At 61.6% G+C, this 56,466-nt stretch carries 55 protein-coding genes (2 of these 55 running past the window's edge); 38 read left to right on the top strand and 17 right to left on the bottom strand.

Annotated elements, in window-relative coordinates; all coding sequences use genetic code 11:
* The 5 genes from nrdE to ACLQ8T_RS09050 all read left to right on the top strand — a co-directional run.
* Positions 1-15, top strand: the 3' portion of a protein-coding gene (gene nrdE / locus ACLQ8T_RS09070; RefSeq protein ID WP_204722252.1) for a class 1b ribonucleoside-diphosphate reductase subunit alpha. The gene continues 2,124 nt to the left of window position 1, outside the view; only the last 15 of its 2,139 coding nucleotides appear in the window; the start codon falls outside the window, past its left edge; its stop codon occupies positions 13-15.
* A gap of 214 nt (positions 16-229) precedes the next feature.
* On the top strand, positions 230-1,204 hold the full coding sequence (gene nrdF, locus ACLQ8T_RS09065) for a class 1b ribonucleoside-diphosphate reductase subunit beta (RefSeq protein ID WP_413454461.1): 975 nt from the start codon (positions 230-232) through the stop codon (positions 1,202-1,204).
* A gap of 132 nt (positions 1,205-1,336) precedes the next feature.
* Entirely contained in the window at positions 1,337-2,437 is a 1,101-nt protein-coding gene (locus ACLQ8T_RS09060; RefSeq protein ID WP_413454460.1) for an MFS transporter, read from the top strand.
* A gap of 18 nt (positions 2,438-2,455) precedes the next feature.
* Positions 2,456-2,608, top strand: coding sequence for a hypothetical protein (locus ACLQ8T_RS09055; protein ID WP_413454459.1), 153 nt, complete (start codon positions 2,456-2,458; stop codon positions 2,606-2,608).
* Between the two features lie 52 nt (positions 2,609-2,660).
* A complete protein-coding gene (locus ACLQ8T_RS09050) occupies positions 2,661-3,875 on the top strand; it encodes an FAD-dependent oxidoreductase (protein WP_413454458.1) in 1,215 nt (404 codons plus the stop codon).
* A gap of 68 nt (positions 3,876-3,943) precedes the next feature.
* On the opposite strand, the gene ACLQ8T_RS09045 is transcribed toward ACLQ8T_RS09050, so the two are convergent.
* Positions 3,944-4,147, bottom strand: coding sequence for a cold-shock protein (locus ACLQ8T_RS09045; protein ID WP_013349123.1), 204 nt, complete (start codon positions 4,145-4,147; stop codon positions 3,944-3,946).
* A 675-nt stretch (positions 4,148-4,822) separates the two neighbouring features.
* Entirely contained in the window at positions 4,823-5,758 is a 936-nt protein-coding gene (locus tag ACLQ8T_RS09040) for an NAD(P)/FAD-dependent oxidoreductase (protein ID WP_413454457.1), read from the bottom strand.
* Between ACLQ8T_RS09040 and ACLQ8T_RS09035 the strand changes: the two genes are divergently transcribed.
* Together ACLQ8T_RS09035 and ACLQ8T_RS09030 are read left to right on the top strand one after the other, a co-directional pair.
* A complete protein-coding gene (locus tag ACLQ8T_RS09035; RefSeq protein WP_338085777.1) occupies positions 5,750-6,409 on the top strand; it encodes a helix-turn-helix domain-containing protein in 660 nt (219 codons plus the stop codon). The two genes, ACLQ8T_RS09040 and ACLQ8T_RS09035, sit on opposite strands and share 9 nt — an antisense overlap.
* A gap of 72 nt (positions 6,410-6,481) precedes the next feature.
* A complete protein-coding gene (locus ACLQ8T_RS09030) occupies positions 6,482-7,300 on the top strand; it encodes a thioesterase family protein (RefSeq protein WP_204722247.1) in 819 nt (272 codons plus the stop codon).
* Here ACLQ8T_RS09030 and ACLQ8T_RS09025 read toward each other — a convergent pair.
* Positions 7,297-7,911, bottom strand: a complete 615-nt coding sequence (locus ACLQ8T_RS09025; protein WP_413454456.1) for a uridine kinase — start codon at positions 7,909-7,911, stop codon at positions 7,297-7,299. The two genes, ACLQ8T_RS09030 and ACLQ8T_RS09025, sit on opposite strands and share 4 nt — an antisense overlap.
* Positions 7,912-8,006: 95 nt before the next feature.
* On the opposite strand from ACLQ8T_RS09025, the gene ACLQ8T_RS09020 reads away from it, so the two are divergent.
* On the top strand, positions 8,007-8,744 hold the full coding sequence (locus ACLQ8T_RS09020) for a biotin/lipoate A/B protein ligase family protein (protein ID WP_204722245.1): 738 nt from the start codon (positions 8,007-8,009) through the stop codon (positions 8,742-8,744).
* Between the two features lie 60 nt (positions 8,745-8,804).
* Here the strand turns inward: ACLQ8T_RS09020 and ACLQ8T_RS09015 are convergent, their stop codons facing one another.
* Positions 8,805-9,083, bottom strand: coding sequence for a glutaredoxin domain-containing protein (locus tag ACLQ8T_RS09015; RefSeq protein ID WP_413454455.1), 279 nt, complete (start codon positions 9,081-9,083; stop codon positions 8,805-8,807).
* A 126-nt stretch (positions 9,084-9,209) separates the two neighbouring features.
* Between ACLQ8T_RS09015 and ACLQ8T_RS09010 the strand changes: the two genes are divergently transcribed.
* Entirely contained in the window at positions 9,210-9,938 is a 729-nt protein-coding gene (locus ACLQ8T_RS09010; protein ID WP_413454454.1) for an SOS response-associated peptidase, read from the top strand.
* Here ACLQ8T_RS09010 and ACLQ8T_RS09005 read toward each other — a convergent pair.
* The 3 genes from ACLQ8T_RS09005 to ACLQ8T_RS08995 all read right to left on the bottom strand — a co-directional run bounded on the left by ACLQ8T_RS09005 (position 9,935) and on the right by ACLQ8T_RS08995 (position 12,274).
* Positions 9,935-10,459 carry a hypothetical protein gene (locus tag ACLQ8T_RS09005; protein ID WP_413454453.1) on the bottom strand — a complete coding sequence of 175 codons (525 nt, stop codon included), beginning with the start codon at positions 10,457-10,459 and terminating at the stop codon, positions 9,935-9,937. The two genes, ACLQ8T_RS09010 and ACLQ8T_RS09005, sit on opposite strands and share 4 nt — an antisense overlap.
* Positions 10,460-10,559: 100 nt before the next feature.
* Positions 10,560-11,189 (bottom strand): MBL fold metallo-hydrolase, encoded by a 630-nt coding sequence (locus ACLQ8T_RS09000; RefSeq protein WP_204722241.1) that lies wholly within the window; start codon positions 11,187-11,189, stop codon positions 10,560-10,562.
* Entirely contained in the window at positions 11,189-12,274 is a 1,086-nt protein-coding gene (locus ACLQ8T_RS08995) for an S-(hydroxymethyl)mycothiol dehydrogenase (protein ID WP_413454452.1), read from the bottom strand. Before ACLQ8T_RS08995 ends, ACLQ8T_RS09000 begins: the two co-directional genes overlap by 1 nt.
* A gap of 479 nt (positions 12,275-12,753) precedes the next feature.
* Between ACLQ8T_RS08995 and ACLQ8T_RS08990 the strand changes: the two genes are divergently transcribed.
* From ACLQ8T_RS08990 to ACLQ8T_RS08980, 3 genes are all read left to right on the top strand, one after another.
* A complete protein-coding gene (locus ACLQ8T_RS08990; RefSeq protein WP_239543741.1) occupies positions 12,754-13,062 on the top strand; it encodes a DUF6504 family protein in 309 nt (102 codons plus the stop codon).
* Positions 13,063-13,098: 36 nt separating this feature from the next.
* Complete coding sequence (locus tag ACLQ8T_RS08985) at positions 13,099-16,554, top strand: DNA polymerase III subunit alpha (protein WP_413454451.1); 3,456 nt, start codon at positions 13,099-13,101, stop codon at positions 16,552-16,554.
* An 83-nt stretch (positions 16,555-16,637) separates the two neighbouring features.
* Positions 16,638-17,246 (top strand): nucleotidyltransferase family protein, encoded by a 609-nt coding sequence (locus ACLQ8T_RS08980; protein ID WP_204722237.1) that lies wholly within the window; start codon positions 16,638-16,640, stop codon positions 17,244-17,246.
* A gap of 6 nt (positions 17,247-17,252) precedes the next feature.
* Here ACLQ8T_RS08980 and ACLQ8T_RS08975 read toward each other — a convergent pair whose 3' ends face one another.
* Both ACLQ8T_RS08975 and ACLQ8T_RS08970 read right to left on the bottom strand, forming a co-directional pair.
* Positions 17,253-17,693, bottom strand: a complete 441-nt coding sequence (locus ACLQ8T_RS08975; RefSeq protein ID WP_121866873.1) for a VOC family protein — start codon at positions 17,691-17,693, stop codon at positions 17,253-17,255.
* Positions 17,694-17,932: 239 nt separating this feature from the next.
* Complete coding sequence (locus tag ACLQ8T_RS08970) at positions 17,933-19,510, bottom strand: MFS transporter (protein ID WP_413454450.1); 1,578 nt, start codon at positions 19,508-19,510, stop codon at positions 17,933-17,935.
* A gap of 79 nt (positions 19,511-19,589) precedes the next feature.
* Between ACLQ8T_RS08970 and ACLQ8T_RS08965 the strand changes: the two genes are divergently transcribed.
* From ACLQ8T_RS08965 to pdxS, 4 genes are all read left to right on the top strand, one after another.
* Positions 19,590-20,225 carry a winged helix-turn-helix domain-containing protein gene (locus ACLQ8T_RS08965; RefSeq protein ID WP_204722234.1) on the top strand — a complete coding sequence of 212 codons (636 nt, stop codon included), beginning with the start codon at positions 19,590-19,592 and terminating at the stop codon, positions 20,223-20,225.
* 120 nt (positions 20,226-20,345) lie between these two features.
* Complete coding sequence (thrS, locus tag ACLQ8T_RS08960; protein WP_073706183.1) at positions 20,346-22,361, top strand: threonine--tRNA ligase; 2,016 nt, start codon at positions 20,346-20,348, stop codon at positions 22,359-22,361.
* Positions 22,362-22,384: 23 nt separating this feature from the next.
* Complete coding sequence (locus ACLQ8T_RS08955) at positions 22,385-22,951, top strand: HIT family protein (protein ID WP_413454449.1); 567 nt, start codon at positions 22,385-22,387, stop codon at positions 22,949-22,951.
* Between the two features lie 731 nt (positions 22,952-23,682).
* A complete protein-coding gene (pdxS, locus tag ACLQ8T_RS08950; RefSeq protein WP_073706185.1) occupies positions 23,683-24,585 on the top strand; it encodes a pyridoxal 5'-phosphate synthase lyase subunit PdxS in 903 nt (300 codons plus the stop codon).
* A gap of 548 nt (positions 24,586-25,133) precedes the next feature.
* Here the strand turns inward: pdxS and ACLQ8T_RS08945 are convergent.
* Positions 25,134-25,343, bottom strand: a complete 210-nt coding sequence (locus ACLQ8T_RS08945; RefSeq protein ID WP_338085776.1) for a hypothetical protein — start codon at positions 25,341-25,343, stop codon at positions 25,134-25,136.
* Between the two features lie 694 nt (positions 25,344-26,037).
* On the opposite strand from ACLQ8T_RS08945, the gene ACLQ8T_RS08940 reads away from it, so the two are divergent.
* Positions 26,038-26,598, top strand: a complete 561-nt coding sequence (locus ACLQ8T_RS08940) for a dihydrofolate reductase family protein (protein ID WP_204722231.1) — start codon at positions 26,038-26,040, stop codon at positions 26,596-26,598.
* A 74-nt stretch (positions 26,599-26,672) separates the two neighbouring features.
* Here the strand turns inward: ACLQ8T_RS08940 and ACLQ8T_RS08935 are convergent, their stop codons facing one another.
* Both ACLQ8T_RS08935 and ACLQ8T_RS08930 read right to left on the bottom strand, forming a co-directional pair.
* Entirely contained in the window at positions 26,673-27,440 is a 768-nt protein-coding gene (locus ACLQ8T_RS08935; protein WP_073706187.1) for a GNAT family N-acetyltransferase, read from the bottom strand.
* Positions 27,440-29,452 (bottom strand): M3 family metallopeptidase, encoded by a 2,013-nt coding sequence (locus ACLQ8T_RS08930; protein WP_204722230.1) that lies wholly within the window; start codon positions 29,450-29,452, stop codon positions 27,440-27,442. The genes ACLQ8T_RS08935 and ACLQ8T_RS08930 overlap by 1 nt, the downstream gene beginning before the upstream one ends.
* Before the next feature lie 76 nt (positions 29,453-29,528).
* Between ACLQ8T_RS08930 and ACLQ8T_RS08925 the strand changes: the two genes are divergently transcribed.
* On the top strand, positions 29,529-30,734 hold the full coding sequence (locus ACLQ8T_RS08925) for a CapA family protein (protein WP_413454448.1): 1,206 nt from the start codon (positions 29,529-29,531) through the stop codon (positions 30,732-30,734).
* A 5-nt stretch (positions 30,735-30,739) separates the two neighbouring features.
* On the opposite strand, the gene ACLQ8T_RS08920 is transcribed toward ACLQ8T_RS08925, so the two are convergent.
* Positions 30,740-31,375 (bottom strand): DUF6226 family protein, encoded by a 636-nt coding sequence (locus ACLQ8T_RS08920; protein WP_204722228.1) that lies wholly within the window; start codon positions 31,373-31,375, stop codon positions 30,740-30,742.
* 41 nt (positions 31,376-31,416) lie between these two features.
* Entirely contained in the window at positions 31,417-32,250 is an 834-nt protein-coding gene (locus ACLQ8T_RS08915; RefSeq protein ID WP_413454447.1) for an aldo/keto reductase, read from the bottom strand.
* A 158-nt stretch (positions 32,251-32,408) separates the two neighbouring features.
* On the opposite strand from ACLQ8T_RS08915, the gene pdxT reads away from it, so the two are divergent.
* The 9 genes from pdxT to ACLQ8T_RS08870 all read left to right on the top strand — a co-directional run bounded on the left by pdxT (position 32,409) and on the right by ACLQ8T_RS08870 (position 42,053).
* On the top strand, positions 32,409-33,020 hold the full coding sequence (pdxT, locus tag ACLQ8T_RS08910; RefSeq protein ID WP_204723273.1) for a pyridoxal 5'-phosphate synthase glutaminase subunit PdxT: 612 nt from the start codon (positions 32,409-32,411) through the stop codon (positions 33,018-33,020).
* 3 nt (positions 33,021-33,023) lie between these two features.
* Positions 33,024-33,782 (top strand): YebC/PmpR family DNA-binding transcriptional regulator, encoded by a 759-nt coding sequence (locus tag ACLQ8T_RS08905; RefSeq protein WP_204722226.1) that lies wholly within the window; start codon positions 33,024-33,026, stop codon positions 33,780-33,782.
* A gap of 3 nt (positions 33,783-33,785) precedes the next feature.
* Positions 33,786-34,385, top strand: a complete 600-nt coding sequence (gene ruvC / locus ACLQ8T_RS08900; RefSeq protein WP_149596944.1) for a crossover junction endodeoxyribonuclease RuvC — start codon at positions 33,786-33,788, stop codon at positions 34,383-34,385.
* Positions 34,386-34,492: 107 nt separating this feature from the next.
* Positions 34,493-35,110, top strand: a complete 618-nt coding sequence (gene ruvA / locus ACLQ8T_RS08895; RefSeq protein WP_204722225.1) for a Holliday junction branch migration protein RuvA — start codon at positions 34,493-34,495, stop codon at positions 35,108-35,110.
* Positions 35,111-35,136: 26 nt separating this feature from the next.
* Positions 35,137-36,186: a Holliday junction branch migration DNA helicase RuvB gene (ruvB, locus tag ACLQ8T_RS08890; RefSeq protein WP_128470234.1), complete on the top strand. Its 1,050-nt coding sequence runs from the start codon at positions 35,137-35,139 to the stop codon at positions 36,184-36,186.
* Between the two features lie 187 nt (positions 36,187-36,373).
* Complete coding sequence (gene yajC, locus ACLQ8T_RS08885; protein ID WP_223308723.1) at positions 36,374-36,784, top strand: preprotein translocase subunit YajC; 411 nt, start codon at positions 36,374-36,376, stop codon at positions 36,782-36,784.
* 60 nt (positions 36,785-36,844) lie between these two features.
* Entirely contained in the window at positions 36,845-38,587 is a 1,743-nt protein-coding gene (gene secD / locus ACLQ8T_RS08880) for a protein translocase subunit SecD (RefSeq protein ID WP_413454446.1), read from the top strand.
* Positions 38,580-39,548, top strand: coding sequence for a protein translocase subunit SecF (secF, locus tag ACLQ8T_RS08875; RefSeq protein WP_038991171.1), 969 nt, complete (start codon positions 38,580-38,582; stop codon positions 39,546-39,548). The genes secD and secF overlap by 8 nt, the downstream gene beginning before the upstream one ends.
* A gap of 237 nt (positions 39,549-39,785) precedes the next feature.
* A complete protein-coding gene (locus tag ACLQ8T_RS08870) occupies positions 39,786-42,053 on the top strand; it encodes a RelA/SpoT family protein (RefSeq protein WP_413454445.1) in 2,268 nt (755 codons plus the stop codon).
* A 22-nt stretch (positions 42,054-42,075) separates the two neighbouring features.
* Here ACLQ8T_RS08870 and ACLQ8T_RS08865 read toward each other — a convergent pair whose 3' ends face one another.
* Both ACLQ8T_RS08865 and ACLQ8T_RS08860 read right to left on the bottom strand, forming a co-directional pair.
* Complete coding sequence (locus tag ACLQ8T_RS08865) at positions 42,076-42,699, bottom strand: hypothetical protein (protein ID WP_413454444.1); 624 nt, start codon at positions 42,697-42,699, stop codon at positions 42,076-42,078.
* A gap of 60 nt (positions 42,700-42,759) precedes the next feature.
* The gene (locus tag ACLQ8T_RS08860) at positions 42,760-44,118 is read right to left on the bottom strand and encodes a DUF349 domain-containing protein (protein WP_413454443.1); all 1,359 of its coding nucleotides are present in this window, start codon (positions 44,116-44,118) and stop codon (positions 42,760-42,762) included.
* 143 nt (positions 44,119-44,261) lie between these two features.
* Between ACLQ8T_RS08860 and hisS the strand changes: the two genes are divergently transcribed.
* From hisS to ACLQ8T_RS08840, 4 genes are all read left to right on the top strand, one after another.
* Positions 44,262-45,584, top strand: a complete 1,323-nt coding sequence (gene hisS, locus ACLQ8T_RS08855) for a histidine--tRNA ligase (RefSeq protein WP_413454442.1) — start codon at positions 44,262-44,264, stop codon at positions 45,582-45,584.
* 89 nt (positions 45,585-45,673) lie between these two features.
* Entirely contained in the window at positions 45,674-47,473 is a 1,800-nt protein-coding gene (gene aspS, locus ACLQ8T_RS08850) for an aspartate--tRNA ligase (protein WP_413454441.1), read from the top strand.
* Positions 47,474-47,754: 281 nt separating this feature from the next.
* Positions 47,755-48,738: a hypothetical protein gene (locus tag ACLQ8T_RS08845; protein WP_413454440.1), complete on the top strand. Its 984-nt coding sequence runs from the start codon at positions 47,755-47,757 to the stop codon at positions 48,736-48,738.
* The gene (locus ACLQ8T_RS08840; protein ID WP_413454439.1) at positions 48,731-49,060 is read left to right on the top strand and encodes a PadR family transcriptional regulator; all 330 of its coding nucleotides are present in this window, start codon (positions 48,731-48,733) and stop codon (positions 49,058-49,060) included. The genes ACLQ8T_RS08845 and ACLQ8T_RS08840 overlap by 8 nt, the downstream gene beginning before the upstream one ends.
* Here the strand turns inward: ACLQ8T_RS08840 and dtd are convergent.
* Complete coding sequence (gene dtd, locus ACLQ8T_RS08835) at positions 49,057-49,494, bottom strand: D-aminoacyl-tRNA deacylase (RefSeq protein WP_204722216.1); 438 nt, start codon at positions 49,492-49,494, stop codon at positions 49,057-49,059. The two genes, ACLQ8T_RS08840 and dtd, sit on opposite strands and share 4 nt — an antisense overlap.
* An 89-nt stretch (positions 49,495-49,583) precedes the next feature.
* Here dtd and ACLQ8T_RS08830 point away from each other — a divergent pair, with 89 nt between their 5' ends.
* The 7 genes from ACLQ8T_RS08830 to mltG all read left to right on the top strand — a co-directional run.
* Positions 49,584-50,990, top strand: a complete 1,407-nt coding sequence (locus ACLQ8T_RS08830; protein ID WP_022875202.1) for a replication-associated recombination protein A — start codon at positions 49,584-49,586, stop codon at positions 50,988-50,990.
* Positions 50,991-51,177: 187 nt separating this feature from the next.
* Entirely contained in the window at positions 51,178-51,801 is a 624-nt protein-coding gene (gene rpsD / locus ACLQ8T_RS08825) for a 30S ribosomal protein S4 (protein WP_204722214.1), read from the top strand.
* Between the two features lie 125 nt (positions 51,802-51,926).
* A complete protein-coding gene (locus ACLQ8T_RS08820) occupies positions 51,927-52,298 on the top strand; it encodes a DUF948 domain-containing protein (RefSeq protein ID WP_038991152.1) in 372 nt (123 codons plus the stop codon).
* Positions 52,299-52,378: 80 nt separating this feature from the next.
* Positions 52,379-52,588: a hypothetical protein gene (locus ACLQ8T_RS08815; RefSeq protein ID WP_038991150.1), complete on the top strand. Its 210-nt coding sequence runs from the start codon at positions 52,379-52,381 to the stop codon at positions 52,586-52,588.
* 19 nt (positions 52,589-52,607) lie between these two features.
* A complete protein-coding gene (alaS, locus tag ACLQ8T_RS08810; RefSeq protein WP_413454438.1) occupies positions 52,608-55,298 on the top strand; it encodes an alanine--tRNA ligase in 2,691 nt (896 codons plus the stop codon).
* Positions 55,291-55,764, top strand: a complete 474-nt coding sequence (gene ruvX, locus ACLQ8T_RS08805; protein WP_204722212.1) for a Holliday junction resolvase RuvX — start codon at positions 55,291-55,293, stop codon at positions 55,762-55,764. The genes alaS and ruvX overlap by 8 nt, the downstream gene beginning before the upstream one ends.
* Before the next feature lie 45 nt (positions 55,765-55,809).
* Positions 55,810-56,466, top strand: the start of a protein-coding gene (gene mltG, locus ACLQ8T_RS08800) for an endolytic transglycosylase MltG (protein WP_413454437.1). Its footprint extends 765 nt past the window's final position; only the first 657 of its 1,422 coding nucleotides appear in the window; the start codon lies at positions 55,810-55,812; its stop codon lies beyond the right edge, outside the window.

The following is a 56,466-nucleotide window of genomic DNA, read 5'->3' as shown; positions in this document are numbered from 1 at the left end:
TCCTGCGCACTGTAAGACCTTGAGCCATTGACCGGTTGGCCGGTCCATGGCATCACGCAACAGCTGCCGCAGGGCTCCGTCCAGCGGCAGCTGTTGCACATCAAAACCACTTCAGATCGTGTCAACGATCCGACATGAACTCTGGACCTTGCTGCACCGGCACCGTTCGAAAGAACTGTAGAGTTGTACGCGAAGTTCTTAACACGATTTAGCTTTTCGATGAGGGGCAATGACCGAGAAGATTCAGCTCACCAACAAGGTTGAAGCAATCAACTGGAACCGTATCCAGGACGATAAGGACGTGGAGGTCTGGAACCGACTCGTCAATAACTTCTGGCTTCCGGAGAAGGTGCCGCTGTCCAACGACATCCAGTCGTGGGCCACCCTGACCGAAGACGAAAAGCTGCTGACCATGCGTGTCTTCACCGGCCTGACCCTGCTGGACACCTTGCAGGGTACCGTAGGCGCCGTCTCGCTGATCCCGGATGCACTGACCCCGCACGAAGAAGCAGTGTACACCAACATTGCCTTCATGGAATCGGTGCACGCCAAGAGCTACTCCTCGATTTTCTCGACCCTGGCCTCCACCAAGGAAATCGATGAAGCCTTCCGCTGGTCCACCGAGAACGTGAACCTGCAGAAGAAGGCCCGGATCATCGAGAGCTACTACCACGGCGAAGACCCGCTCAAGCGCAAGATCGCTTCGACCCTGCTCGAATCGTTCCTGTTCTACTCGGGCTTCTACCTGCCAATGCACTGGTCCTCGCACGCTAAGCTGACCAACACTGCTGACTTGATCCGCCTGATCATCCGTGACGAAGCAGTCCACGGCTACTACATCGGCTACAAGTTCCAGAAGGGTCTGGAAGGTGCCAGCGAAGAACGCAAGCAGGAGCTGAAGGACTACACCTTCGAGCTGATGTACGAACTGTACGAAAATGAAGTCCAGTACACCCATGACCTCTACGATCCGGTAGGCCTGTCCGAGGACGTCAAGAAGTTCTTGCACTACAACGCCAACAAGGCTCTGATGAACCTGGGCTACGAGGCCATGTTCCCATCCACCGTGACCGACGTATCCCCAGCTATCTTGGCTGCGTTGAGCCCGAACGCTGATGAGAACCATGACTTCTTCTCCGGTTCCGGTTCCTCCTATGTCATCGGCAAGGCAGTAAATACCGAAGACGAGGACTGGGACTTCTAGTACCTAGCTTTTCCGACACTGGCCCCACCAATTTGGTGGGGCCTTTGTCATGAGCGGCGCTATACGCAACGCACAGCGGCAATTGGTAGATACTTGGAAAGTACGAGTTGCTATCAATGCGCGGGAGTCAATGTGCAGATCGAATCCACTTCGGATGAACAAAGTTCATTGGACGACCAGCAAATCCAGCGGATTCGACGCAAATCCATTTCTGTCCTCGCCGCAGGACAGATTCTTGGTGGCTTGGGCAGTGGCGCAACCCTGACCTTGGGGTCGCTGCTGATTGTGAATGTTTCCGGGCTCGATGAACTGGCCGGCATGGCAGCAACCATGAATACACTGGGTGCCGCCGTCATGGCACTGCCGCTGGCGATGCTCGCTCAGAAATTCGGCCGGCGTGTTTCGCTATCAACAGGTGCCTTGCTGGCGGCCAGCGGCGTCACCATCATCATTGCCTCAGCATTCCTGAAATATTGGCCGCTGCTGCTGCTCGGCATGCTGGTTCTAGGAACCGGCTCGGCAATGAATCTCCAATCCCGATTCGCTGCCACGGATTTGTCCAGCAAATCCACTCGCGGCCGTGATCTCTCCATCGTCGTATGGTCGACAACCATCGGCGCAGTCATTGGTCCCAACTTGTTCGAGCCTGGCGAAGAACTCGCTCGGTTCATAAGTCTCCCATCGTTTACCGGAGGCTTTCTCATCGCCATGTGCGCGCAACTGATCGGCGTGCTGGTTTACTGGGTTGGCTTGCGTCCCGACCCTTTGCAGATTGCACAGCAACGAGCAGCTGCCCACGCGCAAAAAGCCCAGCTTCGCCGCCGAGGCTGGAGCATCCTGAAAAACACTCCGGCAGCTCGACGTGCGGTGCTCACCGTGGCTTTGACCCACCTCTACATGGTGTCCATGATGTCAATGACTCCAATCCACATGCAGCATCAAGGGGCAAGCCTCACGCTCATCGGCATCACGATTTCAATTCATGTTGCCGGGATGTACGCATTGTCGCCGGTATTCGGCTGGCTCACGGACAAGGCAGGAGCGCGGACGATCATCTTTGCTGGGCAAGTATTGCTGATCACGGCAAGCATACTCGTGTGGATCGATTCAGAGAGCCACACCGTGACAACCTTTGCTTTGCTGAGCTTGGGACTCGGCTGGTCTGCGGCCACAGTTGCCGGGGCAACAATGATTTCCGGGGCGGTTGGTATTTCGGAACGTCCGCAATTGTAGGGCACCTCGGATCTCTGCATGAATCTTGCCGGTGTGCTTGGAGGGCTTAGCGCTGGCCCGGTTCTGGGAGCCGTCGGGTTCCAAGGGCTGGCCGTGGTGCTGTTGATCTTCGCGATGCTCATGATTGCTGTGAATTTGAAGCCAAACAGCTCGGATGCTGTCTACGATTAGCGGATAGTGCCAAGCTGGAAGCTGGTTACTTCATGCGGAAGGTTACGGGCTCATGGCAGAAGATACACGGTGCATTATCGTTGGGGGAGGACCCTCCGGAATGGTGGCCGGTTTGCTGCTTGCCCGCAGCGGTGTGCCAGTAACGGTTCTTGAGAAGCATGCCGATTTCCTCAGGGATTTTCGTGGTGACACCATCCACCCCTCAACGCTGCAGTTGCTTGATGAAATCGGGCTGATGAGCGAGTTCGAAAAGATCGATTTCAGCAAGGTTGCTCAGGCAAGCATACCCGCCAGGGACGGTTCGCCAGCTACAGTTCTCGACCTGTCGCGGTTGGAGCATCCATTTCCGTTCATCGCCATGGCGCCGCAGTGGGATTTCCTCAACTTGTTGGCTCGTGCAGGTGCAGCGGAACCGAATTTCGAGCTGAGGATGTGTACTTCGGTAACTGACGTTGTCACCGAAGGAGGCCGCATAGTTGGCGTCAAATATGAAGACTCGGCCGGCGGCGGTGAAATGCGTGCTTTGCTCACTATTGCGGCAGACGGCAGGTGGTCCCGTGTCCGAGAAGCAGCCGCACTGCCGATGAGGGAATTCTCCGTACCGATTGATGTGTGGTGGTTCAAGATTCCAAGCAACGTGGATCGAAAGAACGAACTGACTCCAGCGTTCGCCAAGGATCGATCTTTTGTCCTGATTCCGCGCGAGGGATACGTGCAGGCAGCCATGCTTTTGCCGAAGGGGCACGATGCCCGGCTACGCGCAGAAGGCGTCCAGTCATGGAGGAAGTCAATCATCCAGGCCGCCCCCGAGCTGGCAGATGGCGTACGGAGTTTGGCCCTTGATGATGCGAAGCTTCTGGACGTCAAGCTAAATCTTGCGAAACAGTGGTGGCGGAGAGGCCTGCTGTGCATTGGGGATTCTGCCCATGCCATGAGTCCAGTTGGGGGAATCGGCATCAACTTGGCTGTGCAGGATGCTGTAGCAGCGGCACGGATCTTGGCGCGGCCTCTTCGGGAGGGGACGATTTCTGATCATGATGTGGCAGCAGTACAACGCCGCCGAACCGTCCCGACAGTTGCTACACAGATGGTTCAACGAGTTATGCATCGCGGGCTAACCCGCGTCATGCAGGCCAGCGGCGAATTCCGGGTGCCGATGCCGGTAGCTTCCGCTTTTCGCTTGTTCCCGAAGCTCACGACATTGCCGGCTCGTCTGCTTGGTGTAGGGGTTCTTCGGGAACGACCTCCGGTCGAAGCCTGCCGGTAGAAAACGGTTAAAAGCAGCAAAGGTGCAGTTCCATCCTTGCGGGGAACTGCACCTTTGAAGAAAGTCTCTTAGCGAGCCTGGATGTTGGTTGCCTGTGGGCCCTTTGGACCAGCTTCCAGGGTGTACTCAACGGTCTGGCCCTCTTCGAGGCTACGGAAACCGAAGCTCTGGATTGCGCTGTAGTGTGCGAAGACGTCAGCCGATCCATCCGAAGGAGCGATGAAGCCGAAGCCCTTTTCAGCGTTGAACCATTTTACGGTGCCAGTGGCCATAGTGTTATTTCCTTATTTATTGATGGCCACGATGTGGCCTGGTTGCCGATCCGAAGTTTCGAATCGGAAAATTTAGGGGTTACCTCGCGCAGAGCTGCCGAGAACGATTCGCCTGCCGTCGATACGGAGCATCGAATACTGATTTTGCCGGTATCGGCCAAAACGGGGGTCGCTGCACGTGCTTAGACATCATCGGTTTCCAGGCTGCTAGCGGGTAATGACCCCACGCTAACGGAGTAGAACAAGGAAGCCACAGAAAAGTGACGCACGGAAACGTCGAGATGTTTTATCTGCAGTGAAGAAGAGAAGATGAAGAATTCGTTTCGATAGGAGTTCATTCAATCTGAAGATCGATGAACCGATTTGCAAAGCACAGACGATTTGTTGGCTGTGCTACAAATCCTACTGCTAACAATTGCTGGCGGGGACTCACACCTGCAACCGTTGAGGTAACGAATAAAGCCTACCATTGATCGCCGTCCGGTGGGGCGTGACGTGTGATACGTGGGCAACCTGCCGAGGTGAATCGCGCCAACGGAGTTCACGACTTGTCGATTGACTAGTGCGTCAGCAGAAAGTAATTCTCTGTAAAATTGATGAGCATTATTCGCGTGCCCCTGGGCGGCCGCAGCTCGGCCCCCTGGAAAACAGTGCGCCAGGGGACAGAGCCGGCAACTACGGCTTCGCTGGCGCTGAGGCCTCAGCCAACCGACTGCCCAGCAGATCAGCATTGATGGCAGCTCCTGCGACCGTTCCAGATGCTGCCGCGGCCATGACCATCGCGCCCAGGTTACTTGCGTTTCCGGCGGCGTATACTCCGGGCAGAGCGGTAGCGCCCATTTCATTGACTTGGATGAAGGTGCCAAGCGGATTTTCGGCAAGCTGCCCGCCGAGCGACAGGTAAAGCGAGGCTTGCGCGTTCATCTGGCTTGCCACTACCAGTGCCTGCGCGTTGACCTTTCGGCCGTCTGCAAGGGTCACTGAATCCAGATTTCCCTGAGCATCGAAATCGATCGCTTGCACTGCTTGCTCGATGACCGGTATTTCCAAGGCGGCAAGTGTTGCGCGATTCTCGTCGTTCAATGCGGCCGGGGTGTGGTTGATGAAGGTGATGCTAGGGCTTAGCTGGCTGAACATCATCGCTTGATGGGTGCTCATGGGCCCGATACCGAGAACCAGGATTTCTTGGTCGCGGACTTCCCAGCCATGGCAGTAAGCGCAGTGGACCGCGGTATCGCCCCATGCGCGGGCCAGGCCTGGAATCGGAGGCAAGTCATCAACCAGACCCGTCGCCAGCACGATGCGGTCTGCGCTGAATGCTTGGCCGGACATCGTGACGCTGAAACCGGTCTCCATCGAACCGCCGAGCTGGTCGACTGTGCCTTCGATAATTTGCACTCCATAGTTCATGGCCTCCCGCCGTCCGCGGGACAAGAAGTCAAGGGGATTGATGCCTTCGTTTCCCAGGATGTTATGCGCATGCTGCGCTGCAGCGTTTCGCGGCTTTCCTTCATCGATAACCAGCACAGTGCGCCGCGAACGGCCTAGCGCGATGGCGGCCGCGAGTCCCGCGCTGCCGCCGCCGATGACGATTGCTTCGTAATGTTCCATGTCCCTCTCCTTGCTGCGTTCGGTGTACTGTCCACGGTATCGACGACTTGCGCCAAAGGGTGTATCGTTTTGCGCATGACGCAAGAAATCGATGTGGATCAGATTATCCGGCAACGCATCAGGACGCTTCGGCAGAATCTTGGATGGTCATTGGAATCATTGGCGAGCAAGGCATCCCTCAGCGTTTCCACGCTCAGCAGGATCGAAACAGGAAGCCGTCGTATTGCCCTTGACCAGCTGATACCCATAGCCAAGGCGTTGAACACCAGTTTGGACGAGCTAGCGTCAACCTCTGAGGCCGAGATCATTATCCGCCCGGAGCCGATTTCGATGCCGGGGGTCACCATGTGGAAGCTGTCCACCGATGACGCGGTGAACGGTGTCAATGTTTCGAAAATGCGCTTCGATCCTTCGCAGGCGCCCGCTCCCACCGAGCTGCGCATCCATCCGGGCAAGGAATGGTTCACAGTGCTCCTCGGCGAGATCCAGCTGAAGCTGGGGGATCGAACCTACCATGTGAAGGCGGGTCAATCCGCCCAGTTCGACACCATGACTCCTCATGCGATGTGGGCGGTCAATGGTGTTGCCGAGGTGCTCGGAATCATGGATCATGCCGGCCAGCGAGCCCATGAGCACGACACAGCCGGCTAGTTTAGTGAATTCAATTACTCTTGGATAGCCTGAGGGCAGAGTATTGAAGACCGCGATGCCAGGAGGGCAACGATGACGCACCAGCTCAACGAAGAGCTAGAACAGACCCTAGCTGATGGCGATTTCTATTTTGAAGCTCTTGGCGATGGGCGCTATCGCTCGTCGTGGCATTCCCAGGGTGCGTGGAACCCGCATGAGCAGCATATGGCTCCCGCCTCGGGAATCTTGGCTTATGCCTTGGAAAATTTCCAGCCACGCGCAGACATGCGCATCGCACGGATCAGCTACGAAATCCACGGTCTGATCCACGCCGGGGAATTCGAGATCTCAACGCGAATGGTCCGTCCCGGCCGGACGATCGAATTGATTGAGGCCGAGATGACTGCCAAGGGCCGCACCAGCATCGTTGCGCGCGCGTGGCGAGTCATCCAGAGCGACACCAGTGCTGTAGCAGGGATCGAAGACAAGGAAATCCCGGGTCCAGATGCCTGCTCGGTCCGGGACATCAGCGGGAAATGGCCTGGTGGCTACATCAAATCCATCGAGTTGCGTGCCAATGATGAACTGCGCCCAGGTCGGGGCTTCGCATGGCTGCGTACTCCTTATGCGCTGGTCGACACGGGAGACGCTACTGCGTTATCCAGCCTGGTGGGAATGATCGACACGGCAAACGGCGTGGTGCCACGTGTGGATCCGGGTGAAGAGACCTGGATCTACCCGAACGTGGATCTCCAGATCCACATGTACCGCATGCCGGTAGGCAAGTGGCTGGGGCTGGATGTCCAGCAGAGCTTCGGCACCGACGGCATCGGACTGACCTCAACGGTTTTGCACGATGAAACTGGCCCTTTCGGCCGGGCCGAGCAGATCCTGACGGTCCGTTCGCGCTAGTTCGATGCGCCGGCTGAAAGCTTGGCCAGCAGCTTCTTGAGCTCTGGCTTGGACATCAGCGTGAACTGCCGCTGGCGGTACTTTTCCCGGTCTGCGCTGTGGGCCTGGAAAAGTGCATAGCCGCGCTTGACCAGGAATAAGATTGGCTTCCGGCGCTGTGCTACGTCGCGAACGAATCTCCGAAGAGCGGTGACCAAGGCCGGTTCGTCGACATAGTACGCCTGGACATTGATGCCCTTGGCACACAGCGGCTCAAGGATTTCGTAGAGGAAGATGCCTTCGGCGACGATCGGTCCTCCGGCGCACGTGATTTCGCGATGCCCGTTGTAGCTCGAGGTTGCGATTGAGTAGTTGGGGACCATGGTGGTACCGCGCTGGAGCAAATCATCGATTGCCTGCAGCGCGGCTTCCTGATTCCAGGTAGCCGAATCGTCCCAGTCGATTTCGCCGTAGCCGGTGCGAGGGAACTCAACAGGATTCCCGTCTTCACTGATCTGGCGGTAGAACTCGTCCAGCGGCAGATGAGGCTGGCCGAATTTCGACGCGAGATAGGACTTGCCGGATCCGGACGGCCCGGCAATCAGGATGACAGGGGTTGAAGAATTTGGCACGCCTTTTATTATGGCCCAGAAATGCCGGCTTTCGGCAACCAGCTGCTGTGACATCTACTCCACCTGAAGTGATTTGCTGAATTAGACTCAGTTCCATGAGTTTGTGGAATGCCCAGTCAGATGCGCCGTTATCCGTGGAAATCGAAGTTCCAAGCGGAGACCCGGCAGCTGACCTAGAACGCGGAGTGCAGTTGCTGCGCGATGTCCAGTCGGGCGAGAGGGGTTCTTTGCTACGGCTCTATCGTCCGGACCCGACTCTGGCCTTTGGCCAGCGTGATGTGCGTCTGGACGGCTATGAGGAGGCGCGGGAGGTGGCGCAGCAGCTAGGCTTTGCGCCATTGGTGCGCAAAGCCGGTGGCCGAGCCGCGGCATATCACCGGGGCACATTAATCGTTGACCACATTGAGCCCGAAGCTGAGGCAGTGATGCGCCAGCAAAGCCGCTTCGAGGTATTTGCCCGCGTCTATGCCAACGCCTTCCAGCGCCTTGGCGTGAATGCGCAGGTCGGGCCAATCCCGGGGGAGTACTGCCCCGGCGATCATTCGGTACATGGCCTCCCTGATGGGAACTCGCCGCGCAACTATCCAGTGAAGCTGGTAGGCACGGCTCAGCGTGTGGTTTCCGGCGCGTGGCTGTTCTCTTCAGTCTTTGTTGTCGAAGATTCTTCGTCCTTGCGCCAGGTCCTTGATGGGGTCTACCAGGCAATGGGTGTTCCCATGGATCCGACAACGGTAGGCGCAGCGAACGATTTGCTCGCCGGTGTCACCACTGAAGCATTTATTTCCGCGTTGCTCGGGGAATACCGCGAGCACGCAACGCTGCACGGTGCATAGCGCAGCTAAAAAGGTATCGGCACCTGCTGGGGGTGCCGATGCGTGGTTTTGCGACTGGAACTATGCGCCGACGCGCTCAACAACCTCGTCGATGCGCGGGTTGGTGGCTGCGGTACCGTCCGGGAAAATCAGAGTTGGAACGGTCTGGTTGCCGTTGTTGAACGACTCGACGATCTCCGCGGTGCCTTCAACTTCTTCGATATTCACCTCGGTGTAGGTGACACCCTTCTGGTCCATCAGGCGCTTGAGGTTGCGGCAGTAGCCGCACCAGCTGGTGGTGAACATGGTGACTCCGCCGGCAGCGGGAACGTACTGGTCAAGGTTCAATTCATTGCTCATAGTTGGTGTAACGGCACGCATGTTGACTTTGTTCCCGGCTGGCCGGAAAAAGTTCGCTGAATTCTCGGACGCTGCTCGCTAGACTGGGGAGCAGATTTTCCTTGAGGCCGGACTAGGGGGCAAGCGATGTGCGGACGATATGTGATGGCCAAAGCTATCGGCGATCTGGTGGCGGAGGCCGAGGCCGAAGCTGACGACAACCTGCAATTGCGCCAGTCATGGAACGTTGCGCCAACCACCGATGTGCCGATTGTGCTCGAGCGGCTGATCGGCGATGAGCTGCACCGCCAGATCCATGTCGCCCGGTGGGGGCTGGTGCCAGGCTGGGCGAAGGAGCTTTCGGTCGGGGTGCGTGCCTTCAACGCGCGCAGCGAGACGGCCAGCACCAAGCCGACCTTCCGCTCAGCAGTGAAGAAGCGCCGAGCCGTCGTCCCGGTGGAAGGCTACTACGAGTGGAAGAAGGAGGGCAGCAAGAAACGCCCCTTCTACGTGCACCGCGAGGATGGAAAGCTGATCTTCTTCGCTGGCCTCTATGAATGGTGGAAGGACGAGGACGGATCCTGGATTCTTTCCACCTCGATCATGACCATGGATTCGCCTTCGGCTGAAGAACCAGGGGTGCTCGGCGAACTTGCCGGCCTGCACGACCGCTTGCCCATTCCGCTGGGCAAGGAGATGATGGGCCGTTGGATGAACCCTGCCGAGGAAGATGGCGAAGGGCTGATCGAGCAGATTCGTGCAGAAGCGTTCGATGTGGCCTCAGAATGGACCATGCATGAGGTCGACACCGCTGTCGGCAATGTGCGCAATAACTCTCCGGAGCTGATCGAGGCGCACAGCAACTCGCTGTTCTAGCGCTGGTGCCGGGCGGCGTGCTGCACCATCCAGGCGCCGTTGGCCATGGCGAATACTGCCAGCCCCAGTCCCATCAGCCGCCGCGCGGCAACGCCCGCCGGGGACGTGGCCAGCGAGGACAGCTGTGCGTGCGTCAGCGGCTCGTAGGCGAACCAGCCCAAAGGCACCGGTTGCAGCGTATCCCAGATCTTCAACCCGGCCCCTGCCAGGAACAAGGCCAAGGCGAGCGCGGCCAGGATCCAGGGCACGACTCTGAGAGGGCGCACCGCCAGGATGCGGCGCATCAGGAAGATCCCTGCTGCCAGGCAGAGGGTGACGACGCCGAAGAACAGCAGCGCGCCTCCGGCAAGAAGCACAGGGCTCGGCGACTGCGAGATCGCTCCTGCGGCTGAGTAGAAGCTATCTGCGGCAGCGGCCACCGGTTGGCGGCCGTCGTGCCAGATCAAGACGAGGCCGCAGAGCAGGGCGGCAAGGCCGCCATAGCCTGCCGTTCTCTGGATCCGCAAATGCGTTTCAGGCATGGATTCATTATTCCATCGATGGTGTGGGAAACAAGGATGGCGGCAGCAGCCGGCCCGCAGGCCGGCTGCTGCCGCCATTTGGTGGAATCGCTGTCGCGGGTCAGTGCCCGCGCTTGATCCATTCATCCAGGTTCGGCGCTTCGGCGCCGATGGAAGTGGCATCGCCGTGACCGGTATTGACCACCGTTTCGGCTGGTAGCACCAGCAGCTTGGTGCGGATCGATTCAATGATCGTCTCGAAGCTGGAGTAGCTGCGCCCGGTAGCACCCGGTCCGCCGTTGAACAGGGTGTCGCCGCTGAACAGCACGCCGAGGTCTTCCGCATAGAAGCAGGTTGAACCTGGCGAGTGCCCCGGGGTGTGCAGCGCGGTCAGCGAGGTGCCGGCGATGGTGAATGAATCGCCTTCGCTGATTTCCGCGTCCACGTCGCGCTCCGGGTAGACAGCTTCCCAGAGCATGCGGTCTTCTGGGTTCAAGAACAACGGTGCATCTACGGCGTCGGCGAATTCGCCGGCGGCGCGGATGTGGTCATCGTGCCCGTGGGTCAGCAGGACGGCCATGACTTCGCGATCGCCCACGGCTTCCCGGATCTTGGCAACATCGTGTGCCGGGTCGATCACCATGACCTCGGAATCATCGCCGATGATCCAGACGTTGTTATCGACATCCCAGGTGCCGCCATCCAGCGAGAAAGTGCCGGAGGTGACGACGTTCTCGATGCGGGCAGCCATTAGAGCTCCACCACCGAACGCAGCACGGTGCCTTCATGCATCTTCTTGAACGCCTCTTCGATTTCATCGATCTTGATGCGTTCGGTGACGAAGGAGTCCAGATCCAGGCGGCCGAGCTTGTACTGCTCGACAAGCATCGGGAAGTCGTGGCTTGGCAGGCAGTCGCCGTACCACGAGCTCTTCAGCGAGCCGCCTCGGCCGAAGACGTCCAGCAGCGGCAGCTCGAGCTTCATCTCCGGGGTCGGGACGCCCACCAGCACCACGCGGCCTGCAAGATCGCGGGCGTAGAAGGCCTGCTTGTAGGTTTCCGGACGGCCTACAGCATCGATCACCACATCGGCGCCGAAGCCGCCGGTCAGTTCCTGGATGGCTTCCACTGCGTCGACCTTGGAGGAATCCACGGTGTGGGTGGCGCCGAAGGTCCTCGCGGTTTCCAGCTTGTCAGCGTTGACGTCCACCGCGATGATGGTGGTCGCGCCAGCCAGCTGCGCGCCGGCGATGGCGGCGGCGCCGACGCCGCCGCAACCGATCACGGCAATCGACTCGCCGCGCTTGATTTCGCCGGTGTTGATCGCCGCGCCGATGCCGGCCATGATGCCGCAGCCGAGCAGGCCGATGGCTGCCGGATCGGCTTCCTCATCCACGATGGTGCACTGGCCGGAGTGGACCAGGGTCTTCTCGGCGAAGGAGCCGATGCCTAGGGCGGCCGACAGTTCGGTGCCGTCCTCGAGGGTCATCTTCTGGGTGGCATTGAAGGTGTTGAAGCAGTACTTCGGCTCGCCCTTGGCGCAAGCGCGGCACTGGCCGCAGACTGCACGCCAGTTCAGGATCACGCGGTCGCCGACCTTCACATTGGTGACGTTCTCGCCGATCTGGCTGACGACTGCGGTGGACTCGTGGCCCAGCAGGTAGGGGTACTCGTCGCCGATGCCGCCGAGCTTGTAGTGCAAGTCGGTGTGGCAGACACCGGTGGTGAGCACGTCGACGACTACTTCTCCGGGGCCCGGGTCCGGAACGATGATGTCGACGACCTCTACCGGCGCATCCTTGGCGCGGGAAACAACGGCTTTGACCTTATGAGGCATGGGATTTAGCTCCTGGAACGATTGACTGTTGTTGTCTCGATGTTATCGGTGTCCCCGGCGCTTATGGAACATTCACGACACAATGACGCAGGCTGTTTCGCCCAGAGCCAATTTGCGCAGGTGCACCACGGTTTTCCCGGAACATATGTGACGGTGCAAGGGCTGCTCCTCGAGCTCCAGCTCTGATGGTCAGCAGGGTCCCACTCCCATCGGGTACCTCGCCAAATTGCGCCTAGCCTTGGCTCATGATGCGCAGCTTGCCAGCGATGCATCGCTGTTCCAGATTGCCGCGACGTCGGATACTCCTTGCCCTGTGCGTTCAGCACGGCCTTTCGCAGGGCCTATTTAGCCAGCCTGTCGGCGCTGGAGCCGCTGCGCTCGGCTAACCCAAACTGTCGGTCGCGCTGACTAGTGTAACTGTCATTCGAACACATGTTCGAATAGAATGATTCTACTAGGTAAGGAGTGTGCACGTGGGGATGTTCACCGAGTCGATCGAGGTAGCTCGCGCAGCGAATGGAATGCCGTTGCGCGTGAGCTGGCAGGGGCAGGACTATCGCTTGGTGGCCGAACCGCAGCGCTGGTTCGAGCGCCGCAAATGGTGGGACGAGAACCTGCGGATTCCCCGCGGAGCCGGTGCGGGGATTGCCGACTATGAGATGTGGCGCCTGCAGCTGGTCGCCGTGCGCGGATCCAGCCAAGTGCACAGCGTCGATGTGAGTTTTGATGCGCAAACTGAGCGGTGGCGCCTGGTGCGGGTGCATGGCTCGCTGGCCCGTAGCGCCTGATGTCCCGGCAGGGGAACATATTTTCGAAGGACCTCCATGAGCTTCACCCATCTGAACGTCAGTTCTTCATATAGCGCCCATTACGGCGTCTCGCCCCCAAAGCAGCTGGCCCAGGCGGCCAAGGCGCAGGGGGCGCAGATGCTTGCGTTGACTGACCGGGACGGGCTGTACGGGACGGTCAAGCATGTGGCAGCCTGCATGGCAGAAGGCCTGCATCCGATTCTCGGGGTGAACCTTGCGGTGCTTGATAGCCACGGGGAAGCCCAAGGGCGGATTGTCCTGCTGGCCCGTGGGCGCTGCAATGGCGCCGGGTATGCGGCGCTGTGCCGGGCAATTACCCTCGCGCATGGCACTTCGCATGGTGTTCCGGGCCTGGAAGCCGGGCAGCTGGCGCATCTGGGCGCCGGCGGGAACCTGATGGTCCTGCTCGGCGGGGAATCGGATGTTGCCCGCGCAATCCTCAAGGGAAACTATGCCCACGCCCGGGCGCTGCTTGCCAACTGGAAGAAGCGGCTGGGAAAGATGCTGCGCGTGGAGATCACCACGCACCTGTCCAGTCCCGGGTCGCGCTACAGCCTCGGCGAAGCAGGCCGCTTGCTGCGCTACGCCCACGAGCGGGGGATCAAGGCAGTCCTCAGCAACGCTGTACGCTACGTGGATCCCGACGGTGCGGTCACCGCAGACATCCTGGACTCGGCGCGCGCCCTGCACAGCCTGAAGAATCTGGACTCCTGCCAACCCAACGGCCAAGGATGGCTGAAAACCCCGCAAGAGATGCGCCAATTGGCCAAGGAAATCGGCCAGGCCACCGAAAGAAGCTGGGCTCAACAGCTGTTGCGGGAAACCGAGGCGCTTGCCGAATGGGCTGCGGCCGACCCGGTAGCCGATCTCGGATGGAAGAAGCCGGTCATCCCCGAAGCCAAGGTCATCGGCCTGCATCGTCCGGCCATGCAAGAACTCACCGAGCGAGTCCACGCAGCGGTGCCCGGGCTCTTGCCGCACGCCAAACCCAGCCTCATTGAAAAACAGCTGGCTCTGGAACTCGGGGTGATCGACCGGCTGGACTTCGCCGGGTATTTCCTGACCGTCGCCGAAACCGTCAAGCTGATCACCGGCATGGGAATCCGCGTGGCCGCCCGCGGCTCCGGCGCCTCCTCGCTGGTGAACTACCTGCTGGGCGTCAGCCAGGTGAACCCGCTAACCCATGACCTGGTGTTCGAACGCTTCCTCTCCGATACCCGCACCACCTTGCCGGACATCGACATCGATGTGGAGTCCGCACGCCGCCACGAGATCTACCGGGAGATCTTCGCCAGCTTCGGCGAAGAGCGCGTGAGCCTGATGAGCATGCAGAACGCCTACCGTGCCCGCGGCGCGGTCCGCGATGCAGGAGCCGCCCTCGGGGTGGAGCAGGAGCAGGTCGACGAGATCGCCAAGCAGCTCTGGCGCTTCTCCGCGTCCTCTTTCCGCGAAGCGCTCACCGAGAAGCCGGAACTGGCGGCATTGGCCGAACGCATTACCGATGACACCCAGCTCGATATCCTCATCGACGCCACCGAACGCCTGGACCGGCTGCCGCGCCATATCTCCATGCACCCCTGCGGAGTGATCCTCTCCGACGCGAGCCTGCTGGACCGCACCCCGGTCCAGCCGTCGGGCATCGGGCTGCAGATGAGCCAGTTCGACAAGCACGACATGGACCTGATGGGGCTGATCAAGCTCGACGTGCTCGGGGTGCGCATGCAATCAGCCATCGCCTACACCCTGGAAGAGATCGCCCGCATGCACCCGGACAAGCAGTCGGTCGCGCGCGCCGGAGGGCACGTGGATGACAGCTATATCTCCGCTGCCGGAGCGATCGACCTGTCCCGGGTGCCGCTGGATGACGGACCCACGTTCGAATTGATCCGCTCAACCCATACCCTGGGCTGCTTCCAGATCGAATCCCCGGGCCAGCGCGAGCTGATCGGCAAGCTCGCCCCGCGCGAATTCAACGACCTGATCATCGACATCTCGCTGTTCCGCCCTGGCCCCATGCAATCGAATATGGTCAAGCCCTACCTGGAGCACCGCCACGGCTTCGCCCCGGCCCAATACCTGCACCCGGACCTGATTCCAGCGCTCGCCGAAACCCATGGGGTCACCGTCTTCCATGAACAGGTGCTGCGCATCCTGGATGTGATGACCGGTTGCGGGCTGGGCATGGCCGATGTCTACCGCCGACTGCTGGGGAATCCGGACAAGGAACCAGCCGTAGAACGCTATGTGCGCACCGAAGCAACCAAGCGCGGCTACAGCCAGGAGACGATCGACAAGGTCTGGGAAGTGCTCTCCGGCTTCGGGTCCTTCGGCTTCTGCAAAGCCCACGGGGCGGCCTTCGCCGTGCCCACCTACCACTCGGCCTGGCTCAAGGCCCACCACCCCGAAGCCTTCCTTGCCGGCATCTGGGAGCACGACCCGGGCATGTACCCCAAGCGGCTGCTGGTCTCCGAAGCCCGGCGCATGGGCATCCCCATCCTGCCGCTGGACATCAACCGCTCCACCGGGCACTACCGGGTCGAACGGGTGTTCGAATCCGCTCCAGCGAAGCTCCCGGTGGTGCCACGCGCGCCCAGCTCGCTGCGCCCTGGACGCTACGGGGTCCGCCTGGCCTTCCGCGACATCCACCAGATGAGCGAACGCGAAGTCGAACGCCTGGTCGCCGGCCAGCCCTATGAGCACCTTGCAGATGTCCGCGCCCGCGCGGGGCTCTCACGCCGCACCTACCAGAACCTCGCGGCCCTCGGCGTCTTCGACTCCCTGCTCGCCGGGACCTCGCGTGCCGACACCATCGCCCACACGCAATCCATGGCCCACAGCTCCCTTCCGGCCAAATACCGGCCCGGCCCCGGGCAGCTGGCGCTTGACCTCGGGAAAATCGAACACATCAAGGCCACCGGAACCGAGCTGGAACCTGCCGAAGTGGTGCGTACCGAACTGGACCTGATGCACCTGGATGCCAGCGAGCACCTGATCTCTTCCTACCGGCAACGCCTGGCGCACCTGCCCATCACCCAAGCGGCCGAGCTGCTGCAGTTGCGCAACGGAACCGAGGTGCTTGTCGCCGGAGTGCGCGTGGCCACCCAGACCCCGCCCATGCGCGGAGGCAAGCGCGTGGTCTTCATTTCCGTGGACGACGGGACCGGCTGCATCGACGCGACCTTCTTCGACGACACCCAGCAACGTACCGGGCCATTGCTTTTTTCCACCCGCATGCTGCTCATCCACGGAGTCACCCGGCGCACCGGACCACGTGGCATCTCGCTGCAGGCGCTGAACGCCTGGGATCTGCATCAGCCCGAAACCTTGCCCGCTGCGGGATACCTTGAAGAGCAGGGCCGCCCGCAAATCAGCTACCGGCCAAAGCTCGGCGAAGGTGCTCGCAGCATCGAGAGCGTCGGTGAGCTGGCCAAGCGGATGGAAGCCGAAGGGCTGGACCAGAGAGGGGCGTGATGCGCTCATCCAATGACAGGGTTTTGCCCAACAAGTACATTGGGTCTCATGGGGCGAGTACTTGACGTGAGGAGCAAACGAACATGGATGCACCGGATGAACAATTCTTTCTCAAGTGCGTCCAAGCAAACCCCATCAACCAGCAAATCCTCCACCTTGCGCCACAGCTAGGTGTTTCGGACTGGTGGCTCACCGCAGGTGCACTATTCCAAACGGTATGGAACGTGCTTGAGGGAAAGGACCCGCAAAACGGAATTCGCGACTACGACTTCTTCTACTTCGATGAAGATACGTCCTATGAGGCGGAAGACGCAGTCATACGCCGGGCCAAAGAACTCTTCAAAGGCATCGACGCAGAAATCGAAGTCCGCAATGAAGCACGCGTCCACATTTGGTACGAGGAGCACTTCGGCGTGCCTGCTATTCCATTCACCAGCTCCACGGATGCCATCGATCATTTTGCAGCGAAGACCTGCTGCTTTGCGGTCACTCGCGATGCGCATGGGCAAGTAGCCACCTATGCCCCGCATGGGTTTGCAGATCTATTCGCCCGGAAGATCGTTCCGAACCCAGTGCTTGCCCCGCGGGATGTCTACGAAGCCAAGATCGAACGGTGGCTAGCCCAGTGGCCGTCGCTGACCGCAGAACCCTGGCCCGAGTCGGAAACATCGAGAAACATCACCCAAGGCTGAAAAACCTCAAACCGAGGACACATGCCCGTCCGCATCAATGACGAATGACGGATTATGCACGAAGTCCCAGCGGAACCCGTCAGGGTCGGCCACGCAGGCGCTCATTCCGCCCCACGGCTGCACAGCCGGTGCCGTCACGGATTGCGCTCCGGCATCAAGCGCTCGCCGGTAGAACCGCTCGACTTCCTCATCGGTGTGCACGTTATGCCCCAGCGACACAGGGGGAGCCTTCTCGCCGTGTCCGATGTCGCCATACTCGCTGGGCATCTGCGTAACGTCCCACAAGGCCAGCATCAAGGAATGCCCGGCACGGACAAAGGCAATCTCCGGGTGGGCTGGCTGCACCAGCTCGAAACCCAGCCCCTCGGTATAGAACCTGGTTGAAGCACCGACATCACGCACGCCGAGGGTGATCGCGCTGATGGTCGGCGGGGCCGACTTGTTCATGTAACCAGCCTAGGATGCCCTGATCTCGAATGATAGGCCTGGAAGGCGAACACCTCATGGTGTGGATCGGGTTGCGCGTCAGCGTGCTCTTTGTGGGTATTGCCTCGCACTACTTCTCGACCTCAGGAGGGCTCGTCACTGCCGCAGGGGGAGTTGCGCTATTCGCGGTGCTGGTTATCGGGGTCGTCCGCATAGTGCGAGCTTCCGGGAAAACTGCAGGCAGTTCAAATTCTGACTGACTACAGATGGATCCACTGCTCATTGCGCGGCGATGACAGGTCGCGCTCACGCTGGGCGTGGAGTTCCAGGTCGACGCGGCTCGGCAGGTGATGGTTGCGCTGTACGCTGCTGGGCGTGCGGCGCAAGCCAAGCCGCCGGGACGAAAAGGATGAGTTTGATGCTGGATAGTTTTTCATGCTCGGTTCTCCTTGAACCTGCGTCGGCTCGTCTTCTGCAGAAACCAAACCTGCAGATTCCTTCGCCTCCACGTCGATCTGAGAATTTGCGCTCGCCGGTTCGCTGGACCACTGATCCGGGTGCGGGATGCCGCGCACGTGCCGTGAGCACCAGGCGGCGATAGCTGCAACGATCACCAGTGAGCCGAAGAACAGCAATGTCGGTCCCATGCCCAGCCATTGCAGGCCGAGCCCGGTGAGGAACGGCGCCAGCGGCAGAGCCGACAGGGCCATGAACAAGATCAGGGAATTGGCTCGTCCTGCCATTTCCCGCGGGACTACTGCCATGAAGTAGCCTCCGACCGACGCGTTCAACGCAGGAACGCTCAGGTAGGCCACCAGCAGCATGGCACCCAGCCAGAGCAGATTTGTGTTGAAGCCCATTAGCAGCATCGCTCCGCCCAGAACGCTCAAGCAGCTGCAGGCCAGCACGCCCGTCCGGAATTTCTCGATCAAGCGTCCGGCGAACAGCGAACCGGCGAACATGCCCAGGCCCATGAATGTGGATACCAGGCCGATTACCCATGGGGTTTCGCCGCGTTGCTGCAACCCATAGATCAACGTCGTGTTCAGTCCGTTGGTTCCGATATTGATGACGGTGATCAGGATGAGCAGGCTGCGCAGCTGCGGCCTGGCGAAGCACCATCGCATGCCCGCCGCGATGCCGGGCGAGACCAGACGGCTGCCCGCCGGGGAGTGCTCCATGGGCTTTGACATGGCTTCGGCTGCGCGCAATGGTCCGCGCAGCGCGAACCCCGAAGCGGCGGCGAGCAGCTGCAGGAAACTGACAGCCAACAGGGCAAACCCTGCTCCGAATCCGAGCAGGAGCCCGCCCAGCGGAGCCGCGCCCAGCAGGAGCACCGAATCGCGTCCCTGATTTGCCGCCATGGCTCGTCCCAACTGCTTGGGATGGACCACGTCCTTGAGTGCGGCATTCGTGACGGCACCGAAATAGCCTGAACGCAGTTCCATGAGCACGTGGGCCAAGCAGAGCACTGCTACGCTCAGCGAGCCGCTGATGCTGGCCACTGCCAGTGCCAAGGTGAGTGTCGCACCGCAAATCCCTCCGGTGAGCATCATGCGTGCCCTGTCGGAACGGTCGGCCACGGAGCCGCCAAGCAGCGTCAAGCTGGCCCGCGCGGCCAGTCCCAGGGCGGCCAGCGTGCCGGCCTGCACCGTCGAACCGGCCAGTCCCAGCAGGATCAGCGGCAGCACGAAGGAGTAGATGCCGCCAGCCAGCAAGGCCGTGGTGTCGGCGACCCACCAGATGCGGTAGCTGCGCTGGTAATGCAATGCCGGCAGCAGTTGTGCGCCGGCAGCGGTCGCCTGCGGCTGAATCAGGGGAGTCTGGTCCGTGGTCATGCATCAACCATAGACCCGCAAATAAACTTGCGCAATAGAATTTGCGCAACTTAATTTGGGCAATTGCTATGCTGATCCCATGACCCAAGCACAGTCGAATGTCACGTTCACCGCGCCAATGCTCAAGGCCATGGCCAACCCGTTGCGTAGGCAGATCTTCGATGCATTGGCGGCGATGGGCACCGGGCGCGCCTCCGATATCGGCGAACTGCTGGGTCTGGCCCCGAACAAGGTCAGCTTCCACCTGCGCGAGCTGGCCAAGGCCGAGATGATCGAGGAGGCTCCCGAGCTGGCGCGCGACAAGCGCGACCGCGTCTGGCGTCCGGCGGCTACCGGCTACACCACGGGCCAGCCCGCGGATCGCACCGGGGATGGTTCTGCCACCGCCATGAACGCCTACCTCGGGCAGGTCATGCACGACGAGCAGCGGCGCTTGGAAGCCGCCTTGGCCCACGCCCAGCGCTGGTACGGAGCCAGCGATTCCAGGCCGGACCTGGCGCAGCTGAGCACCAGCAACCTGATGCTCACCGAAGATGAACGCCAGGAGCTGCAACGCCGTTTGGATGCGGTGATCCCCGCCTTCCGCAAGGACCAGCAGAGCGGGAAGATCGCCAGTTCGCAACCAGCCTCACAGCGCAAGCTGTGGCACTACTCCGGGCTACTGTCGGCCGACGAGCTGTTGAACGGGTCACACTCGGGCGAACAATCGGCGTAAAACCCGAAGTGAACCGGTTGCGCGACGCAATGCTGAACTAAACTGGATTCTGGCTGGCTGTGGCCAAGGTATGCCACAAGCTATGAAGCCATCACAGATTGAAAGGTAGAACCCGATCTCATGAGCGAGCAGCTGACTCTCACCATTGACGGCGAGCAGGTACAGGTGGACGCGGGAACGACCGGTCTGCAGCATTTCGCCAATGACAAGGACGTGGTTGTCATGCACGTCGATGGCGTACTGCGCGACCTGGCCCGCGAACTGGAAGCCGGAACCACTGTCACCCGCGTAACCATCAACGATCCAGAAGGATTGGAGGTGCTGCGCCACTCGACCGCCCACGTGATGGCCCAGGCTGTGCAGCAGCTGCGCCCGGATTCCAAGCTGGGCATCGGCCCGTACATCACCGATGGTTTCTACTTCGACTTCGACGTCGAAGAACCGTTCACGCCGGAAGACCTCAAGCAGCTGGAAAAGATGATGCAGAAGATCATCAACCAGAACCAGCTCTTCGTCCGCCGCGAAGTATCCCCAGCGGAAGCCAAGGCCGAGATGGCCAACGAGCCATACAAATGCGAGCTGCTGGCCAAGGCCGACTCCGCGGACACCTCCGGCGAAGGCGTGACCGTCGAGGTCGCCGCCGGCGAGACCACCATCTACGACAACGTCGACCGCAAGTCCGGCGACACCGTCTGGAAGGACCTGTGCCGCGGCCCGCACCTGCCGAACACGAAGCTGATCAAGAACGCGTTCGCACTGACCCGCTCGGCCGCCGCGTACTGGCTGGGCAGCGAGAAGAACAAGCAGCTGCAGCGCATCTACGGCACCGCCTGGCCAACCAAGGAAGACCTCAAGGCCTACCAGGAGCGACTGGCCGAGGCCGAGCGCCGCGATCACCGCAAGCTCGGCGCCGAGCTGGACTTGTTCTCCTTCCCGGACGAGCTGGGCTCGGGTCTGCCGGTGTTCCACCCCAAGGGCGGCATCATCAAGCGCGAGATGGAAGACTACGTGCGCGACCGCCACGTCGAAGAGGGCTTCCAGTACGTGGGCACCCCGCACATCTCCAAGGACGGGCTGTTCCACACCTCGGGCCACCTGCCGTACTACGCGGACACCATGTTCCCGGCGCTGCACATCGACGAGGAGCGCGACGAAGACGGCAACATCACCAAGCAGGGCCAGGAATACCGCCTGAAGGCGATGAACTGCCCGATGCACAACCTGATCTTCCGCGGCCGCGGACGCAGCTACCGCGAACTGCCGCTGCGCCTGTTCGAGTTCGGCCACGTCTACCGCTACGAGAAGTCCGGCGTGGTTCACGGCCTGACCCGTGTGCGCGGTTTCGCACAAGATGACTCGCACTCCTACGTCACCAAGGAGCAGGCCCCAGCCGAGGTCGAGCACCTGCTGAACTTCATGCTCTCGCTGCTCAAGGACTTCGGCATGGACGACTTCTACCTGGAGCTGTCCACCCGCGATCCGGAGTCGGACAAGTTCATCGGCACCGACGAGCAGTGGGCGGAAGCCACCGCGGTGCTTGAGCGCGTGGCCACCGAATCCGGCGTCGAGCTGGTTGCCGACCCGGGTGGTGCAGCGTTCTACGGGCCGAAGATCTCGGTCCAGGCCAAGGACGCCATCGGCCGCACCTGGCAAATGGGCACCGTGCAGTATGACTTCAACCAGCCGGCACGCTTCGGCCTGGAGTACCAGGCTGCCGACGGAACCCGCCAGGAACCGGTGATGATCCACGCCGCGAAGTTCGGCTCCATCGAGCGTTTCCTTGGCGTGCTCACCGAGCACTACGCCGGCGCCTTCCCGGCATGGCTCTCGCCGGTGCAGGTTCGCGCGATCCCGGTGGCCGAGGCCTTCAACGGCTACCTCGAAGAGGTTGTCGCCAAGCTCAAGGCGCAGGGCGTCCGCGTGGAACTGGATGACTCGTCGGACCGCTTCCCGAAGAAGATCCGCAACGCGTCCAAGGACAAGATTCCATTCGTGCTCATCGCCGGCGGCGAAGATGCTGATGCGAACGCCGTGTCCTTCCGCTTCCGCGACGGCAGCCAGGAAAACCAGGTGCCCATCGATGATGCGGTAGCCCGCATCGTTGAAGCCATCAAGAACCGCGACAACAACAACTAGTTCGGACAGGGAGTCCATTGAGCATGCAGGAACACGCAGACCAGTCCGTCACCGACGACTTCGAACTCGCCGGAGTGCCGGATTCGTTCCAGCGCCTGTGGACTCCCTACCGGATGGCCTATATCAAGGGCGGGCAGGACCAGGTCAAGGATGAGGCCAGCTGCCCATTCTGCGCAGGTCCCGGCCGTACCGACGAACAGGCGCTGATCGTCCACCGTGGCAAAACCTGCTACGTGATCCTGAACCTGTTCCCGTACAACCCCGGCCACCTGCTGGTCTGCCCGTACCGCCACGTGCCGAACTACACCGACATCACGGTCGAGGAGACGGCGGAAATGGCGGCGCTGGCGCAGCAGTCCATGCGTGTGCTGCGCAAGGTGTCCAACCCTGCCGGCTTCAACCTGGGCATGAACCAGGGCGAAGCCGGGGGAGCCGGCATCGCCGCCCACCTTCACCAGCACATCGTGCCCCGCTGGAATGGCGACGGGAACTTCTTCCCGATCATCGCGCAGACCAAGGCGATCCCGCAGACCCTCTCCGAGGTTCGCAGCGCCATTGCCGAGGCATGGGACAGCGAAACACCGAATTAGGCATTAGCCGGCTCGCGGGCCCAGCAGGACATCAATATGTCCTGCTGGGCCACTGGTTTTTAACGCGATTTTAACGCGAGAATCGCGATGCGGGCCTGAATCAAAGCAGTGTCTCGTAGATAGTTGCGGAAACTTGGCGCAACGCCTCGCGGTCGAGGCGCAGAGCGAGTCCCAATACCATCTAGGGCTCTTGGGCGCTGTCCGGCAGATGATCGCGCGCGGCTTCAGGTCATGGAAACGGGGAACCCTGGGATTGATGAGTTCGCGGAATGCCTCGCAGGCATCCAAGAACGTGTCGACGACCCGGATCCGTCTTATACCCGCGCCTGGACCACGCGGCTCTTGGGCGATGCCTGATAACTGCGGGAAGCGGCTGCAACGATTCAAAGAGGCATGAGCCTAGTGCGATGCATGTCCGATGAAGCGGTGCGATGGGATGCCGGGGAATATGACGCGGGTGAAGGGGCGGCAAAAGGGGCTGTGGCTGAGGTACTGGAAGCAAACCCTCAACTACGTGCCTAAAATATGTTTGACTAGTACATTTGTGTCGAAAGACTATGTTACGCACTAACCTCTGATCGGTAGACAAGTCTCCCGGTGCTGTATTGTGACGCAACACGTGAGGTAATAAAGCAAAGCGATTCTACGATTACTGGCGTACCACCTCGCTTAAAACCCTGAAATTCTGGGGCAAAACGAGTCACCGCAGTGTCGAAAGGAACCATTCCTCCATGTCTACGAACAACCAGAACTCCGTCGTCGGTTCGGACCGCGTCAAGCGCGGCATGGCCGAAATGCTCAAGGGCGGTGTCATCATGGACGTAGTCACCCCGGAGCAGGCACGTATCGCAGAAGACGCCGGTGCCGTGGCAGTCATGGCGCTGGAGCGCGTTCCCGCCGACATCCGTGCCCAGGGTGGCGTCTCGCGCATGAGCGACCCGGACATGATCGACGGCATCATTGCCGAGGTCTCCATCCCGGTCATGGCCAAGGCCCGCATCGGCCACTTCGTCGAGGCGCAGATCCTGCAGTCCCTGGGCGTCGACTACATCGACGAGTCCGAGGTCCTCTCGCCAGCCGACTACGAGAACCACATCGACAAGCAGCCGTTCACGGTGCCATTCGTCTGCGGTGCCACCAACCTCGGTGAGGCCCTGCGCCGCATCAACGAGGGCGCTGCAATGATCCGCTCCAAGGGCGAAGCCGGCACCGGCGACGTCTCCAACGCCACCGGCCACATGCGCAAGATCCGTGCAGAGATCGCCAAGCTGTCCGCCCTGCCAGAGGACGAGCTGTATGTTGCAGCCAAGGAATTGCAGGCTCCATACGAACTGGTCAAGGAAGTCGCCGCCAACGGCAAGCTGCCGGTCGTGCTGTTCACCGCTGGAGGCATCGCCACCCCGGCCGACGCCGCGATGATGATGCAGCTGGGCGCCGACGGCGTGTTCGTCGGCTCGGGCATCTTCAAGTCCGGCAACCCGGTGCAGCGTGCCGAAGCCATCGTGAAGGCCACCACCTTCTTCGACAACCCGGACGAGCTGGCCAAGATCTCTCGCGGCCTGGGCGAGGCGATGGTCGGCATCAACGTCGCCGACGTGCCGGTGCCACACCGCTTGGCTGAGCGCGGCTGGTAAGCCCTGACTCCATAAGTGCTAAAGGTCCACGCTACCGAACTTCTCGGTGGCGTGGGCCTTTGCGACCGGTTGCTGGTCAGAGGCCCAACCATTTACCCGTGCAGGAGCGGCGTCTGGATAGAACTATGTCCAGGTTCTAATCGAGTCCGGCAATTGCTGACCGCTGGAACGGACGCGGCGTATGCCACCGCTCGAAGTTAGTTCGTCTCGTTTCGATGAATGGTGTGCACCTGTTCCAAGGACACCATATGGCCACTCACGTAGAACCAGATCCGAGCGGTACCCGTCGCACCAGCCTTATGCTGCCACCTCTCATGGATCGACCACCGCGTTTGACCGTCCCGAGTTCACCTTTCAGCCGATAATTCGTCGGAGTGGTGGCTTAGGGTTTGCGTGCGAGGAAGTCCCAGGCGTCCGACATTGGATTTCAGATCGCCTCAACCAGTTCCCGCCATCCTTTCTGGGCATCGGTGGTAGCGAAGCGGATCTCGTATCCGACCTTCTTCGGAGGCCGGGGACCAGATTCCCCTTCTTGGCAGCAGCCACGATCAGGGGCGCTCCACGGCGATCTCAACGTCATCGAGCCACTCAAGATCGGCGCTGCCGAGTCCCGCGGCGACTGCCGTAGCAGTCTCTTTCCATGAGGTCAGCTCCGAGATCGCCAATTGAAGCTGGTTGGTGGAGAATGAGGCCCGAGCAGCATCGACAAGCTCCTGCGCACAGGACTCGCGATCAGCAGGCGACTGGGCAAGCACCATGGGAAGTTCTGGCTCATGCGCTCAGCCAGGGTACCCCGGTCGTCGAGGGGTACGATGATCAATTGCGCAGCAAAGTGCAGTAGACAGGCGCGTCCATCGGCCTCCCGCTGTGACATCAGCACCAGTGTCTCCCCGTCACGACGGGTTACCGTGACTGGATGTTCTTCCGCCTCGGCGAAGACCTCGGGTGAGTGCTTGCTCAGATCCGAGGAGCGCCTAGTCCGGGTTGGAGGCTCAGCTGGGATGGATATATTTCAAGGCTATTCGGAATGTATTCGAAAGCCTAGAAGATGGGCGATTGGTGACCGTAGGTCGAATTCCCGCGATCGGAGACGAGTTCTCGGGTCGAGCCAAGCAGAAAATGCCGATTGAGAATTCGATCAGACCTTGCTGCTGGTCGCACTGGTGTGTACCAACCACGTGCATTGGGCTAAAGCTCGGAGATGCCGATCAGGCGCTGCCGGCAGATATCAACCCGAGGTGCGGCATTCGGCGGCGCAGATTGTTTTGTGTACGTCAAGGCCCATGTGCCGGTCTCGAGTGGGGCCATCGCTGAGCAGGCACACTACACCTTCGTTGTCGATGGCTTGGCGTTCGAGCATTATCGTCCGTCACGGAACTTGCGTGGCGCAAGCGCGAATTGATCCCAGTGGAGTCGTACTTATAGTGCTCCGGACATGGCAGACTAGAGAGCATGGGCCAGATCATTTTCGACGCAGCTGTCACCCTCAACGGCTTTCTGGCAGATGAAAACTATAGCCTGCAATGGCTCTTCGATGTTCCGGGGGCCCAAGACCCCGACCCGGACCTGCTGCCCAAGAATGTCGGCGTGCATGTGGAAGGAGCGAATACCTACCTATGGCTGATCAAGAACGAGCAGTTCATCGAGAACCCGCAGAAGTGGCAGGAATATTATCGGGGGATCACCACGTATGTTTTCACCTCGCGGGACCTGCCAATTCCCGAGGGCGCTGACGTCCGCTTGGTCAATGGTGCGGTCGGAGAATTCTTGCCTGAAATCCGCGAGGCCGCGGGGGAGAAGAACATCTGGGTGCTCGGCGGAGGAGAGCTGCTGGGACAGTTCCTGGATCTTGACGCACTCGACACCCTGGCGTTGACTGTTGCCCCAGCAGCATTGTCTGCAGGAGCCGCATTGCTACCGCGCAGCATTGGCAGTGACCGGTTGGAACTGGCAGAAGCAAGGAAAGCCGGGCCATTTGCCCGCCTCGTCTACCGGGTCCTTCCAACCAAGTGAACAAGTTTTAAAAGACTCGACTGGCCACCGGAAAATTCGGTGGCCAGTCAAGTTCCCGCCGTTTTAGCTGTTCGCTACTGGTTCCACGAGCGCAACACCATGTGGCGTCCGCGACCAAGAAGCTTGAGCCCATTGGCGCTGAAGAAGTCGGCGCTGGACGGCGTGGCCGCTGCGAGCAGCTCCTGCGGCACCTCGTCGTCTGGAGGCGACAGCGGATTGATCATGGAACGCGACAGGCCGTGCAGCAAGGCGGTGCCAATGCCATGGCGGCGATGTTCCTTGCCTACAGCTAGGGCATGCACCATGAGCTGTCCGTTCAGGCCCTGCTGGGCAAAGCCCCGGCCGACGATCTCTCCCTCGTCGGTGCGAGCCAAGGCATGCTCAACACGACGCAAGGCCGGATGCCCGCTGGATAGCTGGGTACTGGTCTCGCGCCACAGGTTCGTCACGTTCAGTTCGGCCGCATCAGCGCCGGAGGCCTCAGGCACATTATTGCCCAAACGGATCTTTCCGTTCCAGCGATCCATGGGAATGGCCAACGGGCCAGCATGCCATGAGACTTGTGCATTATCGGAGAATCCTGCTGCCTTCAGCTCATCCGAGTGGGCGCCTGAGTTGACCCATGCTTCCACGCGCCGGGCGCCTAGCCGGTGGCCCTCGGCCAGCGCCGGGCGCAGGCCAGCCTGCTCCGGCTGCTCAGGAAACAACAGAATCAGGCGCTTGCGTACCGGCTGCCAGGCCCATGAGCATCCGTGGGTGGTAAAGATTTTGCCGCCGGTGGCTACTGCCAGTGCCTGGTGCCAGTGGCTTAGCGCTTCCTGTGCGGAGGCAATAGTGGTCATTATTCTGCGTTCACCAATCCTCGACGGCGCAGCAACGGTTCAACCACTGCGGTGCGGCCGCGGAATAACTCGTAGGACTCAAGGGGATCGCGCGTATTGCCGCGCGACAGCAGTTCCTCACGGAACCGATTACCATTTTCGCGCATTAAGCCGCCATTTTCCTCGAACCACTGCACAGTGTCGGCATCGAGCACCTCACTCCAGATGTAGGAGTAGTAGCCAGCGGAGTATCCATTGGCGAAAATGTGCTGGAAATAACCGGTGCGGTAACGAGGCGGAATCAGCTCGGTATCGAAGCCGGCTTGCTGAAGCACGTCTTGTTCGAACTGCAGCGGATCGGCGATAACGGTCCCGGCGCTGATGGTATGCCAGGCCCAGTCGAGCACGCTGGCAGCCAGGTACTCGGTGGTTGCAAAACCCTGGCCCCATAGCGAAGCTGCGCGGATCTTCTCGATCAGCGCCTCGCTCAACGCTTCGCCGCTCTGGTGGTGGACTGCATAACCGGTGACGACATCCTCGTGGAGCATCCACATCTCGTTGACTTGGGAAGGGAACTCCACGAAGTCGCGCGGGACCGAGGTGCCGGCAAGAGAAGCGTATTTTCCACTGGAGAACATGCCGTGCAGCGCGTGGCCGAACTCATGGAAGAGCGTATTTGCCTCATCCATGGACAGCAGGATTGGATCACCAGGCGCAGGCGGGGTGATGTTCAAGGTGTTGGTGACGATCGGTCGTTCTTCCAGGAATGAAGCGGCATCGCGCAGGCTGGTCATCCACGCGCCGCCCTTCTTCGTGTCACGGGCCAGATAGTCTCCGGTGTAGAGCGCCAAAGGCTTGCCATCGGCGTCGAAGACTTCGAAGACCCGAACGTCCGGGTGGTAGGCAGGCAGGTCGAACCGTTCCTGGAAGGTGATGCCGAATAGCTTGGTAGCCGTCGCGAAGACCCCATCGATGAGCACCCGGTCCAACTCGAAGTAGTTGCGCAGCGCTTCGGAATCCACCGAGTACTGATCACGCAGGACCTGATTGGAGAAGTATTTCCAATCCCACGCGTTGATTTCAGCACCGGCAATCTCACCGAGCACCTCAGCTTCCCTCCGGGCGTTTGCGGTGGCAGCTTTCGTCAGTTCGGCGAGGCGCTCTTCCACCGCAGCGGTGGAAGGGGCGGTGGCTTGGGCGAGCACGGTTTCGGCATGATTGGCGAATCCGAGCAGCGCGGCGCGTTCGGCACGAAGCTGCGCCATTTCGGCGGCAATGTGAATTGTCGCGTTTTCCTCGGTGCCACGGCTCATTGATGCGTTGAACACCTTGCGGCGGGACTCGCTTGAGGACAGCGACTCCAGAACCGGCTGCTGGGTCGGAGAAACCAACGCCAGCAGGTAGCCCGACGCGTGGCCTGCTTGCTTCGCCGTCTCCGCTGCCGACTCGATGGCTGGACCGGACAGGCCGTCGAGTTCCGCAGCATCCTCGAAGTGCACCGCATGGGCGTTCTGATTCTTCAGCACGAGGTCAGCGAACTGCGTTGAAAGTTCGGCCAGCTTCGCGTTCAGTGCCTTCAGGCGATCCTTTTCGGCATCGCCCAAGCCCGCCCCGGCCAATTGGAAATTCTTCAAAGTTTGATCCGCTAAGCGGGCGTCTTCACCCTGGAGGCTCGCACAATCCAAGGCTTGTAAACGCGAATACAAGGTTTGGTTCAGGTAGATCTCATCTTCCTGCTCGGACCAGATCGATGAAATCTCTGATTGAATCGCCCGCAGATCTTCCGTCCCATGGGCAGAAATCACGGAGAAGTACGTCATCAACGCACGGCGCAGGGTCTGCCCGCTGGCTTCCAAAGCGAGGAATGTGTTCTCGAATGTGGGTTCCTGCGTATCGTCGACTATGCGCTGCAGCTCTTCGCGCTGCTCGGCTGCGCCGATCCGGGTCGCCTCCAGGTAGTGCTCAGCAGTGAGCTGGTCGAATGCTGGCCATTGGTAGGGCCTGGTGCTGGGAGTCAGAAGAGGGTTTTGCATAGGCCTAGGTTTTCATGGAAAAAGTGATTCAGCTTGCATTTACACCCCGCATGCCCAGCTGAGCTAGGCTCGATGCATGCCCCAACGTGCTCCGTCCGCATTACTTCCACTTGGTTCAACGCTGATGGCCGCATTGCTGATTGGCGGCTGCTCTGCAATCCCGAGCAGCAATCAAGAACCAGCAACCCCGCAGTCTTCCGTTCAGTCCTCATCGGATCCGGCTTCAAGTCCAACCACGGAGGATAGCTCTGCCGCACCGTCGAGTCCCGAAGAACTCTCGCTGATGGTCACCGGAGACGTCTTGCTGCATCCTCAGCTATTGGATGAAGCCGAGAAGGCAGCTGGCGCACAATCGGGCAATGGCGAGGACTACGATTTCAGCCCATTGCTGGCGGGCCTGGCCCCCTATGTCCAGGACGCAGATGTCGCGCTTTGCAATCTGGAGACACCAATTGGTATCCCTCCGTATTCCGGGTATCCGCGGTTCACCGTCCCGGAACAAATCCTCACCGATCTCGAAGCCATTGGCTACGACGGATGCACCACTGCCACCAATCACACGGTCGATGCCGGTACGGCCGGAGTCGAACGAACACTCGATGCGCTGGAGTCCAATGGGCTGTTTGCGACAGGCTCCTACCGCAACGAAAAGGACTCCGAAAAACCGTCCATCCTGGAAACAAACGGGGTGAAGCTCGGGGTAGTAACCAGCACTTACTCGCTTAACGGACTGCCGGAAGCAGCTCACTGGCAGGTCGATACCGGAGTGGATGCGCAGGAGCTGATTACCCGGGGCAGGGAAACGCGCAAGTCCGGAGCGGACATCGTGGTGGCAGCCGTGCACGATGGAGCTGAATACACCACCGAGCCGACCGCCTCGCAAAGAAAACTCGGCCAGGCCCTGGCAGAATCTGGCGTCTTCGATTTCATCTACATGCACCACACCCACTCGGTCCTGCCCATTGAGAAGCACGACGGAACCTGGATCGTCTACGGTTTGGGAAACTCTGTGGCCAAGCATGCAACGCCGACCATTCTCAACCGCGAAGGCATCAGCGTGAAGGCAACATTCACCCAGGACGAACCTGGCGAATGGGAGGTCAGCAACTTGCGGTGGGTTCCGCACCAGTTGTCGAACGGGCCGGTAGCGTGGTGCCAAGTCTTCAACGCTGATGGATGCGTTCCGGAAGCTGATGGGCAAGCGTCCCTGAAGCGCAGTGAAGCCACCGTGAATGCCTATGGCGCCTTTGAGGATGGACTGCAGGCGTGGACGCTGGACTGAGCTAGCTAGCGTCTGGGCCACGCTTCCCATGCACCGTTTGGAGGCAGAATCGCTTGCGCTTTGGCCAGCTGGGCCGGCGATATGTCATCGAGGCCGCCGGATTGCTCACTGAATCCCGTCTCCTTGGCAACGAAACGATGCACGAGGCGGCCAGCGCCGATATCCAAGGACTCGCGAAACGCGCCGGACACGGCTGCCCCCACCTGGGCTTCCAGTTCCTCGATCATCTCGGGAACGTGTTCATCGCAGGCGTCGCAACCGCAGGTCGGGAAAACCGCGTGGTAAAGCGCACCGAGCTCCAGATGCACCCCGGGAAAGGTCGTAAGGATCATGCCCAATGGAGCGCAGCGCGAATTCACCGGAAGGATCCGGACAGAACTCACCACGGTGTCCGGCGGAATCCGCAGTTCGGCGGCCAGTCCGAGATCATCGAAGCAGCGCACCTCGAATTGCTCCTGCATCCAGCTCAGCAACGCCCGGGCTACCTGCTGCACGGGAGCAAAACGTTCCGGATGTTCGGTCACCGAATAACTTTCACTATCCGGCTCCCCATTCCAACGCTCGCCATAGGGGATTGGGGTATCGAGCTCGTCGACGTACTCCGCGAATTTAATGTCTGGCCGCTTGTAGCCCCTGAGCATGCTCGGTTCCTCCTGTTGCGTCAAACCATGGCAGTAAGGGCCTAATGCCCGAATTCGTCCGAATCGGTGAAGGGGCCGGCTCCGGTATCCATGGCATCGATGGCGGCCATTTCTGCCTGCGTGAGGTGGAAATCGAAAATATCCAAGTTCTCGCGCTGCCGCTGGGGATCGGCCGATTTCGGTGCGGCCGCACGCCCGGACTGGACATGCCAGCGGAGCGTCACCTGCGCGCTGCTCTTCCCATGCGCCCCGGAAATTTGTGCCAGAGTCGGATGTGAAAGGAAGTCGGACTTCTGCCGTCCCAATGGGGAATAGGCTTCGGTCCGCACGCCATGCTCCGTATTGAAAGCTTGCCATTCGGCGCTTTGACGCTCCGGATCCACCTGGATCTGGTTCAGCGCCGGCCTGTGGCCTGCTTCCAGGATGTTCTGCAACTGGTATGGCTTGAAGTTCGAGACTCCGGCAGCTCGCATTTTCCCTTCGTCTACGAGCATTACCAGCTCCGTGAAAGCTTCGACGTAGGTGTCCTGCTGCGGGTTTGGCCAGTGGATCAGGAACAGGTCCACATAATCAAGGCCGAGGCGGGCCAGGGAATTCTCTAACGCCTGGCGCACTCCCTGGGCCGAATGCCACTTCTTGTTGAACTTCGTCGTCACGAAGAATTCATCGCGGTCAAGCCTGCTCTGCGCCAAGGCCTGGCCGACGGCGTCCTCGTTCTCATAGTTCTCCGCCGTGTCCACGCGGCGATAGCCGACGTCAAGGGCCGAACGAACCGCGGTGACCGCCTCCTGGCCGCGCATGGGCCACGTGCCCAAGCCAACGGAAGGCATGCTCACGCCACCGGCAAGTTCGAAGGAAGAAATATCAGCAATCACGTTCCCGAAGCTACCAAGCTTCACGGGCTGCCGGGAGGTTGCATCGAAGAATTCACGACACACCGGGAAACAAAACCGGCGCAGGGCATCCATGGGTTTAACGTTGTTTCGGCGCATTTCCGTGCCGCCAGCCACCGAACACCATGAAGGTTACAACCATGCCGAAAATAGGCGTCCTCGCGCTGCAAGGGGATTTCCGCGAACATCTGGCCTCTTTTGAACGGCTTGGGCAACGTGCGCAAATGGTGCGTACAGTCGAGGATTTGGCGCAGGTCGACGCGCTGGTGCTACCCGGCGGCGAGTCTTCCGTAATTGACCGGCTCTCCCGTAACTACGGGTTGGCCGATCCCATCAAGGATCGCATTGCCGAAGGGATGCCGGTCTACGGCTCCTGCGCTGGAATGATCATGCTGGCCGATCGCATTGAGAATCCTGCAATCGCGCGGGATGGCGCGGTCCAGCAAAGCTTCGGCGGCATCGACATGACGGTGAAGCGCAATGCCTTCGGGCGCCAGGTCGACTCGTTCGAGCACCAGCTGGACTTCAACGGGGACACTCTCGAAGCGGTGTTCATCCGCGCCCCGGAAGCCGTGCAAATCGGCCCGGACGTCGAGGTGATCAGCACCGTTCAAGCCGGGCCGAATGACGGACAGGGTAGAATTGTTGCAGTACGCCAGGGAAAATTGTTGGCAACCAGCTTTCACCCGGAAGTCACCGGCAGCACGGCTATCCATCAATTTTTCATCAATCTCACGCGAGGAGACGCTTAAAGCATGTCAGGCCACTCCAAATGGGCAACTACCAAGCACAAGAAGGCGGCGATCGACGCCAAGCGCGCCAAGGCCTTCGCCAAGTTCATCAAGGGCATTGAAGTTGCAGCCCGTGCCGGCGGAGCCGACTTGTCCGGCAACCCGGCGCTGGAACTTGCCGTCAGCAAGGCCAAGAAGAACTCCGTGCCGATCAACAACATCGACCGCGCGATCAAGCGTGGCGCTGGCCTGACCGGTGAGGTCGTCGACTACACCGAGATCATCTACGAAGCACGCGGCCCGCAGGGCTCGGCGCTGCTGATCGAGTGCCTGACCGACAACAAGAACCGCGCTGCCTCCGAGGTTCGCGTGGGCATCACCCGCAATGGCGGCACCGTCGCCGACCCGGGATCGGTGGCCTACCTGTTCAACCGCCAGGGCGTCGTGCGCCTGCCCAAGGGTGAGCTGACCGAAGACGACCTGCTGATGATCGTGCTGGATGCCGGTGCTGACGAGATCCTGGACGAGGACGAGAACTTCGCCATCGTGTGCGATCCTTCGGACCTGCGCGCGGTCGCAGCGGCGCTGGACGAGAACGATATCGCCTACGAATCCGACGAAATGGAATTCCTGCCGTCGATGAAGGTGGACCTGGATGTCGACGGAGCCCGCAAATTCCTGAAGCTCTACGACGCGCTGGAAGAACTGGACGACGTCCAGGGCATCTACACCAACGCAGATCTCTCCGATGAGGTTCGCGCCGCATTGGACGAAGAGCAGTAGGGCTTGGCCTTACGTGTTGTCGGCGTCGACCCCGGCCTGACCCGTTGCGGTCTTGCAGTGGTCGACGTCGCTGCAAACAGGCAAGTTTCGCTGGTGGACGTCACCGTCGCCGGCACCCCGCCGGGCACCCCGCTCGATGCCCGGCTCTTGACGATCGCCAACGCGATCGAGGCGTGGCTGGACCAGCATCAGCCCGACGTGCTCGCCCTGGAACGCGTGTTCGCTTCGGCGAACGTCTCCACGGTGATCGGCACCGCCCAGGTCACCGGCGTGGTGATCACCGCAGCGGCACGACGCGGCATCCCCGTCGCGCTGCATACACCGACGGAGGTCAAGGCAGCGGTGACCGGTTCCGGCCAAGCGACCAAGGCGGCGATCGGCAAGATGATTGCCAAGATCTGCCGGCTTGATGAACCGCCAAAGCCAGCCGACGCCGCTGACGCGGTGGCCCTGGCGATCACCCATGGCTGGCGCGGTGCGGCCACTGGCTCGAACGCCTCGGCCTCTGCAGTGCATGCCGGCGGGTCCTCGCAGCTGACAGGTGCGCAGCAGGCATGGATCGCCGCCGAAGCTTCAGCCAAGCGGCGCGCGGTGCGCCGCTAGTCGGCGGCCGGGAAATAACCTCGACCCACCGGGAAACACGGCGGATCGATATTCGTAGGTATCTTCGATAAACTGGGTTCGATCGAACATACATCCCAAGGAGTGGCATGATCAGCTCATTGACCGGCACCGTACAGGCGGTAGCCCTGAACACCGCGGTGATTGACGTTAACGGCTTCGGAATGCTGGTCAACGCCACCCCCGGAACGCTGTCCGGCCTGCATCAAGGGCGCAAGGCAACAGTCTTCACCTCCATGGTGGTGCGCGAGGACTCGATGACCCTTTTCGGCTTCGCCACCGCTGAGGAGCGCGATGTCTTCGAGGTTCTGATCTCCGTATCGGGCATCGGGCCGCGCACCGGACTGGCCATCCTGGCCGTGCATTCTCCTGAAGAAGTGCGCATCGCGGCGAACACGAAGGACACCGCCGCATTCACCAAGGTGTCCGGCATTGGCCCCAAGGGCGCCAGTCGGATCGTGCTGGAACTGAACGGCAAGCTGGTCCCGACGGGCGCGCCTGTTGCGCCGGTGTCCGGCGGCGATACCGCCAGCGTCTGGGAACCGCAGGTGATCGAGGCGCTGACCGGACTGGGCTGGAGCGAAAAGGATGCAACGAGCACCCTGAAATCGCTGTCCAAGGCCGATCCGGATGTCGTAGCCACAGGCAACGTCGCTGAAATCCTGCGTGCCGCGCTGCGCAGTATGTCCAGCGGAACCCGCGTCTAAGCGGTCTGCGAGAGGATCGACTTTTCATGAATGACTCCACCGGGCTCACGAACGCCGGCAGCGAACCCGAAGAACGGGTCATCGAAGCTGCCCTGCGCCCGCGGAACCTTGACGACTTCGTCGGCCAGTCCCGGGTGCGCCAGCAGCTCTCGCTGGTGCTCGAAGCGGCCAAGATCCGCGAACGCACCGCGGACCACGTACTGCTCTCGGGTCCGCCAGGGCTGGGCAAGACCACCTTGTCGATGATTATCGCCGCTGAGATGAACGCGCCATTGCGCATCTCATCCGGCCCGGCCATCCAGCACGCCGGCGACCTGGCTGCGATCCTCTCCTCGCTGACCGAGGGCGAGGTGCTGTTCCTCGATGAAATCCACCGCATGTCCCGGCCCGCCGAGGAAATGCTCTACATGGCAATGGAAGACTTCCGCGTAGACATCGTCGTCGGCAAGGGAGCTGGCGCTACCGCGATTCCCCTGGAGCTGCCGCCCTTCACGCTCGTCGGGGCCACCACGCGCGCGGGCCTGCTGCCCGGGCCGCTGCGCGACCGCTTCGGCTTCACCGGGCACCTGGAGTTCTACGCGGTCAAGGAACTCGAGCTGGTACTGCGCCGTTCGGCCATGATGCTGGATCTGAGCGTGACCTCAGCTGCGTTCACCGAGATCGCAGGGCGCTCCCGCGGCACCCCGCGTATCGCCAACCGCCTGCTGCGCCGGGTGCGCGACTGGGCCCTGGTGCACAAGCTCGAAGAGATCGATGCCAAGGCTGCGGCTGCCGCCCTGGACATGTACGAGGTCGATGCGCGTGGACTGGATCGCCTGGACCGCGGTGTGCTGGAAGCATTGTGCACGAAATTCGGCGGGGGACCGGTGGGCCTGTCGACCCTGGCTATTGCCGTGGGTGAAGAAACCGAGACCGTCGAAACCGTCGCCGAGCCATACCTGGTGCGCGAAGGATTGATGGGCCGGACTCCTCGAGGACGTATCGCCATGCCCGGGGCCTGGGAGCATCTGGGCTTGGCCATGCCCAAGGATGCCATCTTCGCCAGTGCGCAAAGCTATGAAAACGATGAGGATTAGGCAAGCATTACTTCACTGCCCGCGTAAATGGCCTGCCGGTTCACCGTGACCCATTAGACTAAAGACGCCCGACCTGTGCCCATTTCAGGGTAAGGTGGGGCGTCTTTGCTGTTTCGCGCCAGAAAATGGCGCAGCGGCATCCCAGAACTCCAGATCAAATCGCAACGAATCGTTAGCAGGTACATACGTGAATCCTCTCGTAATCGCACAGGCCGCTGGTGGCGGCTTCAACCCTTCGCTGATCCTGATGGTCGCCCTGTTTGCAGTGCTGATCTTCATGATGTTCCGCGGCCGCAAGAAGCAGGCCGCCCAGCAGGAGAAGCTGAAGAACAACACCGTGCCAGGCGCCAAGGTGATGACCAACTCGGGCATCTTCGGCACCGTCGTCGGTGTAGACGCAGAGGATCGCGTACAGGTTGAGGTTTCGCCAGGCGTGGTGCTGACCCTGCACCGCCAGGCCATCGCCACCTTCCTGGACAAGGATGCGGCAGCCCCGGCCGCTGCCGACGAACCAGCAGCACCCTCCAACGCAACCGAAACCCCGGAAGAGTCCCTGCGTCGCTTGAACGACGAGGGCAAGGACGAGCGAAACGCCTAAGTCCCGGGCAGCATAGCGGTGGCCTGAAGGCCAAGCCACCCGAATCAGAAAGCACATTAGATGTCATCAATCAGACCTGTTAAACAGGCGCGCAAAGCGTTGCTGTGGTTGCTGGTCGTCTTCATCATCGCAACCGGAGTGTTGGTGGGTGGTGCGGTGAACGGCAAAACCGGATGGGGGCCGAAGCTGGCCCTCGACCTCGAAGGCGGCACCGAGATGATCCTGGCCCCTCGGGTCCAGGGCGACGAGGCGATCAACCAAGAGCAGCTGGACCAAGCGGTGGAGATCATCCGCCAGCGCGTGGACGGTTCCGGTGTCACCGAATCGGAAATCACCACCCAGTCCGGACGCAACGTCGTGGTATCGATGCCCGGTACCCCGGACCAGACCACCCGCGATTTGATCCAGGCCTCGGCCAACATGGAATTCCGCCCGGTGCTGATCACCGGTGGCTTCGCGGCCACTCCGAAGGAAGACCGGACCCCCAAGGAAGACCTGCCAAAGCCTAGCGGCAAGCCGGAGAATCCATCGGATACCAACTGGATCACCCCAGAGCTGTTCCAGGAGTTCGAAGGCTACGACTGCGGGGCAGAACTCAAGGATCGCGGTGGCGAAGCCGCCGACCCAGACAAGCCAATGATCTCCTGCGACCGCGAGATGGGTGTCAAGTACATCCTTGGCCCGCAGGAAATCTCCGGTGACATGATCAAGGACGCCTACGCCCAGTTGGCCCGCGGCGTCAATGGATCGGTGACCGGCGAATGGGTCGTCGTTATCGAGTTCGACGCCGAAGGCACCAAGCTCTTCGCCGATACCACCCAGCGTCTGATTGCCCTGCAGGGGTCGCAGAACCAGTTCGCTATCGTGCTTGATGGCGAAACCATTTCGGCGCCAACCACCAATGCAGTGATTTCCGATGGCCGCCCGCAGATCTCCGGCGGCTTCACCCAGGATAGCTCGCAGGCGTTGGCCGAGCAGCTGAAGTACGGCGCACTGCCAATCAGCTTCGACATCCAGTCCGAGCGCCAGGTTTCCGCAACTCTGGGTGCTGACCAGCTGACCGCTGGCCTCATCGCCGGCATCATCGGCCTGGTTCTGGTCTTCATCTATTCGCTGTTCCAGTACCGGGCTCTGGGCTTGGTGACCATCGCGTCGCTGCTGGTTTCCGGCGTGCTCGCCTATCTGGCGCTGGTGCTGCTGGGCTGGGGCATGAATTACCGCCTGTCGCTGGCAGGCGTCGCCGGCCTGATCGTTGCAATCGGCCTCATCGCCGACTCGTTCATCGTGTACTTCGAGCGCGTGCGCGATGAGCTGCGCGAAGGCAGGCCGCTGGCAAGCGCCGTGGATATCGGCTGGAAGCGCGCCAAGCGCACCATTCTGGCATCCAAGGCAGTGAACGTGCTGGCCGCAATAGTGCTCTACATCGTTGCCGTGGGCAACGTACGAGGCTTCGCCTTCACCCTGGGCCTGACCGCCATCATCGACCTCATCGTCGTGTACGGCCTGACCCACCCGACCTTGGTGCTGCTGGCACGCACCAAGTTCTTCGCCAACGGCCACCCGATGTCGGGCATGGATCCATCGTTGCTTGGCGTCAAGCCGCTGTACCAGGGCGCGGGCAAGGTTCGCCGCTTCGATGAGAATGTTGCGGCAAATCGCGGCAAGAAGAATGCGAAGGCATCGACTGAGGCATCGAAGCGCATGACCATTGCCGAACGCCGCCGCGCACAGGCCGAGCAGTCCGCTGGCTCGAACGCGTCTGGCAGCACGCAGGCCAAGGCCCAGGAGGAGAACAATGAATAAGCTAGTCACTTGGGGCAACGAGCTCTACACCGGCAAGCGTTCCTACCCGTTCACCTCCAAGCACCGCTTGTGGTTCCTGATCGCCGGCATCCTGGTGATCCTGTCCATCCTGATCCCGGTGGTCAAGGGCGGCTTCAATCTTGGTATCGACTTCCGCGGCGGTTCTGAATTCACCGTTTCGGATGTGCAGAACACGGATATCTCGATTGGCGAAGAGACAGTCAGCTCGGTGGCTTCGGGATCTGAGGCAACGGTGACCAATATTGCTCCGGGCACCATGCGCGTGCAGACCGAGCGTTTGAGCGATGACCAGACCCTGGCCATTGCCGATCAGCTCGCGAAGAACTACGGCGTCAGCAGCGACGAAGTCACCAGCAACTTCATCGGCCCGACCTGGGGCGAAGACGTTTCACGCCAGGCACTGTTTGGCCTGGTCGTCTTCGTAGTCCTGGTGGGCTTGCTGATGGCAGCCTACTTCCGCACCTGGAAGATGTCGCTGGCAGCGATCGTCGGCCTGATGGCAGTGGTGATCGTGACTGCGGGCATCTACTCGCTGACCGGTTTCGAAATCACGCCGAGCGCGATCATCGGCTTCCTGACCATCCTGAGCTACTCGCTGTATGACACCGTGGTGGTTTTCGACAAGGTCCGCGAAAACACCAAGGACTACACCCAGCAGACCAAGCGCACCTTCGAGCAGCTGGTCAACCTCGCGGTGAATCAGACTCTGGTCCGCTCGATCAACACCTCGGTTGTGGCCGTGCTGCCGGTGGCCGCGATCCTGTTCATCGGCTCCTACTTGCTGGGAGCCGGTACGCTCAAGGACCTGTCTTTGGCGCTGTTCGTCGGCATCATCGTCTCGGCCCTGTCGACCCTGTTCGTCCAGGCACCGATGTTCCACTGGCTGCGCCACAAGGACGAGGACGTGGTTGCGCACGACAAGAAGATGGCAGCGCTCTAACGCAATCTGAAGTCTAGAAAATGGTGCCCCCGGCAGATGCCGGGGGCACCATTTCGCTTAAGCTGGAAGATGCGTAATTAGTTGTCACCGTGCGAACGTGCTATAACGTTTGAACTAAAGAAGGTGTTTTTCAAGTGCACGGCCACCGGTGATCTGGCGGCCCGAAACTACCGATGGATTTGACCGGGCTCCATTCAGGCTTCGGGACAATTCCAACGGCAACGGGAAGGAGCGGGCATGGCGAATACGCCTAACCTGAACAATTCGAAACGACGCTCTATCTCTCGTTTGGTGCGCTTTGCAGGCCGGGGGAGCACCCCGAGCACATCGCCGACTCTCGAACCGCTGCTGCGCACGGTCAAGTCCAAGCATCCGAAGGCGGATCTGGATTTGCTGGTCCGTGCCTACGAGGTCGCAGAAAAATATCATGAGGGCCAAAAGCGCAAGAGCGGCGACCCCTATATCACGCACCCGGTCGCGGTCGCCACGATCTTGGCAGAAATGGGCATGACCGGTTCGATTCTCGCCGCTGCCTTGCTGCATGACACGGTCGAAGACACCGAGTACTCCCTCGAGTCGGTGAAGAAGGAATTCTCCGAAGAAATCGCCATGCTGGTGGACGGCGTGACTAAGCTGGACAAGGTCACCTACGGCGATGCGGCCCCCGCCGAAACCGTGCGCAAAATGGTCGTCGCGATGTCCCGCGACATCCGCGTGCTGCTGATCAAGTTGGCCGACCGCCTGCACAATGCCCGCACCTGGCGTTATGTCTCGCCGGAATCCTCCTCCCGCAAGGCGAAGGAAACCCTGGAAATCTTCGCTCCGCTGGCACACCGCCTGGGCATGAACACGGTCAAATGGGAGCTGGAGGACCTGTCCTTCGCCGCTTTGCATCCCAAGGTGTACCAGGAGATCGTCCGCATGGTCGGCGACCGCACCCCTGAGCGCGAGAAGTACCTTTCATCAATCCGCCAGACCCTTTCGCGCGATCTGGGAGATGTGGCCATCAACGCCTCGGTATCCGGCCGGCCCAAGCACTATTATTCGATCTACCAGAAGATGATCGTGCGCGGCAAGGACTTCGACGACATCCACGACCTGATGGGCGTGCGGATCCTGGTCGATACCGTCAAGGACTGCTACGGCGCGCTGGGCGTCGTGCACGCGGAGTGGAATCCGCTGCCCAACCGCTTCAAGGACTACATCGCCATCCCGAAGCTGAATCTCTACCAGTCGCTGCACACCACGGTGATGGGTCCCGAGGGCAAGCCCGTTGAAATCCAGATCCGCACCCATGACATGCATGTGCGCGCTGAATACGGCGTCGCCGCGCATTTCCAGTACAAGCATGGCCAGACCGACAACTCCATGCTCTCTCCGGAGCAGAACATGGATTGGCTGCGCTCCCTGATGGAATGGCAGGCCGACACCGCCGACTCCGAAGAATTCCTGGACGGGCTGCGCTACACCATCAGCTCCGCCGAGGTCTACGTGTTTACCCCGAAGGGCGACATCATGTCCCTGCCGGTGGGGGCAACACCGGTGGACTTCGCCTACTCGATTCACACCGACGTAGGGCACCGAACCATCGGTTCGCGCGTCAACGGCAAGCTCGTGCCTCTGCATACCGAACTCAAGCAGGGCGATGTGGTGGAGGTCTTTACCTCCAAGGCCGAAGGCGCCGGCCCATCCCAGGACTGGCAGAATTTCGTCAAGTCGCCGCGGGCCAAGGCGAAGATCCGCGGCTACTTCTCCAAGGAGCGCCGCGAAGAGGCCATCGAAAAGGGCAAGGAGCTGCTGACAAAGGAACTGCGTCGCAACCAGCTGCCATTGCAGAAGCTGATGACGCACGATTTGCTCACAGCGGTAGCCAACGAGTTGCACCACACTGACATTTCTGCGCTGTACCAGTCGGTGGGCGACGGCCATACCAGTGCGCAAAACGTCATCGAGCATCTAACGGCTCTGATCGGCCCGCCAGAAGCCGAACAGGTCGATGAGGAAGCGGTTATCCACCCGGTCGCTCCTAGTCCGTCTACGGGCAATGAGGCCGGTGTGATCGTGGAAGGCCTGGGCGACGTGCTGGTCAAGCTGGCGCGTTGCTGCACTCCAGTGCCGCCAGATGAGATCCAAGGGTTCGTCACGCGAGGTGCCGGCGTCTCGGTGCACCGCACGGATTGCCTGAACCTGACGCAGCTCGCCGAGCAGCCCGATCGGCTCGTCAACGTCACATGGGCCAACAAGCACCACGGCGTGTTCCTGGTTGAGATCCAGGTCGAGGCGCTGGACCGCAAATCGCTGCTTTCCGACGTGACCCGGATCCTTTCCGAAAGCCACCTGAACATCTTGTCCGCCAGTGTGCAGACCAGCAAGGACCGTGTTGCCATTTCGCGCTTCGCCTTCGAAATGGGTGACCCGAAGTTCCTGAGCCATGTGCTCAACCAAGTGCGGCGGATTGACGGCGTCTACGATGTCTACCGCACCACTGCAGGATCGCGCCGGTAACTTGCCTGGCCGGCCGCGCGGCCTATGCGGCCTGTGCTGTGCCGGAGAAGGACTGCACTAGGCGCAGCGCCCTGGATCGTTCAGGTGACGGATCCTCGCTATCCAGCGCCTGCCGGATCAGATCCAAGCTCAGGTAGGGGTCTGCCAGGGATATGACGGTGCCCAGCACCCGGCTGGCAATGGGCAATGGATCATATTTGGCGCAATCGCAGGCGCTGCGCAATGCCGTGGTGACCTTGATGCGGCTGCGGAACACCATCTGCGTATCTGGCACCGGCATCTGGGCGAATTCGGCCTTCAGGCCGTGCCCGGGATAAAAGGGTCGATGGTAGTTCTTCGTGTAGATGCACAAGGTGAAGACCGAGGGCAAGAGTCCGTGGATCCAGGCCGCGGTCTGGCGCGCCAGCACTGCATCGCGGACCAGTTCCCGGCCGCAGGCGAAGCCCGCAATGCGGGCACGCACCGAGGCGTTGACCTGGATGCTGCTGGGCAGGAAGTAATCTCCAAGCACCTCGCGCAATAAGCCGTTGGAAGCCATGGCGTCCAACTCGTTGCGGGTGAACATCTCGCCGGCGATCCAGAGATCCCCGGGAATGCGCAACTCGGCGGCGCGGGGTCCGGTAGCTGCGGAATTTCTCGTTTCCATAGAGCTACTGAACCAGTCCGCACCGCCGCGTTGGCGGGTTGCAAGCGATCTGTGGATTACTTACTGGAAGTCGGCTGCCGACTTCTCCAAGGTGCTCAGCCACATGCGGCGTGCATCCAGAGCTTCCTGGGCTGCCGCGATCTGCTTGGCATTGCCCTTGGCCTGCGCTGCTGCCAGATCATCTTCCAAGGCGGCGATGGTGTCCTGCAGCTGCGAGAGCATGGAGTTGGAACGGGCCTTGGTCTCCGGGTTGGAACGACGCCACTGCTCGTCCTCGGCACCCTTGACCGCGTCCTCGACCTGGCGCAGTGCCGATTCGATGCGCTGCAGGTCGTTGCGCGGCACTTTGCCGGCTTCTTCCCAGCGGGTGCGGATCGAATCCAGCTCCTTCTTTGCGGTAGCCAGATCCTTGATCGGAAGCAGCGCGCGGGCTTCTTCCAGCAGTGCTTCCTTCACCACGAGGTTCTGGGCGTACTCTTCATCGATCTTGGCGTTGGCCGCGGCGCGAGCCTGGAAGAAGACATCCTGGGCGGCGCGGAAGCGGCTCCACAGCTGGTCGTCATCCTTGCGCGAGGCGCGGCGCGACTTCTTCCACTCATCCATGAGCTTGCGGTACTCGGCGGCCGTAGCAGCCCAGTCGGTCGAACCCTGCAGCGCCTCGGCGCGGGCGATCAGTTCTTCCTTGACTTCCTTGGCGGCCGCGTTGGTCGAATCCAGCTGCGAGAAGTACGCGCGGCGGTGGCGGTCGAAGGTGGTGCGGGCCGAACGGAATCGCTTCCACAGCGCATCCTCGGTGGCGCGCGGCAGGCGGACCGAGGAACGCTGCGCGCCCTTCCAGGCATCGAACAGCTGGTTCATGGTGGCCGAAGCGGTCTTCCACTGGATCTGTTCCGGGTGTTTGGCGGCCAGGGCCTCGGCCTGCTCGACGATGGCCTCGCGGGCAGCGAGCTGCTCGGCACGCGCCTCGTCGTTGGCCTTGCGCTGTTCGCTGGACAGCGCGTCGACGGCGACGCGGACATCTTCCAGACGGGATTCCAGCGCCGGGATGTCGCCGACCATGTGGCGTTCTGCGACGGTTGCCGAGAGCGCTTGCACAGCCTTGCTGAGCTCGCCGGCCGGGGCCTTGGCAACTACACGCTGCTCGAGCAGCATCAGCTGCGAGAGCGCGTCGTCGTATTTGCGCACGAAGTAGCCCAGGGCTTCTTCCTGCGTTGCGTCCGGGTACTGGCCCACGGGGGACTCGGCGCCGTCGATGATCACGAAGACGTGGCCGTCCTCGGTCACGCGGGCGAACTTGGCCGCTTCATCGAGGGGAGTGGTGTGTGCGACGCTTGGCGCTACAACCGGCTTTGCGGCAGGCTTCTGCGCCTGTGGCAAGGGGGTCTTCTGGCTGTCGTCGGATTGCTGACTGGTGGTCACCGCTGAAACTCTTTCACTTTACGAGCACTTGCTTTAGCCAACTCTACCTGTGACCTCCGCTTCTTAGTAAGCCGACGTGCACAGGTTTCTCCGGTTTCGGGCTATAAGATGGGTAGGTAGCCCAATTTGCACTAAGGAGTTTCATGGCACGCAAGGCCTCACTATCAGGTTTCCCGGAATGGCTTCCAGCCGAACGGGCTGTCGAACAGCACGTGCTGGACACCTTGCGCCATGTCTTCGAACTGCATGGATTCGCCAATATCGAGACCCGTGCCGTGGAAACCCGCGCGCAGCTGCTGCGCAAGGGCGAAATCGACAAGGAAGTCTACGGGCTGACCCGCCTGGCCGCCGAGGATGACAAGAACGATCCGAACGCGCTGGCCCTGCACTTCGACCTCACCGTGCCTTTCGCGCGCTACGTGGTGGAGAACGCCGGCCACCTGGCCTTCCCGTTCCGCCGCTACCAGATGCAGAAGGTGTGGCGCGGCGAACGCCCGCAGGACGGCCGCTTCCGCGAATTCACCCAGGCAGATATCGACGTCGTGGGCGATGGCGCCCTGCCCTTCAGCTACGACGTGGAACTGGCGCTGACCATCGCAGATGCGCTGTCCGCCCTGCCGATCGGAGATTTCCGCCTGCGCGTGAACAACCGCAAGCTGGCCGAGGGCTTCTACCGCGGCCTGGGCCTGGAGGATCCGGACGCCGTGTTGCGCGCCATCGACAAGCTGGAGAAGATCGGCGACGACGCAGTTGCCAAGATCCTGATCGAGGAAGTCGGCGCCACCGCCGAACAGGCCGCCGCCGCCCTGGCCCTGGCCAAGATCCGCACCCTGGACACCTCCTTCATCGAGCAGGTCCGCGCCCTGGGCGTGACGCACGAGCTGCTGGACACCGGCCTGGATGAGCTCGCGCAGGTCATCGACGCCGCGTCCAAGCGCGCACCGGGCAAGGTCATGGCCGACCTGTCCATCGCCCGCGGCCTGGACTACTACACCGGCACCGTGTATGAGACCGTGCTGGTGGGCCATGAGTCGCTGGGTTCGATCTGCTCCGGCGGCCGCTACGAATCATTGGCTTCGAAGGGCAAGAAGAACTACCCCGGCGTGGGCCTGTCCATCGGCGTCACCCGCCTGGTCTCGCGCATCCTGGCCGAAGAAGTGGTCACCGCCAGCCGTTCGGTGCCGTCGGTGGTATATGTCACCTTGGCCAACGAGGACTCCTGGCACGAAGCGCAGGATGTCGCAGCGCAGCTGCGCGAGCGCGGCATTGCCTGCGAGGTCGCGGCCAGCGCGGAGAAGTTCGGCAAGCAGATCAAATACGCTGATCGCCGCGGGATTCCGTTCGTGTGGTTCACCCACGCCGACGGCACCCACGAGGCCAAGGACATCCGCTCCGGCGAGCAGGTGACCGCCGATCCGGCCACTTGGATGCCGGCCGAAGCAGATCTGAAGATCGCCATCAGCTAGTCCCAGGGCTGAGCAGCCCGCCCGCGCACCAGTAATGGTGCACTAAACTTCATGGGAAGAAACTTTCCACACAAACCGAAAGGATCGTAGTGCTACGCACTCATCAGCTGGGCGTCTTGAACGCCGAGCACATTGGACAGCAAGTCACCCTCACCGGCTGGGTCGCACGCCGCCGTGACCACGGCGGAGTCGCCTTCCTGGATTTGCGCGACGCTTCGGGCGTGGCCCAGGTCGTCGTGCGCGATGAAGAGGACTTCCATCCGCTGCGCAATGAGTTCGTCCTGCAGATCACCGGTAATGTCGAGCGCCGCCCGGAAGGCAACGAGAACCCGAACCTGCCAACCGGCGAGATCGAGGTCATCGCGGACACCGTGACCGTGCTGAACACCGCCGCTCCGCTGCCATTCCAGGTCGATGAGCACGTCGAGGTCGGCGAAGAGGCGCGCCTGCGCCACCGCTACCTGGATCTGCGCCGCCCGACCCCGGCACGCAACATCCGCCTGCGCTCCGAGGCCAACCGCGTCGCACGCAACCTGCTGCACGATGAGGGCTTCATCGAAATCGAGACCCCGACGCTGACCCGTTCCACCCCGGAAGGCGCCCGCGACTTCGTCGTGCCTGCACGCCTGACCCCCGGCTCCTGGTACGCGCTGCCGCAGTCCCCGCAGTTGTTCAAGCAGCTGCTGCAGGTCGGCGGCTTTGAGAAGTATTACCAGATCGCACGCTGCTACCGCGACGAGGACTTCCGCGCGGACCGCCAGCCGGAGTTCACCCAGCTGGACATCGAGGCATCGTTCGTCGAGGAAGACGACATCATCGCGCTCGGCGCGAAGCTGGTCAAGGAACTGTGGAGCCTGATCGATGTCCAGGTGCCGACCCCGATCCGCCGCATGGCCTACTCCGAGGCGATGGCCAAGTACGGTTCGGACAAGCCGGACCTGCGCTTCGGACTGGAACTGACGGAGATGACCGAGTACTTCGCGAACACCTCCTTCAAGGTGTTCCAGTCCGAGTACGTCGGTGCCGTCGTCATGCCTGGCGGCGCATCCCAGCCACGCCGCACCCTGGATGCCTGGCAGGAATTCGCCAAGCAGCGCGGTGCCAAGGGCCTGGCCTACGTGCTGATCAAGGAAGATGGCGAGCTGGCAGGCCCAGTGGCCAAGAACCTGTCCGACGAGGAGAAGGCCGGCCTGGCCGCAGCCACCGGCGCCTCTGCCGGCGACTGCATCTTCTTCTCCGCCGGCAAGAAGAACGAATCCCGCGCGCTTCTCGGCTCGGTTCGTGTCGAGATCGGCCACCGCACCGGCCTGATCAAGGATGGCGACTGGGCCTTCGTCTGGATCGTTGATGCGCCGATGTTCGAAGCCGCTTCCGACGCTGTCGCTTCCGGCGACGTGGCAGTGGGTGCTGGTGCCTGGACCGCTGTGCACCACGCGTTCACCAGCCCGAAGCCTGAGTTCATGGACACCTTTGACACCGATCCTGGCTCGGCCCTGTCCTACGCCTACGACATTGTCTGCAACGGCAATGAAATCGGCGGCGGCTCCATCCGTATCCATCAGCGCGACGTGCAGGAGCGTGTCTTTAAGGTCATGGGCGTGACCCAGGAGCAGGCCGACACCCAGTTCGGCTTCCTGCTCGAGGGCTTCAAGTACGGCGCCCCACCGCATGGCGGTATCGCCTTGGGCTGGGACCGCGTGCTGCAGCTACTGACCAACTCGGAGTCCATCCGCGATGTCATCGCCTTCCCGAAGACCGGTGGCGGCTTCGATCCGCTGACCCAGGCTCCTGCGCCAATTACCCCGCAGCAGCGCAAGGAAGCCGGCATCGACTTCAAGCCGGAGAAGAAGAAAGCTGAAGAGGGCGAAGCTAAGGCTGAAGCCAAGTAGGCATTCGCTGTTCAAGGAAGCAGGGTGGAACGCATTTCATGTGTTCCATCCGGCTTCTTTTGCGTATTTGTTGGCCAAGCAATGGATTAATGGCGATTTCAATACTAGGTTGCTTTTCAATCTAGTATTCGATCCCAGGAGAACCCGTGTCGTTGGTGCTTCCCGACGACGTTACTGGGCTCTACCCAGAAAGCGACTGCGAATGGGCGCGGGACTTCAACATTGCTCTGTGGTGGAAGGACTTGAATGATTCCCAGTGCGCAGCGGAACTGGGGAAGGTCTTGGATGCTATCCGCGACAGTGGGCAGAGCGCGGAAGAACTCTTCGGTGATCCCGCTGAATTCGGCGAAGTCCGCGCTTATGCGCGCTTGACCCCTCAGCAACTGGCTGATTCGGAGCTGCCGGTCAGTAATAGCTGGGGGCTGATTGCTGGTGCCGGCTTGGTCGTCGGGCTGCTATGCGCAGGGTTCGGTATTTGGATCGGATTCAGAGATGGATGGGCCGCGACATCGTGGCATTATTGGCAGCTGGCGGCTTTGTCCGCCGGGGCCGGCTTGGCAGTATCTGGACACCTGTGGTGGTTGCATCGGGTCAGGGGCAAATTCGCCCTATCCTGGATACTCGGCCTTGCCGCAGCCACTGCTGCCACCGCTGTAGCCGTGCTGATCGCAGTACTCGGCGCGGAGGAAGCGATGCCGCTGCCCAACTGGCTGGTGCCGATCATCGGCGTTGCACTGGTTGTCAGCGTATTTTGGTTGCCGTTTACAGAGAAATCTGGCGCGAAACGAGAAGCGGTCTGCGTGGATGTGGATCCTGAGTCCTGGTTTGCCGAGGTTTCGCGTTTACTACGCGGGCGCTATGGAATGCGGAGCAAAGAGGCGGACTTCGCCATTGAATCTGCCCGCGAACACTGGTCAGCCCTGCACAGGGAGGACGGCAATGCCGGAATTTCCGATGAGTTCGGCACGCCGATCGAATTCGCCATCGGGCTGTCGGTCAACACCGGCAAAGCGCTAAAGCGGCGCTGGTTGCTTCGTCGCCTGTTTCCGCTAGCTGTCGTGGGTCTGTACAGCACCAGCCTTGTTCCGGCAGTGATCGCTCCAGAACGCAACGGTTGGGATATCTTCTTCGCGGTCTGCATGCTGATTTTCGCTGCAGGGACACTCTATGAGCTGCGTCCTGCGAACCGGGCAAGCTATGTCGAGGACAGGCTGGCCGAAAGGCGTGCCCAGTCCCGCGGGCTGGAAGAAGGAAAAGATGGGTAAAGATGCGCCATTTCCCGGTAGCTGGCAACGCGCGATACTGCCTATGTTGCTTCTTGCAGAGCTCTCCAGCAGCCCGGCTCATGGTTATGCGCTGTCCAAATCCCTGCAAGAACGGGGTTTCGGTCCGATCAAGGGTGCCACGCTCTATCCCGCATTGTCCAAGCTTGAGGCCGCGGGCTTCGTGGACACGCGGTGGGAAGAAGGCCAGGGTGGTCCTGGACGGAAGGTCTACGGTCTATCTGCCGCCGGTCGAGCCGAACTGGGCCGCCAGCGCGACCGTTTCGATAATCTGGCAGCACTGGTTCAATCCACCGGAACCTAGGTCAGATCGGCCGAATCCACGATCACCGTGAAAGGCCCGGAATTCACCAGCGACACATTCATCATCGCCCCGAACTTCCCGGTCTCCACGTGGGCCCCCAGCTCCCGCAGGTATGACACGAAGTACTCGTAGAGCGGTTCGCTCACCGGGCCCGGCGCGGCATTGGACCAGGACGGGCGCCGGCCCTTGCGCACCGACCCGTAGAGCGTGAACTGGCTGATCACCAGCAGTGGAGCGGCAGTGGACTCTGCACTGGATTCGTCCTTCAAGATCCGCAGCCGCCAGATCTTCTCCGCAACCTTGCGCGCCGTTGCTTCATCATCGTCATGGGTGACCCCCAGCAGGATCACCAGCCCGGGGGAAGCGAGACGGCCTACGATCTCCCCTTCGATTTCGACGTGGGCGGTGCTGGCGACCTGGACGACGGCGCGCATGGAGCAAGTCCTTTCAAGAGGCGGTGTGTGAGTGCGACGACGTGTTGGCTTGCGCCGCGCGACTACCAGAGTATCGGTAGGCTTAGGGGGTGAGCGATTTGTTCGATTCCTTGTCCGATGATCAGCACGATGGGAGCACCTCCCAAGTCAACCGGCCGCGTCCGCCGCTGGCGGTGCGCATGCGCCCTCGATCCCTGGACGAGTTGGTTGGCCAGCAGCATCTCTTGGGTCCCGGCTCTCCGCTGCGCCAGCTCGCCGAGCATCCGGAAACCGGCCTGGCAGGCCCGGCCAGCGTGATCCTCTACGGCCCTCCGGGGATCGGCAAAACCACCATCGCCCACGTGATCGCCCGCGCCACCGACCGCAAGTTCGTCGAGCTCTCCGCGATCACCGCAGGCGTCAAGGACGTGCGCCGGGTCATCGAACAGGCGAAGGACGACCGAGATCTGCGCGGGATCACCACCGTCTTGTTCCTCGATGAGATCCACCGCTTCAACAAGGCCCAGCAGGATGCCCTGCTGCCCGGCGTGGAGAACCGTGTTGTCGTCCTAGTAGCCGCGACGACCGAAAACCCTTCCTTCTCGGTGATTTCTCCGTTGCTCTCGCGCTCCTTGCTGCTGACCTTGCGCCCGCTGACCGACGGCGACCTGTCCACCTTGCTCGAGCGTGCTGTAGCCGACGAGCGCGGCTTCGATGGACAAGTGATCCTGGACGACGAGCAGCGCGAGGCGATTGTCCGCCTGGCCCAGGGCGACGCGCGCCGCTCGCTCACCGTGCTGGAGGCCGCCGGCGCGGTCGCCTGGAACGCCGCCGGGAAGGATGTCGCACCGCCGGTGCACATCACCGCAGGCCATGTGCAGCTGGCCATGGACCAGGCGGTACAGCGCTACGACAAGGATGGCGACCAGCATTACGACATCATCTCCGCGTTCATCAAGTCCATCCGCGGCTCGGATGTGGACGCTGCCCTGCACTATCTGGCCCGCATGCTCTCCGCAGGGGAGGACCCCCGCTTCATCGCCCGCCGGCTGATGATCTCGGCCTCGGAAGACATCGGCATGGCCGATCCCACCGCGCTCCCGCTCGCGGTCGCCGCCGCCCAGTCGGTTCAGCTCACCGGCATGCCCGAAGCGCGGATCATGCTTGGCCAGGCGACGGTGCATCTGGCCACTGCGCCGAAGTCCAACGCCTCCTATAACGCGATCAACGCCGCCCTGGCCGATGTGTCCGAAGGCAAGGGCTCGCTGGTTCCCGACCACCTGCGCGACGCGCACTATCCAGGTGCCAAATCGCTGGGCCACGGGGTGGGCTACATCTACTCTCACGATGCGCCGCATTCCATCGCTACCCAGCAGTACCTGCCCGATGACCTGGTGGGCACCAACTACTACACGCCCACCAATAACGGCGCCGAAAAGACCCTTGGGTCCCGCCTGGCCCGCTTGCGCGAGATCATCCGCGGCAAGGATCCGCTGCGCTCCAAGGGCAAGCGCTAAGTGTGCGCTAGGACTCAGCGAAAGCAGCGGCGGTTTCGTGTAAACTTGATCTTTGGCTGGCAAGCCTTGCCTGTGCATTCGAGTGATCGGCTGCACAGCGAGGTTGAAGTGAAGCAGGGACGCGACGCCCACACACTCTCCCTCCTGGAGGCCAGTAGATACCGTCGCTAATCGAAAGGGACACACCATGGCTAACGCCCGTGCCCGCCGTACCGTACGCCTCTCGCGTGCGCTCGGCCTTGCATTGACTCCAAAAGCTGAAAAGTACATGGAGCGCCGTCCATACGGTCCAGGCCAGCACGGCCGCGCCCGTAAGAAGCAGGACAGCGACTACGCAGTACGTCTGCGCGAAAAGCAGCGCCTGCGTGCCCAGTACGGCATCCGCGAAGCTCAGATGGCGAGCGCCTTCAAGGAAGCTAAGCGCCTCGGCGGCGAAACCGGCGGCAACCTGCTGGCTCTGCTCGAGTCCCGTCTGGATGCCCTGGTTCTGCGTGCAGGCTTCGCCCGCACCATCCAGCAGGCTCGCCAGATGGTTGTACACCGCCACATCCTGGTCAACGGCCAGCGTGTAGACCGTCCGTCCTTCAAGGTGCAGCCGGGTCAGCTGATCCACGTGCACGAGAAGAGCGAGAAGATGGTTCCATTCCAGATGGCTGCAGCCGGCGAGCACGCAAAGGTGCTGCCAGCTGTTCCTGCTTACCTGGACGTGAAGCTGGAAGCCCTCCAGGCGACCTTCGTGCGCACCCCAGAGCGCGCCGAAATCCCAGTGACCTGCGAAGAGAACCTCGTGGTCGAGTACTACGCACGCTAAATCCGTGCGCTAGTTCCAAGCCCGCAGCCGGAAACGGTTGCGGGCTTGTCGCTTAACTACCTATCTATGCTCTGACTTCGATAAGGTGGACTGGCACCAAAAACCCAAAGCAGAAGAGGAAGCACATGTCGGGTTCGGATATTGCAGGGCTCATCGCCGCCGGCGCGTTTGTCGTACTAGTTGTGCTGCTGGCAGTGCCGATCATCAAGTTGGGCAAGGTGTTCGACGAGCTGCGCAAATCGATCAAGGACCTGGCTGACGGAACCACTCCGTTGATCGGCGAAGTCGCGACCACCGTTGCGACCACCAATGACCAGCTCAAGAAGGTCGACGTCATCACCAGCAACGTTTCTGACACCACCGCCAACGTTTCCGCGCTGTCCTCGCTGATAGCAGCCACCGTTGGCAAGCCGCTGATCAAGGTTGCAGCATTCACCGAAGGCGTGAAGGCTGCCATGAACACCAAGCCAAGCGGCAAGGCACGCCGCAGCCGCTAAGCAGGCAACGCTGTTTGATCGAACACGTGTCGGCGTGCTGAATAGGATACGGCCATCTGGTGGCCGCCAAGGAGACTAGAATGAAAAAGCTCTTGTGGGTTTCGATTGGAGTGGGCGTTGGCGTGCTCGCGTCCAAGAAATACGCTGAAGTTTCGTCCGGGGCGGCGCTGAACCGCCAGGTTGGCAAGTACGCCGACCGCGCCTCGGAATATTGGGAAGCCTTCCGCCAGGGAATGAGCTCCCGCGAAGAAGAATTGCGTTCCGCCTTGGGCGTGGACGCCGCTAAGTGAAGGGATCATCCGTAACACGATGAAAACGCAGGAAATTGCCCGTCGTTGGGTCGACTTTTTCGTCTCGAAGGGCCATGCCGCGGTGCCGAGCGCCTCGCTGGTCTCGGCCGACCCTTCGCTGTTGTTCACGGTGGCCGGCATGGTTCCGTTCATCCCTTACCTCACCGCGCGCGAAGAGCCTCCATACTCCCGTGCCACCTCGGTGCAGAAGTGCATCCGCACCGGTGACATCGAAGAGGTCGGCAAGACCGCCCGTCATGGCACCTTCTTCCAGATGTGCGGCAACTTCTCCTTCGGCGACTACTTCAAGAAGGAAGCCATCCACTTCGCCTGGGAGCTGCTGACCAGCTCCGTCGAGGACGGCGGCTACGGCCTGGACAAGGACCGCCTGTGGGTCACCGTCTACGAAGACGGCGACGAGAAGGACCTCGAGGCCCGCCGCATCTGGGAAGAAGAGATCGGCATGCCTACCGAGCGCGTTGTCGGCACCGGCAAGGAAGACAACTACTGGAACACCGGCCAGCCAGGTCCGGGCGGACCATGCTCGGAGATCTACTACGACCGCGGCCCGGCCTACGGCGTCGAAGGCGGCCCGGCCGTCGACGAGACCCGCTACGTGGAAATCTGGAATCTGGTGTTCATGCAGTACCGCCTCTCGGCAGTACGCTCCAAGACCGACTTCGACGTTGCCGGCGAACTGCCCAAGCGCAACATCGATACCGGCCTGGGCCTGGAGCGCCTGGCGATGATCCTGCAGGGCGTCGAGAACATGTATGAGACCGACCAGGTCCGTCCGGTGCTCGACAAGGCAGCCGAACTGGCTTCCGTCACCTACACCTCCACCGAGGATCCTGCCGACCCGAACCACGCCACCGACGTGCGCCTGCGCATGATCGCCGACCACATCCGCTCCTCGCTGATGCTGATCTCCGACCAGGTCACCCCGGGCAACGAAGGCCGCGGCTACGTGCTGCGCCGGCTGATCCGCCGCGCCGTGCGCGCCATGCGCCTGATGGGCGTGGACTCCGAGGTGCTCCCTGAGCTGCTTCCGGTCTCGCGTGATGCCATGAAGGGCGTCTACCCGGAGGTCGAGGCCGATTTCGAGCGCATCGCCCGCATCGCCTACGCCGAGGAACGCGCCTTCCGACGCACCATCGCTTCGGGCACCACCCGCCTGGACGAGGCGCTGAACCACGCCAAGGAGGAAGGCAAGAACCTCTCCGGCGACGACGCCTTCACCCTGCACGACACCTACGGCTTCCCGATCGACCTGACCCTGGAGATCGCCGCCGAGGCTGGCCTGTCCGTCGACGAGTCGCGCTTCCGCGAACTGATGAACGAGCAGCGCACCCGCGCCCAGAAAGACGCCAAGGCCAAGAAGGCCGGCCACGCCGACCTGTCGGTGTACAACAAGCTGGCCGAGGCCGGCAACGTGCACTTCACCGGCTACGACACCCTCGAAGGCGAATCCTCCATCCGCGGCATCATCCGCGATGGCCAGGTCGTGCCGTTCGCCGAGCAGGGCCAGGAAATCGACCTGGTGCTCAACGAAACCCCGTTCTACGCCGAATCCGGCGGCCAGGCAGGCGACAGCGGCCTGATCACCGGCGACGGATTCGTGCTGGAAGTCACCGACGTGCAGGCCCCGGTCAAGGGCCTGAGCGTCCACAAGGTCATCGTGCGCGAAGGCGAACTGCCTGCCGAGGCACTGGTGCGCACCCAGGTCGACGCCGTGCGCCGCCGCTCCGGCGAGCAGGCGCACTCGGCCACCCACCTGGTGCATGCCGCCCTGCGCGAGCTGCTAGGCCCGACCGCCACCCAGGCCGGCTCCTTCAACAAGGCAGGCTACCTGCGCTTCGACTTCTCCTGGGCCGAGGCGCTGTCCGCTGCCGCGCGCAGCGAGGTCGAAGAGGTCGTCAACCTTGCCATCGCCGCCAACCACCAGGTCTTCACCAACGAGATGGCGCTGTCCGAGGCGAAGAAGCTGGGCGCGATGAGCCTGTTCGGCGAGAAGTACGCCAACGACGTGCGCGTGGTGGAGATGAACGGCGCATGGTCGCGCGAACTGTGCGGCGGCACCCACGTGGACACCACCGCCCGCATCGGCCAGCTGACACTGCTCTCCGAAGCTTCGGTGGGTTCGGGCAACCGCCGCGTCGAGGCGCTGGTGGGCATGGAAGCCTTCCGCCATGGTGCCGCCGAGCGCGCCCTGGTCTCCGAGCTCTCCGGCCTGTTCCGCGTACCATCCAGCCAGGTCTCCGAGCGCGTCAACGACACCGTTGCCAAGCTCAAGGCCGCTGAGAAGCAGATTGCCGAACTGAAGAGCCAGGCAATGCTGGCCCAGTCCGCGGCGCTGCTGCAGAAGGTCGTCACCATCGGCGGCACCCGCCTGCTGGCGCACAACGCCGGAGAAGTCGACTCCGCCGATGCGCTGCGCACCATGGCGCTGGATCTGCGGGGCAAGCTGGGCTCCGAAGCCGCAGTCATCGTGCTGATCGGCGTGTCCAACGGCCGTCCGCTGGTGCTGGCGGTCACCAATGAGGAGGCCCGCGCCAACGGCTTCAAGGCCGGCGCCTTGGTCCGCACCGCAACCGGCGTGCTCGGCGGCGGTGGCGGCGGCAAGGACGACATGGCTCAGGGCGGCGGCCAGGACGCGTCGAAGATCGACGACGCGCTGGCTGCCATCCAGGCGGCACTGGCCAATGGCTAATGCCGCACTCGGCGTCGACGTGGGCCTGGCCCGCGTCGGCGTCGCCGCATCCGATCCCTCGGGAATCCTCGCCGCTCCGGTGATGACCCTGCGCAGGGATGCGAAGAAGAATTCGGATCTGCGGATGCTCTTGCGGATTATTGCCGATCGCGGCGTCACCGAGGTCTTCGTCGGGGAGCCGAAATCGCTGGCCGGCAACTCGACCGAATCCACCAAAATGGCACGTGACTACGCGATTGCCTTGGCGGAAGAAGCCGCAGACGCTAATATCGAGCTTGAGGTTTTCCTGGTCGACGAACGCCTGAGCACCGTCAACGCGCATCGGTCGTTGCACGCCTCGGGCAAGAAGATGGCAGAGCACCGCAAGGTGGTCGACCAGGTCGCAGCCACCGAGATCCTGCAGCAAGTGCTGGAAATGCGACGTAACAATGTCCGCGTGCAAGCCAGCCGGATTGTGCTGCGCTAGCCCACCACCGCTAGTGCTCCACAACGACCCGAGAGATGAGAGTTGATGCGAGAAGAAGCCCGCCACGAACGGCAACGCGAAACGCATCGCGCGCTATATGAACGCTTTGCCGCCGGAATTGGCGTGCCGATCGCACAACCCTCTGAACCGGAACTGGCCGGCGCCGAGCACTACCGCGAATCGCTAGCGGCCACCGCGGTACCCAACGCTTCGGGCGGGGAAGACACCCACACCAGGTTCCTCCCCGCCCAAGCGGCCGCCGACTCCGAGATACCGGAATCCGCTGAGCCTGCACGCCCCCAGGATCAGGACTACACCGAAGAAGCACCCGCCGAGCGACCGGCGCCAGTCTTTGGCGACGAACCCCGGGACGAGCAAGCCGCAGCGCTCAAGGCCCAACGGCGCAAGCGCACCAAGCGCAAGCGCAACCTGGTAATGCTGGCCACCGTGCTGATCTTCGCGCTGGTGGTCTCCGGCTCGGTCTTCTTCATCAAGTCCCTGCTCAAGCAGTTTAACCCCGACGACTATCCCGGCCCGGGCGGGGCCACCGTGGAATTCACCGTGGAAGATGGCTGGGGCGTGAACATCATTTCGCGCAAGCTCGAAGAGCTCGACGTCGTCTCCGACGGTGGCCTGTTCTCCGACGCCGTCGCCGACTCCGAAGCCGAAAACAAGCTCATCCACCCCGGCACCTACCTGCTC

This window comes from Glutamicibacter sp. FR1, assembly GCF_047300825.1.
Taxonomy (GTDB): Bacteria; Actinomycetota; Actinomycetes; order Actinomycetales; family Micrococcaceae; genus Glutamicibacter; species Glutamicibacter nicotianae.
The sequence above is the reverse complement of the archived record's forward strand: the minus strand, read 5'-3'. Positions and strand labels throughout refer to the sequence as shown.

Excerpts from the sequence above, each read along its gene's own strand:
- ACLQ8T_RS08985 (WP_413454451.1), top strand. The coding sequence starts at position 13,099 with ATGAGCTTCACCCATCTGAACGTCAGTTCTTCATATAGCGCCCATTAC.
- ACLQ8T_RS08905 (WP_204722226.1), top strand. The coding sequence starts at position 33,024 with ATGTCAGGCCACTCCAAATGGGCAACTACCAAGCACAAGAAGGCGGCG.
- ACLQ8T_RS09010 (WP_413454454.1), top strand. The coding sequence starts at position 9,210 with ATGTGCGGACGATATGTGATGGCCAAAGCTATCGGCGATCTGGTGGCG.
- ACLQ8T_RS09050 (WP_413454458.1), top strand. The coding sequence starts at position 2,661 with ATGGCAGAAGATACACGGTGCATTATCGTTGGGGGAGGACCCTCCGGA.
- ACLQ8T_RS09045 (WP_013349123.1), bottom strand. The coding sequence starts at position 4,147 with ATGGCCACTGGCACCGTAAAATGGTTCAACGCTGAAAAGGGCTTCGGC.
- ACLQ8T_RS08940 (WP_204722231.1), top strand. The coding sequence starts at position 26,038 with ATGGGCCAGATCATTTTCGACGCAGCTGTCACCCTCAACGGCTTTCTG.
- ACLQ8T_RS09015 (WP_413454455.1), bottom strand. The coding sequence starts at position 9,083 with ATGAGCAATGAATTGAACCTTGACCAGTACGTTCCCGCTGCCGGCGGA.
- ACLQ8T_RS08920 (WP_204722228.1), bottom strand. The coding sequence starts at position 31,375 with ATGCTCAGGGGCTACAAGCGGCCAGACATTAAATTCGCGGAGTACGTC.
- secF (WP_038991171.1), top strand. The coding sequence starts at position 38,580 with ATGAATAAGCTAGTCACTTGGGGCAACGAGCTCTACACCGGCAAGCGT.
- nrdF (WP_413454461.1), top strand. The coding sequence starts at position 230 with ATGACCGAGAAGATTCAGCTCACCAACAAGGTTGAAGCAATCAACTGG.
- ACLQ8T_RS08995 (WP_413454452.1), bottom strand. The coding sequence starts at position 12,274 with ATGCCTCATAAGGTCAAAGCCGTTGTTTCCCGCGCCAAGGATGCGCCG.
- ACLQ8T_RS08955 (WP_413454449.1), top strand. The coding sequence starts at position 22,385 with ATGCAGGAACACGCAGACCAGTCCGTCACCGACGACTTCGAACTCGCC.
- ACLQ8T_RS08820 (WP_038991152.1), top strand. The coding sequence starts at position 51,927 with ATGTCGGGTTCGGATATTGCAGGGCTCATCGCCGCCGGCGCGTTTGTC.
- ACLQ8T_RS08870 (WP_413454445.1), top strand. The coding sequence starts at position 39,786 with ATGGCGAATACGCCTAACCTGAACAATTCGAAACGACGCTCTATCTCT.
- ACLQ8T_RS08945 (WP_338085776.1), bottom strand. The coding sequence starts at position 25,343 with ATGGTGCTTGCCCAGTCGCCTGCTGATCGCGAGTCCTGTGCGCAGGAG.
- ACLQ8T_RS09055 (WP_413454459.1), top strand. The coding sequence starts at position 2,456 with ATGAATCTTGCCGGTGTGCTTGGAGGGCTTAGCGCTGGCCCGGTTCTG.
- ACLQ8T_RS08990 (WP_239543741.1), top strand. The coding sequence starts at position 12,754 with ATGTTCACCGAGTCGATCGAGGTAGCTCGCGCAGCGAATGGAATGCCG.
- alaS (WP_413454438.1), top strand. The coding sequence starts at position 52,608 with ATGAAAACGCAGGAAATTGCCCGTCGTTGGGTCGACTTTTTCGTCTCG.
- ACLQ8T_RS08840 (WP_413454439.1), top strand. The coding sequence starts at position 48,731 with ATGGGTAAAGATGCGCCATTTCCCGGTAGCTGGCAACGCGCGATACTG.
- ACLQ8T_RS08980 (WP_204722237.1), top strand. The coding sequence starts at position 16,638 with ATGGATGCACCGGATGAACAATTCTTTCTCAAGTGCGTCCAAGCAAAC.
- pdxT (WP_204723273.1), top strand. The coding sequence starts at position 32,409 with ATGCCGAAAATAGGCGTCCTCGCGCTGCAAGGGGATTTCCGCGAACAT.
- ruvX (WP_204722212.1), top strand. The coding sequence starts at position 55,291 with ATGGCTAATGCCGCACTCGGCGTCGACGTGGGCCTGGCCCGCGTCGGC.
- ACLQ8T_RS08935 (WP_073706187.1), bottom strand. The coding sequence starts at position 27,440 with ATGACCACTATTGCCTCCGCACAGGAAGCGCTAAGCCACTGGCACCAG.
- dtd (WP_204722216.1), bottom strand. The coding sequence starts at position 49,494 with ATGCGCGCCGTCGTCCAGGTCGCCAGCACCGCCCACGTCGAAATCGAA.
- ACLQ8T_RS08815 (WP_038991150.1), top strand. The coding sequence starts at position 52,379 with ATGAAAAAGCTCTTGTGGGTTTCGATTGGAGTGGGCGTTGGCGTGCTC.
- ACLQ8T_RS08925 (WP_413454448.1), top strand. The coding sequence starts at position 29,529 with ATGCCCCAACGTGCTCCGTCCGCATTACTTCCACTTGGTTCAACGCTG.
- hisS (WP_413454442.1), top strand. The coding sequence starts at position 44,262 with ATGGCACGCAAGGCCTCACTATCAGGTTTCCCGGAATGGCTTCCAGCC.
- ACLQ8T_RS09005 (WP_413454453.1), bottom strand. The coding sequence starts at position 10,459 with ATGCCTGAAACGCATTTGCGGATCCAGAGAACGGCAGGCTATGGCGGC.
- ACLQ8T_RS08865 (WP_413454444.1), bottom strand. The coding sequence starts at position 42,699 with ATGGAAACGAGAAATTCCGCAGCTACCGGACCCCGCGCCGCCGAGTTG.
- thrS (WP_073706183.1), top strand. The coding sequence starts at position 20,346 with ATGAGCGAGCAGCTGACTCTCACCATTGACGGCGAGCAGGTACAGGTG.
- ruvB (WP_128470234.1), top strand. The coding sequence starts at position 35,137 with ATGAATGACTCCACCGGGCTCACGAACGCCGGCAGCGAACCCGAAGAA.
- pdxS (WP_073706185.1), top strand. The coding sequence starts at position 23,683 with ATGTCTACGAACAACCAGAACTCCGTCGTCGGTTCGGACCGCGTCAAG.
- ACLQ8T_RS09000 (WP_204722241.1), bottom strand. The coding sequence starts at position 11,189 with ATGGCTGCCCGCATCGAGAACGTCGTCACCTCCGGCACTTTCTCGCTG.
- ruvA (WP_204722225.1), top strand. The coding sequence starts at position 34,493 with ATGATCAGCTCATTGACCGGCACCGTACAGGCGGTAGCCCTGAACACC.
- secD (WP_413454446.1), top strand. The coding sequence starts at position 36,845 with ATGTCATCAATCAGACCTGTTAAACAGGCGCGCAAAGCGTTGCTGTGG.
- ACLQ8T_RS08930 (WP_204722230.1), bottom strand. The coding sequence starts at position 29,452 with ATGCAAAACCCTCTTCTGACTCCCAGCACCAGGCCCTACCAATGGCCA.
- ACLQ8T_RS08970 (WP_413454450.1), bottom strand. The coding sequence starts at position 19,510 with ATGACCACGGACCAGACTCCCCTGATTCAGCCGCAGGCGACCGCTGCC.
- ACLQ8T_RS08965 (WP_204722234.1), top strand. The coding sequence starts at position 19,590 with ATGACCCAAGCACAGTCGAATGTCACGTTCACCGCGCCAATGCTCAAG.
- ACLQ8T_RS09020 (WP_204722245.1), top strand. The coding sequence starts at position 8,007 with ATGAGTTTGTGGAATGCCCAGTCAGATGCGCCGTTATCCGTGGAAATC.
- ACLQ8T_RS09040 (WP_413454457.1), bottom strand. The coding sequence starts at position 5,758 with ATGGAACATTACGAAGCAATCGTCATCGGCGGCGGCAGCGCGGGACTC.
- ACLQ8T_RS08975 (WP_121866873.1), bottom strand. The coding sequence starts at position 17,693 with ATGAACAAGTCGGCCCCGCCGACCATCAGCGCGATCACCCTCGGCGTG.
- ACLQ8T_RS09035 (WP_338085777.1), top strand. The coding sequence starts at position 5,750 with ATGTTCCATGTCCCTCTCCTTGCTGCGTTCGGTGTACTGTCCACGGTA.
- rpsD (WP_204722214.1), top strand. The coding sequence starts at position 51,178 with ATGGCTAACGCCCGTGCCCGCCGTACCGTACGCCTCTCGCGTGCGCTC.
- ACLQ8T_RS09030 (WP_204722247.1), top strand. The coding sequence starts at position 6,482 with ATGACGCACCAGCTCAACGAAGAGCTAGAACAGACCCTAGCTGATGGC.